This window comes from Ruthenibacterium lactatiformans (assembly GCF_000949455.1).
GTDB lineage: Bacteria > Bacillota > Clostridia > Oscillospirales > Ruminococcaceae > Ruthenibacterium > Ruthenibacterium lactatiformans.
This window is the reverse complement of the sequence record NZ_JXXK01000016.1, coordinates 1-57,671: the sequence shown is the minus strand read 5'-3', so window position 1 is coordinate 57,671 and position 57,671 is coordinate 1. Positions and strand designations below refer to the sequence as shown.

The following is a 57,671-nucleotide window of genomic DNA, read 5'->3' as shown; positions in this document are numbered from 1 at the left end:
AACCGCAATATCGTTTTTTACATCCTCATCCACAGCGCTGCCGCAGACGATCAGGGTGTGGGAGCGCCGCAGCATATCCCGGCGCATATCAATCCCGGCCTTGTGTTCCTCGGGAACGCTGTCATTCAAAAACAGCGGCAGATACAAGAGCGGGCAGATCGGGGAAAAGCCCGCCTCATAAGCAAGACGGCAGTAGTGGGCCGCCAGCTCCATATCAACATCCGGCTCGCCGCTCCATGCGGCGGTCAGGTACGCTAAAGGTCGTTTCATTGGTTGAGCCTCCATTTCTGTTTTGGTTTAGGGAAAAGCAAGAGTTCGCCCAACCCCTCCGCCCCTTCCCCCGGGAAGGGGAACGGCTCTGGAGAATTTATATCCCCGTCGCTTGACCGGGAAAAAGCATAACCGGGAGAAATCCGTCAAGGGTGCCTCTGGCACCGCCTGCGGCGGCGCTGCCCTTGACTGATTTTCCCGGCTATGCTACGGAATAACTGGCGACGGGGAATAATTTATATCTCCAGAGCTTCGGGGCGCGGGGCAGAGCCCCGCAATCCTCGGGCCATGCTGACCCGAAGTTTGGGCTTACTTTTCCTGTTCGGTTTTCTTCTCCGGCTTTTCATGTTCCTTCTGCTGACCCTTCCAGTCGTCCAGCAGCTTGATGATCTGGTCCTTCATTTCCCTCGGCGTAGTTTCCTTGCCGAAATACTTGCTCAGTTCCGCACCTGTCAAAATCACTTTGTCTACCTCCTTTTTGTCCTCCATCATAATGCCGTCGATCACATCCCCGTTGAGCAGCTTCTTTTCGTCCAGCTCACGCATACGCTTTGCCTGCGCCTGTGAAGGCGAGGACTGCTGGCTGTCAATGGCGACGGCGATATAGTTCTGGTTCTTCCTGCCGATATAGGAAAGCTCCACCGCCGTAGTAAAGCCCAGCTTTTTTTCATCCATCAGCTTCATCAGGTCGGGAACCAGCTCATTGAGCCGGATATACCGCTGCACCTGCTTGACCGCCATCTTATTGCGCTCGGCTACAATTTCGTTGGAGCGTTTTCCTGCGTCCTTCGGGTCAATCTGGCCCGAAGTGCGGGAGCCCTGGTGCTTGATGGCCTCAAGCTGCATTTTCAAGGCTTTGGCCCGTTCACTGGGGAGGATTTCTTCACGCTGGTTGAGATTGTCCTCGACCATCTGCGTGATGGCTTCATCGTCCGTCAGATTGCGAACAATACAGGGCATATCCGCATATCCGGCAAGCTCGCTGGCCTTCTGGCGGCGGTGGCCGGACACGATCTCATAGCCGCCATCCTCACGGGGACGGACGATAGCGGGCTGGGTCACGCCCTTGTCCTTGACGCTGGACACCATAGCCCGCATTTCTTCATCATCCCGAACCTCAAAGGGATGGTTCTTGAAGGCGTGAAGATCGTTCAGCTTGATATAGACGATCTGTTCCTTGCCCCGGCGTGGTGCATCCTTCGGTTTTTCGGGTTCCTTCGGAGCGGGAGCGGCCTGTACCGTTGGCGCCGTTTTTTTCTCCGGTTCTTTTTTGACCGCATTTTCCGGTTTCTGTGCGGGAGCTTTGGGCTTCGGGGTTGCGGCCTTGTCCTTATCTGCTTTCGGGGGACGGCCCCGGCGCTTCGGCTGTTCCGGCTCTTTGGGTTTTTCCTCCGCTTTCTTCGGAGCCTCCGGCTGCTTTTCCGGTTTTTCCGTTTTTGCCGGGGCAGGCTTTTCCCCGCTGGGAGCTGCCGCCCGTTCCTCGACCTTCTTTTCCTTCATAATTTCAGCGAAGTTATAGACGGAAACCTGCGGGTTCTTTACCTCCGGTTCCGTCTTTTTTTCCGGCTCCGGAGAAACGGAAACCTTCTCCGGCTCTTTTGGGGGAGCGGGAGGCGTTTCCTTGCCCGGCCCGCTATCCGTTACCGGCTGTTCCGGCGTTTTTGTGGTTTTATCATCTGCCATAAGCATTTACCTCCTGTTTTTTGGCATGAAAAAAGAGGCTCAACTTTTCAGTCAAGCCCCCGTGGGAAGTTCCTCCTTTCTCCGCCATGATACAAAAATACCGCCCGTAGTCTCGTTTGGGCGGTACTTTGTGTAAGATTGGCAGTCCATTATTAAGTTTTTTATTATGTTCCCTTTGTACACCGTTGCAATACTCGCTTTATGATTATGTCCGGAGGACAGTATGAGCTGAAACGTCGAAAAGAAGCCGAGAATAACCGTAGCCAAAGCGGACTCGATCTTGACGTTATTGACCATTACAACGGCACAGAAAGAAGTGTAAAGACACTTTCGGGTGGTGAATCCTTCAAGGCGTCGCTCTCGCTTGCACTGGGACTCTCTGATGAGATCCAAGCATCTGCCGGTGGTGTTAAGCTTGATACCATGTTTGTTGACGAAGGATTTGGCTCTCTTGACGAAGAATCCTTGGATCAAGCAATGAAAGCTCTTTCTGGTTTGGCTGATGGAAATCGGCTTGTTGGTATTATTTCTCATGTTGTTGACTTGAAAAATCGTATCGATAAACAAATTGTTGTTGAAAAAGAGAAGTCGGGCGGAAGCAAGGCGAATATTGTTACCTAAGGAGAAATAGAAATGAACGAATATTTAAGAGGCTCTGAGTGGAGAAGATGGGATCTACATGTACATACTCCTGGTACAAATAAAAATGACCAGTACGAAGGAACAACCATAGAGGAACGCTGGTACGGTTTTTATAGAAGTATATTAGACTACGTTGGAGACGGAAGCGATAAAGTCAAATCAATAGTTTCTATTGGAATTACGGACTATCTTTCAATAGAAAATTATAAAAAAGTCATCGCTGAAAAAAGGTTGCCAGGTACAATTAAATTGGTGATTCCAAATGTTGAACTGCGAATGACTCCAATGTCACGAAACGAAGGAATTAATATACACTTCTTGTTTAATCCTGTAGTAGTTGATGAACTGGAAGATCGATTTTTCTCCAAGCTCTCCTTTGAGTATAATGGTCGTCCGTATTCCGCGACAAAGGCGCAATTAATCTCGCTTGGGAAAGCATTAGATTCGTCTTTGGCCGAAGATGCGGCGTATTTAAAAGGCGTTGGACAGTTTATCCCTTCTGTAGATTCGCTAAAAAAACTTTTTTCCAATGATCCAGAACTGCGTGAAAATACAATCATAATTGTTTCAAACAGCAGTAATGACGGAGTAACCGGGGCAGCAAACAGTTTTTCACATATTGAAGCGAATCCATCCGACTTTGACGCCACAAGACAATCAATATACCAATTTGTAGATGCCATTTTTTCTGGAAATCCTAGTGATATATCATATTTCCTTGGCGAAAAGAGTGACTCGCCTGATGAAGTTATTAGAAAATGCGGTTCTCTGAAGCCATGTTTTCATGGATGTGACGCGCACACAAATGCCAAGTTATTTGAGCCGGATAATCAACGTTATTGCTGGATAAAATCAGACCCCTCATTTAATGGCCTCAAACAGGTACTTTACGAACCGAAAGACAGAGTGAGAATTTCGCCTCTTATGCCGGAAGAAAAGTCCAATTATCACGTGATTGATCGTATCGTAATTGATGATCCGGACTTTTCCCCTGAGCCGATACAATTTAACGATAAGTTGTCTTGTATCATTGGTGGAAAATCGACGGGAAAGTCAATATTGCTTCATAACCTTGCTTTAACCATAGATAAAAATCAAGTTGAGGAAAAAACGGAGAAATCAAAAACAAAAACTCGTGTGTTAACGAAGGTTAAGGTGTTTTGGAAAGATGGTGAGGTGAACGAAACAGGTGTACAAAATGACTCTCATAAAATTGTATATATTCCTCAAACATACTTAAATCAACTGTCTGATGAAAATGAAGAAAAAACCGAAATAGACAACATCATCGAAGAAATTATACTGCAAAACGATAATGCTCGAATAAGTCATGAGCAGATGCTGAAAGAAATTCGGGAGTATAAGCCTTCTCTGGATAAGAGAATATATGATGCTGTCCAAATTAATGAGGAGATTCAGAGTATTAAAAAAGAGATGGCAGAAATAGGATCTCGCGCAGGAATTGAAAAACAGCTTGACGGCCTAAAAAAGCAAAAAGAAATCGAATCCAAAGAGCTTTCAATATCAGAGGAGGATATTTCAAAATATGACACTGCCGTATCCGAATTGACTAAACTCAATGTGCAACTTCAGACAATTGAAAATGACATTTCCATTGTTGACTCAATTGTCTCCGTGGTTATTCCCGTTGAGACGGATAAAGCCATGAGCGATGATGTTCGGAAAGATATTTCGGATGCGGTATCAATGATTAAAGAAAAAGCAGACGAGTTATGGAAGGAATATAAGCTTAAAATAATCCAAAAGTACCAGACTAAGCGGGAAAAAACTGTTACGGACATGAGAAATAGTGAGATCGTGGTCGATGAGTTGAAAGAACAAGTTGAGAGTAATGAGGCTATCGCTGAATTGTCTAAGCGGATTCAGGAAGAGGAGCAGAGGTTACTAATATTTAGAGACTACGATAGGAAAATTGATGAAAAGAGCGAAGAACTCAACGAGATTATATCAGATTTGGTTCAGACTTTTAAAAGATATGATGATATTCAAGAACGGTATGCAGCCAGTGTCAATGGCGAAGGAAGCAGTTTAAATGAAGGTAGTGAATTAACCTTTTCAGTTCTTATTCCATTCCGAACTGAAGCTTTTTGCCAAAGAATAAAGCAACTATTTGATAATAGGGTATTGAAGTCAAAAAAAGACATTATTAATGTTGAAGACTTCAATATAGATCAATTTGACGAAACTGCTTTAGAAAAACTGATTAAGGCATGCTTAAATCAAACAATTCCTTTTTCAAAGAGCTTTACACCGGAAAGTGCGCTCAGAAGCATATTGGATAATTGGTATAATGTTACTTACAACGTCAAAATGGGGGACGACTTAATTGATGAGATGTCTCCCGGAAAGAAAGCCTTAGTTTTGCTTAAACTACTGATTAGTTTGGCTGAAAGCAAATCTCCAATTCTGATTGACCAACCTGAAGATGACTTAGACAACAAATCAATCAGCGACGATTTAATTACCTTTATCAAAAAGAAAAAAATAGAACGACAAATTATCGTTGTCACACATAATGCAAACGTTGTTGTTTCTGGAGACGCAGAGCAGGTGATTGTTGCAAATCAGCAGGGAAATACTACGCCAAACAATAAATTTCGTTTTGAATATCGGACGGGGTCAATAGAGGATGATTTGCCAGTTTACGATGATTCCGGAACGATTATCCATGGCATATTAAATGCTCAGGGAATACAACAGCATATCTGCGATATATTGGAAGGTGGCGAAAAAGCGTTCGCAAAGCGAAAAAATAAGTATAACATAAAAGGGTAATAAACGTTCTGCATAAGGAAATTTCTTTCTGGGCAATAACATATGACGCACATTTGCTTATTAAGATAATTAGATATCCTTGCTTACCGCCGCCCTGATTTTTAGTCAGAGCGGCGGTTTTATGCGGGCGCAAAATCGGGTAAGCTTGTCATACGACAAGGTGTACGCTAAAAATCAACTTGACGTATGACAAGTGAAAAGATATAATGATCTTGAGGTGAAGGTACACATGCAGTTAATGAAAGAAAAGCAGGACCTGACGTATTTGTCGTGGTCTGTCTATCGCAATTCTTCCGGAACCGCAGGTTCCTTTTTGAAAGCGTACTCCGAACTCGGCGGAAAGAAGACGTACTATAAGCTTTCCAACTTTGATAAAGCACGCGGCATCATTGGGCATGAGTGCGTGAACGAGCTGATTGTTGACCGGCTGCTGACGATACTGGGAATTCCGCATTTGTCGTACCAGTTGATTCACGCAGACATGACCGTAGATGGCAAGACGCATGAAGTATATCTCTGCGCGTCGGAGGATTTCAAGGCAAAGAGCGAATCAAAGATTGCCTTGGATGCCTACAAGGAGTTGGAGGCTTTGCCGGATGAATCTGCGCTGGAGTTTTGCTCCAGAATGGGCTGGGAAGACTATATTTATCAGATGCTTGTCGTGGATTATCTGATTCTGAACCGGGATCGCCACGGCGCTAATATCGAGGTGCTGCGTAACAGTCGAAAGAAAACAGTTCGTCTGGCGCCCCTGTTTGACCACGGCCTTTCGCTGCTTTGTAGTTGCCCTGACGATGCTGCGGCGGCAAAATTTGATGTGATGGCCGACAAGCCCTGCAACAACTATATTGGCTCGAAGTCCACATGGGATAACCTGCGTATCATTCCGAAAGACAAAATGCCGGAGTTGACGCCGCTTCACGAGAGCGACAAACAGGTTCTGCTGGAGGGACTGGACGGCGTGATCTCTCAGCCGCTTCAGGAGAAAATCTGGGAAATGATCTGGAAAAGGTGGTGCGCATATGAAGATTTTTGCAATTCGAGATGAATCGGCGCAGGAGCAGAAGGATCTGGCATACCTCCTGTATTACGAGCAGGAAAAGCGATTCTACATTGAACTGCCTGAGAGCGCAGACGCATGGGAGACGCCCCTGCTGCTGGATTCCTTTGTAAAACGCGGGGAAACCACCGTCAATTCCTATTGGAGCAGAATCTGGGTGGAGCAGCGGATTGTTCCGCCCGACCGTCAGAACATCGGAGAGATTCTGCGCGATAATCATCTGAAGGAGTACGACGAATATGCGCTCCTGATGCTGGCGATGGGGCGGTGTGCGCAGGACGATTACTATCTCGTTCCCATTGATGAAAAGGAGCTTCCGGAAGAAATTACGAAGCGCTTTTCAAAGCGAATTGAGGATGTTCTGCCGCTGGAGGATCATTGTCTGCTGGTGTTTTTCCGGGATGGCGCGGTGAAGAAGTGCGATTTGCAGAAGCACTTTGAAAAGACGAAGGCGTTTCAGATCCTTCTCAAGAAGCCGGACTATTTTCAGAATGTGCAGATGCAGACGGGCGGATACGGAGTTGCTTGGGATGTGAACATGACCGTTTCGGATACGATGCTCTACCGGATCGGCAAAAGTGTTCCTCTGACGGCGGCTGATTTCCAGAACTTTGCCGCCCACAGAGTCATCAACGCAGCGGAAGCGGCGGAGATCTTGGGCTGCTCCCGGCAGAATATCATCGACCTGACAAAACGCGGAAAGCTTCATCCGATCAAAGCGTCGGAAAAGAGTACGCTGTATCTTAAAAGTGAGATCCTGAAACGGAATTGGCAGTGATCATGCGTTATACCCCTTTATACCCCTTTTGAAAAGGGTATAAAGGGGTATAAAAGATTTTGGGCTATCGTGGGCAGGTTTTCGTATCAATTTGACGCTTGATACACCCAATGCCCGTTCGCGCGAGCTTTGTATAGCTTTCCCTCGTTCGCCAGCCCAACCAAAATTCGATTCGCCGTCGATGCCGAAACCCCACACAGCTCCCGCACATCGGCGTTCATGATATACTCATGCGTCTGCAAGAACTGCTCAATCTTCTGCCAGCGCAGAGTTTTCTTGTCCATTTTTCCGGCGCTCATTGCATCACTCGTATGGATGGCGTCGATGAGCGATGCTTTGATGACGGAGAGCACAAACTCGATGAACGCGGTGGACTCGCCTGCATCGTTGCTGGCATTGATGGCATCGTAGTATTCCTGCTGATGGTCGTGGATGATGGACTCGACCGGCAGCCATGAAAACACGGGATTCCACTTGGAGAGCAGCAACGTATGCCAGAGCCGCCCAACACGGCCATTGCCGTCTGCAAAGGGATGGATCAACTCCAGCTCATAGTGGAACACGCAGCTTCGGATCAGCATGTGCAGGTCGCTGTGCTTTGCCCAATCCAACAGCTCCATGACTAAATCAGGCACATACTGGGGCAGCGTGCCAAAATGCAGGACATGCCCCTCTTGATCTACAACGCCAACAGGCCGCGTGCGGAACATGCCGGACTCCTCTACAAGCCCGCGAGTCATGATACCGTGAGCGGTCAGCAGGTCGTCCACGGAGTAGGGGTCAAGCTCGTCCAGCCGCTCGTAAATCTCATAGGCATTTTTGACCTCGGCAATGTCCTTGGGCGGAGCCAGAACATGTTTGCCGTTCAGAACAGCGGTGACCTGTTCCAGACTCAGGGTGTTCTGCTCAATGGCAAGGGAGCCGTGAATGGTGCGGATGCGGTTGGTGCGGCGCAGATTGGGATTGCTGGAGAGATGATCGTGCGCGGAAAGCCTTCCGGTCAGCTCGGAGATTTCTGCAACGTCAGCGATCATTTTGTTTGTGACTTGAAACGGAGGCTGTTTGTTTTTCATGAGTACCTCACAGCGTAGTTTGATTGTCCATATTATAGCATGCATCACTCATTTCATCAATCATTTTCTTGATTCACATGAGCGATGCGCTCCGAACTGGCACAATCAGCGCGCGAAAACCTCTGACTATCCGCAGAAATTTTCAGATTCTTCCCTTGGGTACCTTTTCAAATGGATTCCAATCCGTTATAATATATCTACCAACCTAACGAATAACGCGAGGTGCCGCCATGAAAACGAAAGATACGCCGAAGCAATACGTTATCTACTCCCGCAAGTCCAAATTCACCGGCAAGGGCGAGAGCATTGAGAACCAGATTGAGCTGTGCCGTCAGTACATCGTCATGCACTTTGGCGAGGAAGCGGCGGAAAACGTGCTGGTCTACGAGGACGAGGGCTTTTCCGGCGGCAATCTGGAGCGCCCACAGTTCAAGAAAATGATGAAGGACTCCCAGAAGATCACCTTTGCCGCCATTGTGGTCTACCGCCTCGACCGCATCAGCCGCAACATCGGCGACTTTGCCAAGCTCATCGAGGATTTGGGCGACCGGCACATCGACTTCATCTCCATCCGCGAGCAGTTTGACACGTCCTCGCCCATGGGCCGCGCCATGATGTACATTGCGTCGGTGTTCTCCCAGCTGGAGCGGGAGACCATCGCCGAGCGCATCCGGGACAATATGCACGAGCTGTCCAAGACCGGGCGCTGGCTGGGCGGCACGACGCCTACCGGCTACGCTTCGGAAAGCCTGTCCAGCGTGACGGTGGACGGCAAGGTGAAAAAGGCCTGCAAGCTCAAACCCATTCCGGAGGAAATCCAGCTGGTCAAGACGATCTTCTCCGTATTCATGGAGACCGGCTCCCTCAGCAAGACCGACCAGTACCTGTTGGAGCACCGCTGCGTCACAAAGCGCGGCAAGCAGTTCACCCGCTTTGCCATCCGGGGCATTCTCACAAACCCGGTCTACATGATCGCCGACGAAACGGCGTATCAGTATCTGAAAGAGAACAATGTTGACCTGTTTGCCGAGCGCGCAGAATTCGACGGCGAGCACGGCATCATGGCATATAACCGCACCCTCCAGCACCCCGGCAAGGCAAACCAGATCCGTCCCATGGAGGAATGGATCGTGGCGGTGGGCAAGCACCCCGGCATCGTCGCGGGCAGCGATTGGGTGCGGGTGCAGGCCATGCTGGATGTCAACAAATCCAAGAGCTACCGCAGGCCCCGCAGCAACGTGGCGCTGCTGTCCGGGCTGCTGCGCTGCGGCGAATGCGGCGACTATATGCGCCCGAAGCTGACCAACCGCAAAAATGCGGACGGCGAGCTGATCTACACCTACATGTGCTCCACCAAGGAGCGCAGCCACGGCACGGTCTGCGCCATGAAGAACTGCAACGGCAACACGCTGGACGCCAAGATCATCGAGGAGATCCGCAAGCTGTCCGCCGACAAGGAGACCCTTACCCGGCTGCTGGCGCAGACCAAGAAGGTCATCAGCGGCAGCAAGGAGGGCTACGACGCAGAGCTGGCGCTGCTGAAAGAGAAGCACGCAGAAACGGAAGACCGCATCAAGCGGTTGGTGGAGTCCCTGTCCGTTGCCAGCGACACCTCCGCGAAGTACGTCATGGAGCAGATCGACGAACTGCATCGGGAGAGCGAGACCCAGCAGATGCGCCTTGCCGAGTTGGAAGCCCTCACCGAACAGAGCCGAATGCTTCATCAGGAGTTCGCCTTCCATCAGGAGATGATCCAATCCTTCGCCAGCGCGGTGGATTCTGCCACGCTGGAGGAAAAACGCCGCCTGCTGCGCACCATCGTCAAAAAGGTGGTCTGGGACGGCAAAAACGCCTATGTGTACCTGTTTGCCGAGGACGGAGAGGCCGATTTGCCCCCTGTTGAGCAACCTATGTATCCGTTGGGAGAGGATAGCGAATGAGGTGCTCATGCAGTTCCGAGCGGGCAAAAAAAGCCAGAACGACGTGTCTATCCAGGAGCCCATCGACAGCGATAAGGACGGGAACAGCCTGACACTGAACGACGTAGTGGCCGATACCTTCGACGTGCACGAGGACTACGAGCGCAAGGAGGAGACCGAGGCGCTCTACCGTGTGGTGAACCGTCTCTCCGGCCGGGAACGGCAGATCGTCATCATGCGCTACGGCCTTTCGGGCACGCAGCCGCTGACACAGCAGCAGGTGGCGGATATCCTGCACATCAGCCGCAGCTATGTATCCCGCATCGAGAAAAAAGCGCTGGAAGAGCTGCGCGCAATGATGCGAAAAGGAGCGAGTGCGGGAAAGGGTTGAAATGCCGCCGCTGCAAATTTTGAAAAAGAAGGGAGAAAAAAGTATTGCAACGCGCGCGCATGTCTGGTATTATAAATAAAATGTAAAGAGAGGTTTGGAACATGCGGCAGCTTTGCGCACAGCTTCATACGGCGCTTATCCTTCCCCGCGCGGCGTTCGGCTGCACGGCGGGGCCGTATATTCTATTCTTTCCTTCATAACAGAAAAGGCATTTTCCGTTATCGGCGGCGATAAGGGAAATGCCTCTTTTTTTGGCCGCGCGGCCTTTACACCGTACATGGTGTTTGGAATAGAAGGCATTTGATTTGAGGAGGAAGTATCAATGAGCGAAGAGACCAAAAAGATCGAGCTCGGCAGGGAAGGGCTGTACGACGCCCGTAAGCTGGGCGTACCCAAGATGCTGGTGCTGGGCGTGCAGCACACATTCGCCATGTTTGGCGCGACGGTGCTCGTGCCCATTCTGACGGGTATCAGCGTTTCCACGGCGCTGCTGTTCGCGGGCATCGGAACGCTGCTGTTCCATCTGCTGACAAAGGGCAAGGTGCCGGCGTTCCTCGGTTCCAGCTTTGCGTTCCTGGGCGGCTATGCTGCTGTGGCCCCGCTGGGTGCAGATGGCACCCCCAGCGAGATGCTGCCGTATGCGGCGGGCGGCATCGTAGTATCCGGGCTGATCTACGTGATCCTCAGCGCTCTCATCAAAGTGTTCGGCGTGCGCAAGATCATGCGGTTCTTTCCGCCGGTCGTCACCGGGCCCATCATTATTTCCATCGGCCTGATCCTTGCGCCCAGCGCCATCACGAACTGTCAGTCCAACTGGCTTTTGGCATTTATCGCGCTGGCCGTCATCGTGGTATGCAACATTTGGGGCAAGGGTATGGTGAAGATCCTGCCCATCCTCATCGGTATCGTGGTCTCTTATATCGCTGCACTCTTCATGGGCGAGGTGGATTTTACCGCCATCCAGCAGGCCGACTGGTTCGGCCTGGCCATCCATACGGGCAGCATGGCCAAGTTCAGCGTCAGCGCCTGCATCACCATTGCGCCCATCGCACTGGCCACCATGATGGAGCATATCGGCGACATTGCAGCCATCAGTGCCACCTGTGAGCGTCCGTACCTGTCCGACCCCGGCCTGCACCGCACCTTGCTGGGCGACGGCCTTGCCACCAGCCTGGCGGGTTTCTTCGGCGCACCGGCCAATACTACATACGGCGAGAATACCGGCGTGCTGGCTTTGACGAAGGTGTACGATCCCCGTGTCATGCGTATCGCTGCATGCTTTGCCATCCTGCTCAGCTTCTTCCCGAAGATCGGCGCAGCCATCCAGACGGTGCCTTCCGCCATCATCGGCGGCATCTCCTTTGTGCTGTACGGCATGATCTCTTCCGTGGGTGTGCGCAACGTCGTGGAGAACCAGGTGGACTTCACAAAATCCCGCAATCTGATCATCGCGGCCGTCATCCTGGTCTCCGCGCTGGGCTTCAACAGCGTGGGCGGCATCACGGTGCCGCTTGGCGCATCTTACAGCTTTACGTTGTCCGGCCTTGCCATCGCGGCCATTGTGGGCATTCTGCTCAATGCCATTCTGCCGGGCAACGATTATGAGTTCGGCACGGACCTGAAGGGCGACACCGCCGTGAACTTCGAAGTATAAGCGAAACTTCTCCGCATCAGTTCCGAAAATAAAAAGTGCCTCCGCAGCGGCCTTATGCCGCAGGCGGGGGCGTTTTTTATTTGTATTACAGCATTTCTTTTTTGATGCCTTTTTGCAGAATGGCGGCGTAGTCGATGTAGCTGAAGATATCCGGCCCGAAGGCGGGTGAAAACTGAAGCAGTTCGTCCAGGGAAAGTTCCTCGATGCCTTTCTGCGCGTCCTCACAATAAATAACGATCTGTCCCACGATGCCGTGAGCGTCGCGGAAGGGAACGCCGTGCTGCACCAGATAGTCCGCCACTTCCGTGGCATTCAGAAAGCCCTTTTTTACCGCGGCCTCCATGGCCTCTGGCTTTGCCTGCAGCGTACCGATCATGCGCTCCATCATCATCAATGAAGCTGTTACCACGTCCAGCGCATCTGCAAAGGAGTCCTTGTCCTGCTGCATGTCCTTGTTGTAGGCCAGAGGCAGACCCTTCATCGCACACAACAAGGCCATCAGATCGCCGTAGACGCGGCCCGTGCGCCCGCGTACCAACTCCGCGCCGTCCGGATTTTTCTTCTGCGGCATGATGCTGGAGCCTGTGGTATATTTGTCGTCCAGCACCACGAAACCAAATTCAGCGCTGCTCCATAAGATGAGCTCCTCGGCCAGACGGGAGAGGTGCATCATCAGGATGCTGAAATCCGAGAGTACCTCAAGCACAAAATCCCGGTCGGACACGCCATCCAGAAAGTTTTTGCATGCGCCGTGGGAAAAGCCCAGGAGCTGAGCGGTATAGGAGCGGTCGATGATATGGGTGGTTCCTGCCAGCGCGCCGCAGCCCAAAGGGGATTCATCCATCACATCCACGGCATTCAGCAGGCGTTTTTTGTCCCGCAGCATCATTTCACAGTAGGCCATTAGATGGTATTTGAACGTTACCACCTGCGCGCGCTGCAGATGAGTGTAGCCCGGCATCATCCACGGGTTTTCCTCTGCAACACGCTGCAGCGTGGCGCAGAAGGTGTCGATAAGAGCGGCCACATGATGTGCCTGCTGCTTGACGTACAGCTTCATATCCACATTGCACTGGTCGTTGCGGCTGCGGGCGGTGTGCAGCTTTTTGCCCACGTCCCCTACGCGGCGTATCAGGTGCAGCTCCACAAAGGTATGCACATCCTCGTATTCTTCGGTGTAAACAAGCTGCCCGGCCTTGAAATCGGCCAGGATGGTTTCCAGGCCTCGGGTGAGCGTCTCTCCCTCGGCGGAGGTGAGCAGGCCGCATTTTACCTGCATGGCCACATGGGCAAGGCTGCCCTGGATATCCGGCTCCACCAGCCAGCTGGTGCGCCAGCACTCGCTGTTGAAATGCTGCATCAGCGCGTCCTCATCGCCGCGGAAGCGCCCTCCCCACAATTTGGTTTCATAGGTATTCGGCATATCGTATTTCCTCCTGTATTATATTGTGTTTTATGTGCGGCGCATCCGCGCAGATGTTCCGTTCACGGTTCCAGTCCCTCGTATACGCGCGCCACGCGCGGAGAGAGGAAGCTGTAAAAATATACGCCTTCCACATGCATGAACTTGCCGAGTTCCTGGATGGGCATGGCTGCACCCCCGCTGCTTTGCCCGAAAAAGGTGACCTCGTCTCCTGCGCGGCAGGGAATATCCGTTACATCCACGAAGCATTGGTCCATGCAGGTAGCCAGAAGCCGGGCTCTCTGTTCCCCCACCAGCAGCGGGCCGCCTGCTTCCGCCAGAGGATAATAGAGGCCGTCGCCGTAGCCCACGCATACGGTGGCGACGCGGGTGCGGCGCGGCGCTGTCCAGGCTGCGTCATATCCCACAGTATCTCCGGCCTCCACAACGCGCAGGTTCGTTACCGAGGCGCGCCAGCTGCATGCCTCCTGCACCGCACCCGGCGTTCCGGGTGTGAGCGGTTCGGCCTGATTATCCATATACAGCCGGCGCCCGATGCGTACTGCGTTGCAGAACGAGGCGCGGAACCAGTCGCTGCCGCCGCTATTGCACATGTGCTTCTGTGGCGGATCGATGCCTGCGGCCTGAAGCTGTGCCAAAGCCTGCTGATAAAGTTGAAACTGCCGGTAGGCCGTAGGGCTTTCTTTTGTCTCGCCCGTGGAAAAATGGGAGAATACCCCCATTGTGCGCACATGGGGACAGGCGGCCAGCGCGGTGGCCAGCGCGCCCAGCTCTGCGCCGGGCTTTGCGCCGGTGCGGTTCAGCCCGGTTTCAACTTTGATCTGTACTTCGGCGCGTTTTCCCTGCGCGGCGGCCAGTTTTTCCAGTGCATACACAGTGGACGGATGGAACACGGTGAGCTGCAGCCCATACTCGACCGCAGCCGGGAATAACCGCTCCGGCACGCCGCCCAGTACCAGAACGGCAGGAGCGGACAATCCGGCCTGCCGCAGTTCGACGCCCTCACACACCTGCGCAACTGCGATGGTGCGCACGTTCGCGTAAGTGCAAAGCGCTTTGGCAATGGGTACAGCACCCAGGCAGTAAGCATTGTCCTTCAACACAGGGATGCATTCCACATCCGGCCCGATATCCTCTTGAATGCTTTGCATATTATTAATGATCGTCTGCAAATTTACGCTAAGATAAGAATTGCATAAGGTTGTATCAAGCATTTTTACCGCTCCGCATCTTTGTTTGAGAATGTATATATAGTAGCATAATTAAAGAATAAATGCAAATATATACATAAAATAAATTCAATTTTGTATAAATATGCTTATGAAAGCATGCACGGAGGGTTAAATGCTGTGCAATGTGCAGAAAAGAAACAAATCGCATAAAAATTCGTTGACAATGAATAGATATGCGAATATAATAATGCCATGGAAGCCGCCGGAGGGGCGGCGCACAAAATGGGAACAAGAGAGGGAGCATGGGAGTTATGAAAAAGATATTGGCATTTGCAATGGCAGCGGTTCTGATGTTGGGCCTGGCGGCCTGCGGCGGTTCGGGCGCATCCGCTCCGGCAAGCTCGGCGGCGGGCAGCGCGTCCGCGTCCTCCGGGGCATCCGGCCAGGACTCAGCAGGCGGGACGTCCGTTGTGGAGGAGATTCAGGAAAAAGGCGTGCTGACGATGATGACGGCCACGGGTTTTCCGCCGTTCGAATATCTGGGCGAGGACGGCAAGCCGGCCGGTGTGGACATCGACCTGGCGCAGTTGGTGGCCGATGAGCTGGGCGTGGAGCTGGAAGTGCTGGATATGGACTTCAACCTGCTGATCGAATCGCTGAAAAGCGGTAAGGGGCAGCTCATTGCAGCGGGTATGACGGCTACGCCCGAGCGCGCGGAGCAAATTGATTTCTCCATTACTTATACACTGAACGGATTGATCCTGCTGGTGCCGAAGGGCAGCGATATCAAGACGGCCGACGACCTTGCGGGAAAGAATATCGCTGTGCAGGAGAGCACGACCGCTCACATCTACGCACAGGAAGAGCTTGGCATTGAACCGCTGGCGTTTAAAAATGCCAATGAATGCGCTACGGCTGTGATGGGAGGAAAAGCGGACGCGGCCATCCTGGACAAGGTGCCTGCGCAGACGCTGGCAATGGCGAACCCGGATGCACTGGAAACTGTGGAGCAGCTTCTCACTGAGGAGGAAATGGCCATGGGCGTGGCCAAGGGCAACGAGGATCTGCTGGAGGTCGTCAACAGTGTGCTGCAGAAGGCTATGGACGACGGCACAGTGGAGTCGCTGACGGATAAGCATCTGAAGATCTGCGCAGAGGGCTGACGTCCGGAGGGCAGGCGGAAAATGCGCACGGCCCGCGCTGCGCGGGCCGTGCAGCTTTCGGGAGCATGCGTCAGAGCAAATAAGGAAAGGGGCTATCCCTCCGTGGAAAATTTTTGGAACGACTTGAACAAGCTGCTGAGCGATTTTTATAAGGTGACGGTGTACAAAGGCCGATGGGTTCAATATCTCGAGGGGTTGGGGATGACTATAGCGCTGGCGGCGCTGGCGTGCCTGATCGGCGTGTGCATCGGCGTGCTGGTGGCGCTGGTGAAATATTATGCCGGCGGCAAAAAGAGCTTTGGCTGGAAAGCAGTAAATGCCGCCTGCGGTATATATGTCACGGTCATCCGCGGCACGCCCATCGTCGTACAGCTCCTGATCGCCTACACAATCCTGTTCAACGGCAGCTTTGAGGCTTGCGTGTTCGCCTTCGGCGTCAACTCGGGCGCTTATGTGGCAGAGATCATCCGGGGCGGCATCGCTTCCATCGACCCTGGACAGGCGGAGGCAGGGCGAAGCCTCGGGCTTTCCGAGGGCGCGACGATGCGGCTCATCGTGCTGCCGCAGGCGGTCAAAAATATTCTGCCCGCGCTGTTCAACGAGTTCATCGCGCTGCTTAAAGAGACCAGTGTGGCGGGATATATCGCCGCGCGGGATCTGACGAAGGTATCCGATTCCATCCGGGGCATCGCGTTCAACAGCGCGCCGCTGTTCATTGCGGCGGCCATTTATCTGCTGCTGGTGGTAGGCATGACAGCCATTCAGAAAAAAATGGAACGGAGGCTGGCGCAAAGTGATCGAGGTTAAAAATCTGCAAAAGGCCTTCGGCGGGAATATGGTGCTCAAGGGCGTGACGGAGACCATTGAAAAGGGCGAAAAAATCGCTATCATCGGTCCGTCGGGCAGCGGAAAAAGCACCTTTCTGCGGTGCCTGAACAGGCTGGAGGAGCCCACGGGCGGAGAGATATGGTTCGAGGGCAAGGACATCACCGCAAAGGACTGTGACATCAACCGCATCCGCCGGAAGATGGGTATGGTATTCCAGCATTTCAACCTGTTCCCGCATCTGACGGTGAAACAGAATATCACGCTGGCGCCCGTCAACCTGAAGCTGCAGACACAGGCAGAGGCGGATGAAAAAGCCATGCGTCTGCTGGAGCGTATCGGCCTGGCGGACAAAGCGGACGCCTATCCAAACAAGCTTTCCGGCGGGCAGAAGCAGCGCATCGCCATCGTACGCGCGCTGGCCATGGAGCCGGAAGTGATGCTTTTTGACGAGCCTACCAGTGCGCTGGACCCTGAGATGGTGGGCGAAGTGCTGGACCTTATCCGCGAACTGGCCCGGGAGGGCATGACAATGGTCATTGTGACCCACGAGATGGGGTTTGCGCGCGAGGTATCCACACGGGTGCTGTTTATGGATGACGGATGTGTGATGGAGCAGAATGAGCCGCACGCGCTGTTTGCATCCCCGCAGAATCCGCGCCTGAAAAGCTTCCTCTCCAAGGTGCTGTAACGCGGCAGCGGTATTTCCCCGGAAAAAGGCCGGGCACAAACGCCGGAGTCCCGGCAGACGATATTTGCAATAGGAGCGAACGAACATGGAAAAGCAGAAAAAGCAGTACAAAAAAGTGGTGCTCGCCTATTCCGGCGGGCTGGATACCTCCATCATCATTCCCTGGCTGAAAGAGAATTACGGCTGCGAGGTCGTTGCCGCCGCCGGAGACGTAGGGCAGGGAACAGAGCTGGACGGGCTGGAGGCCAAGGCGCTTGCCACCGGCGCCAGCAAGCTGTATGTGATGGACCTTGTGGACGAGTTTGTGGAAGACTATATCATTCCCACGGTGCAGGCGGGGGCAAAATACGAAGGCACCTACCTGCTGGGAACCAGCTTTGCGCGCCCGCCCATTGCGAAGAAGCTGGTAGAGATCGCCAAAAAGGAAGGCGCGGACGCTATCTGCCACGGATGCACGGGCAAGGGCAACGACCAGGTACGCTTTGAGCTTGCCATAAAAGCCTTTGCACCGGACCTGGGAATCATCGCTCCCTGGCGCGAATGGGACATCAAGAGCCGCGAAGAGGAAATCGACTATGCAGAGGCGCACCATGTGCCGCTGAAGATCAACCGTGAAACGAATTATTCCAAGGATAAAAACCTGTGGCATCTTTCCCACGAGGGGTTGGACCTGGAGGACCCTGCAAACGAGCCGGATTACGCAAAACCGGGCTTTTTGGAGCTTGGCGTCGCGCCCGAGCAGGCGCCCGACACGCCCGCCTATATTACCATTCATTTTGAAAAGGGCAAGCCCACCGCGCTGGACGGCAAGGCCATGAAGACCAGCACACTGCTGAAAGAGCTGAACGCTGTGGGCGGCGCGAACGGCATCGGCATCATCGACATTGTGGAAAACCGTCTTGTGGGCATGAAAAGCCGCGGTGTGTACGAGACGCCGGGCGGCACCATCCTGTATTTTGCCCACGAGCAGCTGGAAATGCTGTGTCTGGACAAGGAGACCGCTCACTATAAGGCGCTGGTGGCGCAGAAATTTGCCGATATCGTTTACAACGGCCAGTGGTACACGCCCTTGCGCGAGGCGTTGTCCGCCTTTGTGGACAAAACGCAGGAGAATGTGACCGGTGATGTGAAGCTCAAGCTGTACAAGGGCAATATCATTCCGGCGGGAACTACATCTCCGTACAGCCTGTACAGTGAGGATCTGGCGACCTTCGGCGAAGATTCGGTATATGACCAGGCGGATTCTGCGGGCTTCATTCATCTGTTCGGCCTGCCCATTACCGTGCAGGCCAAGCTGAAGGAAAAGCTGGCGGCGGAAAAGGAGTGAGCCGAAGATGTTCAGCCATGTGATCGTAAAAACGCCGTGCACCGCAATGGTGCACGGCATTACCGGCCACCCGGAGCTGGGTGCTCCGGATTATGAAAAAGCATTGGAACAGCACAGGGCATATATTGAGACGCTCCGGCAATGCGGCGTAGATGTAACGGTACTGCCCGCAGACGAGGCATATCCGGACAGCTGCTTTGTAGAGGACGCCGCGGTGCTGACGAAATACTGCGCGGTGATCACAAATCCCGGCGCACCCAGCCGCAAGGGCGAAACGGCAGCCATTGAGCCGGCAGTGGCGGAATTTTATCCGCCCGACAAAATTTTTCATATAAAAGCACCCGGTACGCTGGAGGGCGGCGACGTGATGATGTGCGGCGATACCTTTTATGTAGGGCTCTCCGGGCGCACCAACCCTGAGGGTGTGAAGCAGCTGGCGAATATTCTGGAACCGTTCGGCTGCAAGGTGGTGGGCGTACCGCTCACCGAGGTGCTGCACCTGAAAACAGGCGTGGTTTATCTGGAAAACGGTGTGATGCTCACCGCGGGTGAGTTCTGCACAAAATCTGCATTTGAAGGATATACGAAAATAACCGTCCCGAAGGACGAGCCGTACGCAGCAAACTGCATTTGGGTGAACGGAAAGGTCATTGTGCCGGAAGGGTATCCCAAGGTATTGAAGGCGGTGCAGGCGGCGGGCTATCAAACCCTGACGTGTGATACTTCGGAATATAAGAAGATAGACGGCGGGCTCAGCTGCCTTTCGCTGCGGTTCTGACAAGGCTTTCTCCATCCCCGGCAGCAGTTACCATAGCCTGCTGCCAAGTGCATAGCAAAACGGCGCGCTGCACAGGCAGCGCGCCGTTTTGTTTGAGTGTGAAAATATTTGAAGGAGAACGGTCAGAATCAGTCTTCGCCGCCGATGATCTTGGAGATATCGGCCTTGGCGTCGTCGCGGCGCTTGCCGAGATCTTTTTCCATCTGAGCCAGTGTTTTCTTGTCCAGATTGTAGATAACACCGTAAGCAATCAACTGCAGGACAGCACTCAGCAGATATGCACCGGCTGTCAGATAGCGCATATTGGTAGCAACCTCGATGGTCTGGTTTGCACCCAAGGCAGCGTTGTAACCCAGCCATGTGGCAGCCATAAGGCCAAGAGACGGTCCAATGCCCTGCGCCAGCTTGCGGAAGAAGGAGTGCAGCGCATAGGTGGTGCCTTCGTTGCGGGTGCCGAACTTCCATTCCTCGTAGTCCATCGCGTCGGCCATCAGAGACCAGCTCACGCACTGGCCAATGCCGCCGCCAATGGCATTCAGAAGCTGGCAGACAACAAACAGCGCCAAACCCTTGCCGTCCGGAGTGATGGGCAGAATAAACATCAGGATATAGGCCAAAACGCTGACACAAGCACCGATGGTAATAGCTTCCTTCTTGCCGATTTTGCTGACGATTTTGCCAACAAAGGGGATGAACAGGAACAGGCCGACATAAGAAAGCATGCCGATGATACCGGAAATACGAGCGTTTTTAAAATAGGATTGGAACATGATTTGAAGAGCAGTTTGAGCGCCGTACATACCGATGAACAGGCCGACAGGGGCCAGCGTGGCGCCCACTGCCGCGCGGTTGCGCAGGAAGTGGCCGGTAGCCTTCAGCGGGTTGAACTTGGGCGCGTCTTCCTTCAGCGTGACCTGCGTATCCACACGCACGACGGTGTTGCGGATCATAAACTGGAAAGCGATGAAACCAAGAATGCCCATGACGAGCGCGATGATGAAAATACGCTCACCCAGCAGATTGTTACTGGCATCGTAAATCAGCATCGGCAGAATAACAGAAGCAGAAATACTGCCGACCATGGAACCCACGGAACGACCGGTGGAAAGCTTCGCACGCTCGACCGGATCAGCCGTGATCAGAGAAAGCATGGAGCCGTAAGGAACGTTGGCAACGGTGTAGAACGCATCCCACAGGATATAGCCGGCCACGAACAGAATGCACTTTACAACGTAGGGAGCGCCTGTCCAGGGCACGAAGCACAGAGCGCCGGCCACCAGCAGGCCGACAGAACCGGCCCAGATGTAGGCAAGGAATTTGTTGCGCTTGTACTGACGCTTGTCCGCGTCGACCATCGCGCCGATCACAGGGGCGTTGATCGCATCCCAAACCTGCACGAGCAGCAGAAGGGAAGCCATCAGGATGGAATCGATGCCCATGTACTGCGTCCAGAAAATGGTGAGCGTGCCTTTCAGCGCGAAGCTCATGTTACAGCCGAAGTCGCCTAAGCCGTAAGCAAGCACATCGCGAAAGCCGAATTTGCGGTAGCCCTTGGCGTCTACCGCGGCGGTTTTAGTCGCCATAGATTTACTCCTCCTTGCGGGCCGGAGCCCTGATTGATGAAAGCGTGGAATATCACGCTTGTCACTATTCACATATTAACACGGAATGAAAAACTTGAATTTGTGAATATTGTGTTAATAATTGCAAATGTTGCGTGAATAGTATTTTGGACATACATTTGTTCTAAAAAGCAAAAATAAATACTAAAAATAGTAAAAACTTTTCTCTTGACAACTGTTGAAACAAAGAAAACGCGCCTTAACGGTTTCTTAACACTGCGTTCGGCAGCCGTAAGCCTGCATTGTTTTCGGATTTTGACCGCGCTTCCCGGAGGATTGCAAAACTTGCCGCCGGCCCAAAAGGTATAACCGAAACACGGGAGTAGAATTTTTAAGCAAAAGGTTGTAGAATGAATATCAGGGCGGGCGGATATGCTGCGTCCGCAGAATGTGCAGTCCCCCATGCATCATCCGACGGGACGGGTGAGGGGAGAACTTTTATTACATTGTATAAGGGAGAGGATTATTTATGGCAAACCGCATCGTACTGAATACGGTATCCTATCACGGCAAGGGCGCGATTGGGAACATCGTCCCCGAGCTGGCGGCACGCGGCTTTCAAAAGGCTTTTGTGTGCTCTGACCCGGACCTCATTCGATTTAATGTAACCAAAAAGGTGACGGACCTGCTGGACGCAGCGGGCTTTGCCTATGAGGTATACAGCGACATCAAGCCCAATCCTACGATTGAGAACGTTCAGACAGGCGTGGCCGCGTTCCGAAAGAGCGGCGCGGACTGCATCGTAGCCATCGGCGGCGGTTCCTCCATGGACACCGCCAAAGCCATCGGGGTCATCATCGAGAATCCGGAATTTGCCGATGTGCGCAGCCTGGAGGGCGTAGCGCCCACGAAGAAGCACGCCGTGTTTACTATTGCGGTGCCGACCACCGCGGGTACTGCCGCTGAGGTGACCATCAACTACGTCATCACCGATGTGGAGAAAAAACGCAAGTTTGTGTGCGTGGATACCAACGATATCCCCGAGGTTGCGGTCATTGACCCGGATATGATGGCAAGCATGCCCAAAGGCCTGACAGCCGCCACGGGCATGGACGCGCTGACGCACGCCATCGAGGGCTACACCACAAAGGCGGCATGGGAAATGACGGACATGTTCCATCTGAAAGCCATTGAGCTGATTGCCAGGCATCTGCGCGGCGCTGTGGAAAACACAGCCGAGGGCCGCGAGGGCATGGCGCTGGCGCAGTATGTGGCGGGCATGGGTTTCTCCAACGTGGGCCTGGGCATCGTACACAGCATGGCGCACGGTCTGGGTGCGCTGTATGATACGCCTCACGGTGTTGCCAACGCGATCATCCTGCCAGTCGTCATGGAATATAACGCGCCGTACACGGGTGAAAAATACCAGGAGATTGCCCGCGCCATGGGGGTGGAAGGCGTGGACGCAATGACGCAGGAGGAATACCGCAAGGCCGCCTGCGACGCTGTGCGCAAGCTGGGACAGGATGTGGGCATTCCCGCAGACCTGAAAGCCATTGTGAAGGACGAGGACGTGCAGTTCCTTGCCGAGAGCGCCTTTGCGGATGCGTGCCGTCCGGGCAACCCACGCAATACCAGTGTGGAGGAAATTGCCGCGCTGTACCGCAGTATGATGTAAAACAGAGCCGCCGCTGCGGCTGCCGGCCCGGGGCATACGCTCCGGGCTGTTTTTTTGTCGAAACCGTAAAAGAAACGTCGTTTCTGTTTGACTTTGGGCGTGTTCCGGGATTATACTGAAAGAGTTGAAGCCCTGCGCCTTGGGAGGGGTGCGGGAGGCGTTCAAAACAAAACGGAAAGGGACAGGGTGCTATGAAGTTTTTTATCGACACAGCAAACGTGGAGGACATCAAAAAAGCCAACGATATGGGCGTTATCTGCGGCGTGACGACGAACCCCAGCCTGATTGCAAAAGAGGGGCGGGATTTCGTTGAGGTCATCCGTGAGATCGCGTCCATTGTGGACGGCCCCATCTCCGGCGAGGTAAAGGCCACCACCGAGGACGCGGCGGGCATGATCGCGGAAGGCCGTGAGATCGCGGCGATCCATCCGAACATGGTGGTGAAGATTCCCATGACGGTGGAGGGCCTGAAAGCGACCAAGGTGCTTTCCGCAGAGGGCATCAAGTGCAATGTGACGCTGATCTTCAGCGCGAACCAGGCGCTTCTGGCTGCGCGCGCGGGCGCGGCGTACGTCAGCCCGTTCCTGGGCCGTCTGGACGACATCAGCATGCCGGGCATTGATTTGGTGCGCACCATTGCGGATATGTTCGCCATGTATGACGATATCCATACGGAGATCATTGCGGCCAGTGTGCGCAACCCTGTGCATGTGACGGACTGCGCGCTGGCGGGCGCGGATATCGCCACGGTACCGTACAGTGTCATCGAGCAGATGACAAAGCATCCGCTGACGGATGCGGGCATCGCAAAATTCCGGGCCGACTACGAAAAGGTGTTCGGAAAATAATTCAAGCCATACAGGCGGGGCCGCGGCTGCGGCCCCGCCTTTTTGTTTCTGCTTGTAAAAGTTGCGCCGAAATGCAGAAAAAACGTGGCGCACAGGCGCATATCCTGCTACAATAAAGAAAATAAGTGCGGATGGGGAAAAGGGGCTGTCCGCGAAGGAGGAAGCATTTATGCTGCAGGAACTGAAAATGAAAAGTCTGAAGGGACACGCTGCGTCGATCATCATCGCGCTGGCTCTGGCGGCGGGGCTGCTGTGGGGGACGGGCTTCGGCGCATTCAAAGCCATCGGCGGCCCGAAGCCGTTGGACTCTTTGGATGTGTCCGAGCTGAAAGGGCAATACGTGGAGGCGGAGGTATACCTGATCTATGACTGGTATGCCTATACAGAGCGCACCAATACATCCACAAACCGCTCTACTGTCACAGAGAAGGAATACATTATTCCGGTAGGGGATGCGGAATATATGGGCCTTGCGGTGGACGCCGGATATATCAGCACAGCGGATGATTTGCTGGATGCATCCTATGAACTGCTGACAGGCGCCAGCCAGACGCCGGGGGAAAGCTTTACGGTGCGGGGGACCATTCTGCCAATGTCGGGAGAATCGCTGGATTTTTACCATCAGGTGGTCGGCTATGACGACTGGACGGCCGAGGAGCAGCAGATGTTCCTGCCGTTGGTGCTGAAAGCGGATTACCTGGGCAGCATGGACCAATCCGGTACCTGGCTGCTCACGGCAGGCGCGGGCGTGGCGCTGTTTGCGGCGGTCTGGATGCTGGCGGGTGCGCTGACGGGGCGGTACCAAAAACGCATCCGGGCTTACTGCAAGGCAAGCGAGAGTCCGGAAGCGATGCTGGAACAGCTGGAAACGTTCTACCAGAGCACTGAGCCTGTGAACGGAGTGCGTACAGGCCGGTGGATGATGTTCGAGACCGGAGGCAAAACGACAGTACTGGACGCTGAAAATGTGGCGTGGGCGTATATGCGCACGGTGCAGCACCGCACCAACGGCATTCCCACGGGCAAGACGCACGGCCTGGTGGTGCGCACGCGGGATAAGAAGATGTATGAGATATCCATGAAAAAGCAGGACATGGTATACGAGACGCTGGACGCAGTGCAGCGCGCGATGCCGCATGTGGTAGTGGGTTATACGGCCCGGCTGGAGCAGATTTACAATACGCGCCTGGAGGATTTTGTGCGCCTGCCTTACGACGAAGCGCTGCGCGCCGAGCTTTTCGGCACGCAGACGCCTTATGATTCCTGAAAAAAGAAAGATGTTCGGCTGTACGGCCCCTCCGGAGAGGGGCCGTATATTTTTTGCAAAATCGGTTGACAATAATACTAAATAGGTATAGTATGAATATAGACCCCCACCCCGGGGGAGAGGTTTTGAGAGAGGGAACGAGATGGTAAAACAAAAATACAACGTCACGGGCATGACATGCTCGGCGTGCAGCGCCCATGTGGAAAAGGCGGTGCGCGGCGTGCAGGGCGTGTCGGAAGTGTCGGTGAACCTGCTGACGAACAGTATGGTGGTAGAGAGCGATGCGCCGCTGGAGCAGGATGTGATCGTCAAGGCGGTGGAGCATGCAGGCTACGGCGCGTCGCCTGCAGACGGCCGGGGGGCGGGCCCCGCCGCAAAGCCGGGGGGCGCGCCCGCGCAGAACCCCATGCAGGCGCAGCTGAAAAACATGCGCATGCGCCTGTGGGTCTCGTTTGCCTTCCTGGCGCCGCTGATGTATGTTTCCATGGGCAGCATGGCCGGCCTTCCGCTGCCGGGCTTTTTGACAGGGCATGAAAACGCCGTGGGCTTTGCCCTTACACAGCTTTTGCTGACTCTGCCTGTGGTGTATGTCAACCGCAAGTATTACGAGGTGGGGTTCAAGACGCTGCTCCGGGGAAGCCCGAATATGGACAGCCTGATCGCCATCGGCTCCACTGCGGCGCTGGTATACGGCGTGTTTGCCATCTACCGCATCGGCTATGGCCTGGGCGTGGGGGACCATGCGCTGGTGTCCCAATATCACATGGATCTTTATTTCGAATCGGCGGCGATGATCCTCGCGCTCATCACGCTGGGCAAATATCTGGAGACCAGGAGCAAGGGCAAGACCAGCGAGGCGATCACCAAGCTGATGGACCTTGCGCCCAAAACAGCCGCCGTGGAGCGCGGCGGGGTGGAGACGGTGATCCCTGTGGAGGAGGTCGTCGTGGGCGACACCGTGCTGGTGCGGCCGGGCCAGAGCGTGCCCGTGGACGGCGTGATCCTTGAAGGCAACACGAGCATCGACGAGGCGGCCATCACAGGCGAGAGCATCCCCGTGGAAAAGGAGCCGGGCAGCACCGTGATCGCGGCCACCATCAATAAAGCGGGATTTTTCAAGTTCCGTGCCACCAAGGTGGGCGCGGATACCACGCTGGCCCAGATCATCCGTCTGGTAGAGGACGCAAGCTCCAGTAAGGCGCCCATTGCAAAGCTGGCGGACAAAATTTCCGGCGTGTTCGTGCCGGTGGTCATCGGCATTGCTCTGGCGGTCTCCATCGGCTGGCTTCTCGCCGGGCAGACGCCGGAATTTGCGGTCTCCATCGGTATCTCCGTGCTGGTCATTTCCTGTCCCTGTGCGCTGGGTCTGGCCACGCCCGTGGCCATCATGGTGGGCACGGGAAAAGGGGCGGAAAACGGGATCCTCATCAAATCCGGCGAGGCGTTGGAGACGGCGCACAGCATCAACGCCATCGTGCTTGACAAAACTGGTACAATAACAGAAGGAAAGCCTGCCGTTACGGACATTCTGCCCGTCGGCGCGTTGGCGGAGAATGAACTGCTTGCGCTGGCCGCCGGCCTGGAGCGGCAAAGCGAGCATCCGTTGGCACAGGCCGTGCTGGAGTGCGCCGCCCGGCGCGGCGTGCAGCCCTATGAGGTGACGGATTTCAAGGCGGTGTTCGGCAAGGGCATCGAAGGGCGGTATGCGCAGGAGCTTTATTTCGCCGGGAATGAAGCCATGCTGGCGGAGCGCGGTATGGCGCTGCCTGCCCCTGTGAAGCAGAAGCTGGACGCGCTGGCCGGCGAAGGGAAGACCCCGCTGCTGTTCTGCGGCGAAAAGACGGTGCTTGGCGTTATCGCCGTAGCGGACACCGTCAAGCCTTCCAGCGCCGCAGCCATTGCGGACTTAAAGCGTATGGGCATTGATGTGACGATGCTGACGGGCGACAACCGGCGCACTGCGGAGGCCATCCGCCGTCAGTTGGACATCCCCCATGTCATTGCCGAGGTGCTGCCGCAGGAAAAGGAGCAGCATGTAGCAGCTCTGCAGCAGCAGGGGAAAACCGTCGCTATGGTGGGAGACGGCATCAACGACGCGCCGGCGCTGGCCCGCGCGGATGTGGGGATCGCCATCGGCGCGGGCACGGACGTTGCCATCGAAAGCGCCGATGTGGTGCTGATGAAAAGCGACCTTGCCGACGCGGTCACGGCCATCCGGCTGTCCAAGGCCGTTATCCGCAACATCAAGGAGAACCTGTTCTGGGCTTTCTTTTACAACACGGTGGGCATCCCCGTCGCGGCGGGGCTTTTGTACCTGCCGTTCCATCTGCGGCTGAACCCGATGATCGGCGCCGCGGCCATGAGCCTTTCCAGCGTGTGCGTCGTAATGAATGCACTGCGGCTCAAGCGTTTCAAAGCCCATCCGGCGCATGCCGCCGCGGAGCAGGGGGCGCCCCTTTCGCCCATGTCCGCCCAGCCGCGCGCCGAACGGATAGAATTGCCTCAAAATGAGAATATCAACAAAAACGACAGGGAGGAAAAACAAATGAAGACCATTACACTGATTATCGAAGGGATGATGTGCCAGAACTGCCGCAGCCATGTGGACAAGGCGCTGAACGGGATTTCGGGCGTTGCCGCGAATGTAAGCCTGGAAGAGAAAAAGGCCGTATGTACTGTGGAGGACGGCGTGAGCGCCGATACGCTGAAGGCCGCCGTGGAAGATGCGGGCTACACCGTCATTTCGGTGGAATAAGCCGTGCGGGCGGATAAGCAGACGGTCACGCGGCTGCTGAAAACGGCGCGCGGCCAGTTGGACGGCATCCTTGCCATGGTGGAGAACGACCGTTACTGCGTGGACATTTCCAATCAGGTGATGGCCACCCAGTCCATCCTCACCAAGGCGAACAAAGAGATTTTAAAAGCGCATATCGGCGGCTGCGTGCAGGAGGCGTTTGAAAGCGGAGATCCGGCCCTGCAGGCGGAGAAGATGGACGAAGTGCTTGCGCTTGTCGATAAGCTGGGGCGCTGACGGATGCGGGGAGAAGAAGCAAAAGCCGCCGCGGCGCGGGCGTGGCGGAGCGACAAAAAGCTGTATCTCGCACTGGGAGCGGTGGGCGCGTTTCTGCTGGCGCTGCGCCTTGTAATGCGCAGCCGCGCCGCATCGGACTTCATCGTACACAAGATCGTACAGCCATACCACCGGGCAGTGGGATGGCTGTGCGGTTTTGTGCCCTTTTCTGTGGCCGAGCTGTGCTGGGCCGTGCTGGTTTTGTTCTGCATCTGGTATGTGGGCCGCACAGTGTGGCTGCTGGCACGTGGGCGCGGACGGCGGCTGGCAGTGCTGTGGAGGCGTGCGCTGGGCGGCGTGCTGGTGGCACTGAGCGTTTACACGGGCTTTACGCTGCTGTGGGGCCTTACTTATTACGCGGAAACGTTTGAAGAACAGGCAGGCGTAACGGCCCGGCCCGTAACAGTGGACGAGCTTGAGGCCACAACGCGCCTGTTTATGGAAAAGCTGAATGCGGCGGCGCCGTTGGCACCTCACGCCGCGCCGGGCGTGCTCTCCGGCGATACACAGGCTATTTTTGACGCATCCGGCACATTGTACGACGCATTGGAGCAGCAGTACCCGTTTTTGTCTGTTTCCGCCGTCAGCCCCAAGCCCATGCTGTTTTCCCGGGTGCTGAGCGCGCTGAATTTTACAGGTTTTTTCTTCCCGTTCACCGGGGAGGCGAATTTGAATGTAGATTCGCCCGAATGCCTGCTGCCTGCGACCATTGCGCATGAATTGGCGCATGTGCGCGGCGTCGCACCCGAACAGACGGCCAATTTTGTGGCCATCCTCGCGTGCGACACCAGCGGCGACCCGCTGTATGCGTATTCGGGTTATCTGTTGGGGTATATCCACCTCTCCAACGCGCTGTACGGTGCGTCTTATGAAAAATGGCTGGAGATCGCGCAGCAGGTATGCCAGACGGCGAACGAGGATATTCTCGCAAACAACGCCTATTGGCAGCAGTTCGAGTCTCCGGTGTCCAAGGCGGCAGACAGCGCTTATTCGGGATTTCTGCAAAGCTACGACCAGGAGCTCGGCTCCAAAAGCTACGGCGCGGTGGTGGACCTGTTGGTGGCCTATTACGGCGGTATGTAAAAGTTTGCCGCCGGCGGTTGACAGCTTCTGCGGCGGCTGTTATGATAGTAAACATACCGATGGTATGTATGAAAGGGGCGGGCGCCATGGCGCGCAACAAATACCCGGAGGAGACCGTGGCGCGTATTTTAGATGTGTCGCTGAAGCTGTTTTTGGAAAAGGGATATGAAAACACCACCATCCAGGACATCATCGATGCGCTTGGAAATCTGTCCAAAGGAGCCATTTATCACCATTTCAAGTCTAAGGAGGACATTCTGGAGGCAGTGTGCGACCAGAGGCTGTTTGCCGGGGTAGAGGCTTTGATGAACGAGGTGGTCACGGATAAGCGCCTGAATGGGCGGGAAAAACTTACCCGTATGTTTACGGCGTCGCTCCAGAACACGGAGCAGGGTAAGTTTTTTTCCGCAGCGCCGGACATGACTCACACGCCCCGTCTGATGATGCTGCAGCTAGACAGCCAGATCCGTGAGGTGGGCCCGAATTACTTGGAACCGGTTCTGCGGGAGGGAAACGCGGACGGAAGCCTGCATGTGGAGCATGTGAGGGAAGCGTCCGATCTGCTGCTGCTCATCACAAACCAGTACTTGAATCCGTTGCTGTATCCCATGACGCCCGAGGAAGCGCGGGAGCGCTGTAGTTTTGTAAGGCAGCTTCTTGCAGGCGTAGGGCTGGATGTCTTTGACGGCGAAATGCTGGAGAACTTTTTTGTCTTCAGCGCACACGCGGCCAAAAAGCAGCGGGAAAGCGAAGCTCCTGGGCAAAAGCGCCGGGGGATGTAGACGACGGCGGTGCAAATGCGAAAAGGCGGGCGGACGTTTGTTAGGTCTCGCCGCACAGGAAGGGCCGCGCCGTGCAGGCACAGTTGTCCGAAGCTGCTCTTGGAATCATCTGCACGCGAATACGGCGCGCATGAGTGTTTATGCCAGAAGAATTCGGCCTTCAAAAATAACCTGTCCGAAAGGGCAGTTTATTTTTAGAGATATACATACCAACCGTCGGTATTAATAAGCGGCGCGACGCTCCGCCGCACCACATAACAGAAAGGAAATACCCATGCAAAAAACAAAACGCTTCGGTAAGGACTTCATTCTCGTCATCATCGGCCAGATCATCTCTCTGTTCGGCAACGCGGTGCTGCGTTTTGCACTGCCGCTGTATTTGTTTGATCAGACCGGTTCGCCCACGCTGCTGGGGCTTGTTTCCGCCGGCAGCTTTCTGCCCATGGTGGTGCTTTCGCCCGTGGGCGGTATCGTTGCAGACAGAGTGAACAAACGCAACATCATGGTCGTGCTGGATTTTTCCGCTGCCGCGCTCATCGCGTTGTTTGCGCTGGCGTTGGGCAGGATGCCTCTGGTGCCGCTGCTGATGGCTGTTCTGCTTCTGCTGTACGGCATTCAGGGCGCATACCAGCCTGCGGTACAGGCCAGCATTCCGCTTTTGGCTGCGCCGGAGCAGCTGATGCCTGCGAATGCGGCTGTGAATATGGTGAGCTCGCTGGCAAGCCTGGTTGGCCCGGTACTGGGAGGTGTGCTCTACAGCTGGAACGGCTTGCGGCCGATTTTATATGTAAGCTGTGCATGCTTTGTGTTTTCCGCTGTGATGGAAACATTCATCCGCATCCCGCACGCTTCCCGTGGGGATGGCGGCAGCATCTGGCGCGTCGCGCAGAAGGATATGGCACGGAGCCTGCGGTATATTTTCCGGGAAAAGCCTGTTGTGGGACGCATCATTTTGCTGGTGTGCGCATTCAATCTGTTCATGAGTTCCATGCTCATCATAGGCCTGCCTGTGATTTTGCGCCAGACGCTGGCTGTGGATACGCTGCGCTATGGTCTTTCACAGGGCGCCCTTGCGGCGGGAGGGCTTGCGGGCGGGATTCTGGCAGGGGTGCTGGGGGAGCGGCTGGACATCCGGCGTGCTCATTTCCTGCTGCTTGGCTGCGCACTGGGCATCCTGCCCATGGGCCTTTCGCTGGCATTGGCGCCCGCGTCTGCCGGCTATGTTGTTGTTGCGGTATGCAGCTTCATGCTGATGGTTCTCTCCACATTGTTCAGCGTGCAGATGATGGCCTTTGTGCAGAGCCAAACGCCCGGCGAACTGGTGGGCAAGGTGATCTCCTGCCTGCTGGCGCTGTCCATGTGCGCGCAGCCCATAGGCCAAGCCATGTACGGCGTGCTGTTCGAACAATGCCCGGCATGGCTCGTCGTATGCGGTGCCTCCGGCGTGTCGGCGCTCGTTGCCCTGGCGTCTCGTGCTGCGTTCCGCAGCCTGCGCTGACGTATACTGCGGGCCTGGGTGACAGGCCGCCGACACTGTGCTATAATGCCTATAAAGACTTTCATATAAGAGCGGAGCGTTTGTTGGGAAAGAGAGTGAAAGAGACATGATATATGAATTGCTGCTGGAAAATTTTATGTACCCCAATATAGCTGCAAACCTACCGCGTGCTTTTCCGAGATATAAGCTGAGCGATGAAGACTATACACTGAAACTTTTTATCAATGAGGCAAAAGAAATAACGATACTCGGGCATATAGATAATAATTTTCTTATGTGGCTTTCTAAAGGAACGCTCTCATACATTAAATTGTCCAGTACTCTGGAGTTTTTACTTCATAAACGCTTGCCACATGTCGTTTCGCAGTATGAATTAGAAAAATGCGGATATCCGAATCAAGGCGCATGGATACTGTTCAGCGCAAAGTATTTTATAAAGCGAGCCGATGACGGTTGGCGGATCGAAACTGGGACAGGCTGGATAACCAGTAGGGGGCTTACTCCGGGCCACGAGTTATCTGGTGTTTTTTCAAATGGGCTGGCTTTGGCGGATGTGATTATAAGAGATTACAAAAGATATTATGACGCACATCCGCCGAAGAGGGAGCCGACATATACACAGGAACTTTTGGCGGAACTAAAAAGCTTGCGGGAACAGCTTCAGAAAAAAAGCGCTTCGACAGACGCCGAGTTTGAGCTGCAAAAAAGATATATATCCTTGCTGGAAAGAAACTGTCTGCTAGAGGACAATTCTGTGCGCGAAGAATTTTTTTGGATCCACGAATATTTTATGCATGATTATTATACGCTTATGGGAAAGCTGCACGGTGACCGATTCGCGGGTGAATGAAACAAATCGAGTGTTCGGCATAGAAAAGGCCTCGCCCTGATGAACGGTCACATGCCGTTTATCAGAGCGAGGCCTTTATCATGACTTATATACGCGTGAAATATGCTGCATCACGGCGCGTCTGCGCCGGGTTCCTGTGCCGCCTCCGCCGCCTTTTCTGCAAAAAACTTGTCCCGTTCGCGGAAATAGCACTGGGGACACAGCGATTCGTACTGCACATTGTTTTCCATGTCAATGGCCACCTGTGCGCCTTCAAACACAAATTTTCCATTTACCTTGCGGCCGTTGAACATTGCCTTGCGCCCGCACTGGCAGATGGTTTTCATCTCTTCGATGTTGTGGGCAAGCTCCAGCAGACGGGTGGAACCGGGAAAACCCTGCAGGGAAAAATCCGCCCGCAGGCCGTAGCAGATGACCGGCACGTTCAGCGCTACAGTCACCATGAAAAGCTGTTCGGCCTGCCATGACGTGAAAAACTGGCTTTCGTCCGTCAGAACGCAGGCAAGAGGCCCGTTTTTTGCAATATCCGCGCGCACCAGCGCCAACGGGTCCATATCCGGCCGCACCGCGATGTCAACACGCCGCTCCACACCCAGGCGGGACATCAGCTTTTCGCCGCCTTTGGTATCTATGGAGGGCTTCATGATAAGCACGCGCATGCCGCGCTCTTCGTAGTTGTAGGCTACCTGCATCAGCGCGGTGCTCTTGCCGCTGTTCATGGCGCCGTATCGGAAATATAGCTTTGCCATTTGGTAAGACCGTCCCTATCCTGTCGTTTTAATCGTTGCGCACACGGTAGCCCAGGCTCATCAGGCTGTCACCCAGGTGGACGTTCTCCACCGTGATACCCTCGTAGTCCACCGAGAGGTCGTAGTGGCTGAAGTTCCAGTAGCCCTTTACACCGGCCTCCACCAGCGTGGGGGCTACGGCCTTCGCGCCCGCGCGCGGGATGCAAAGCACCGCTACGTCCGGGTGGTGTGCGGCGCAGAAAGCGGCCAGTTCGGCCACGTCCTGCACCATCACGCCGCACTGCAGCTCCCGGCCGATCTCGTCCGGGCTTTTGTCGAATGCGGCCATCAGGTGATAGCCCCGGGCCTCGGCGGAAAGATAGCCGGATATGGCGCGGCCCAGACGGCCTGTACCGATGAGCACTGCGTTGAGATTCTTTTCACTGAACAGCAGCTTGGATATCTCGCTGAGCAGCACATCCACATGGTAGCCGATGCCCTGTTGGCCGAAACCGCCGAAGCAGTTGAAATCCTGCCGGACCTGTGAGGCTGTGGTGCCCATCATTCGGGCAAGCTCACTGGAAGACACCTTCACGATGCCGTTGTTGTGCATGTCCGAAATATAGCGGTAGTATTTCGGCAGCCGCTTGATGACGGGAAGGGAGACTTTATTCTGGTTTTGCGCCGCCATTGTCTTCACCAACTTCTTTTCGTCTAAATTAAAGGGTCTCGATGGTGCGCATCACGTAATCGCCGAACTCGGTGCAGGTGCAGCCGGTGTCGCGGCCCGTGACGGTGAGCGCCTTTTCCGTGAACATGCATTTGTCCAGCGCGGCGGTGAGTTTGTCCGCCTGGGCCTGGTAGCCGATGTGGGACAGCAGCATCACGCTGGCGCGCAGCATGCTGCACGGGTCCGCATACTGGGCGCGTCCCTCCTTCACCATGCGCGGCGCCGAGCCGTGAATGGCCTCAAACATGGCGTAGCGCTTGCCGATGTTGCCGCTGCCCGCCGTGCCTACGCCGCCCTGGAATTCGGCCGCTTCGTCAGTGATGATGTCGCCGTACAGGTTGGGCAGCACGAACACCTGAAAATCGGTGCGGCGCTTTTTGTCCACCAGCTTGGCCGTCATGATGTCGATATACCAGTCGTCCGTGGTGATTTCAGGGTATTTTTCCCCCACGGCCTGGCAGAGCTTCAAAAACTTGCCGTCCGTGGCCTTGATGATGTTGGCTTTGGTAACGATGGACACGCGGGTTTTGTGGTTTTTCCTGGCAAAATCATACGCAAGCTCTGCAATGCGCTGCGTGCCGTCAGTGGTAGTGATGGTGAAATCCACAGAGATGCCGTCCTCGGTCTCGAAGCCGCAGCTGCCCAGGGTGTACGCGCCCTCAGTGTTCTCACGGAAGAACGTCCAGTCGATGCCTTCCTCGGGCACCTTCACGGGCCGTACGTTGGCGAACAGATCCAGCTCCTTGCGCATGGCAACGTTGGCGCTTTCGATGTTGGGCCATTCGTCGCCTGCGCGGGGGGTGGTGGTAGGCCCTTTCAGGATGACGTGGCAGGCCTTCAGTTCGGCCAGCACGTCGTCGGGGATGGCTTTCATGTGGGCGGCGCGGTTCTCGATGGTCAGGCCGTCGATCTCTTTGAACGTCACCTTGCCCTTTTCTACCTCGTCCTTTAAAAGGAAGCGCAGCACGCGCTCGGCCTCATGCGTAATGGTCGGGCCGATGCCGTCGCCGCCGCATACGCCGATGACGATCTGCGGCAGTGCCGCGTAATCCACAAAATCTCCCTGTGCCCGCATGGCGGCCACCCGTTTTTTCTGCGCCTCGATCAGCGCGCCGAATTTTTCTTTTGCAGCAGTGATGTTTTCCAATTTGCGTGCCTCCGTTGTCGTTTATTTTTTGCCGCCGCGCATGCCGCGAAAGGCGGTGCGGCGCGGAAATGCCGGTGTTTACCGGTTTTTTTCGCGGGTGTAGTTCAAAAGGCCTCCCGCGCGGATGATTTGCGCCTGGCGCGCGCTGATGTCGCAGCGCAGGGGGATGACGCAGCCCGTGGTCTTGTTCGTCAGCGTTACCGCGCCGTTTTCGATGCCCGCGATCACGCCGGAAAGCTCCAGCGTGTCTCCCAGGGAGATCTTTTCATAATCTGCGGCATTCTCGAATTCCAGCGGCAGGATGCCCGCGTTCACCAGGTTCGCCTTATGGATGCGCGCAAAGCTGACGGTGACGACCGCGCGGATGCCCAGATACAGCGGCACCAGCGCCGCGTGCTCACGGCTGGAGCCCTGGCCATAGTTGGCGCCTCCCACGATAAAGCCGCCCTCTGCCGCCATGGCGCGCGCGGGGAATTCGGGGTCGCACACTTCAAAGCAGTAGTTTGCCAGATGCGGGATATTGCTGCGGTAAGGCAGGATCTTGCTGCCGGCGGGCATGATATGGTCCGTGGTGATATTGTCGCCCACCTTCAGCAGGCAGGGCAGCTCCATTGTGTCTGTCAGAGGCTGCGCCACGGGCAGGGGCTTGATATTCGGCCCGCGCAGCACCTCGACGCTTTCATATTCGTCCTCAGAGGCGGGCAGATCCACCATGTTGTCGTTGATGGGAAAGGCCTCCGGCATGGCGACGGGCGCGGCCGCAGGCACGGAGGTGGGGTCGGTGATATACCCCGTCAGGCAGCTCACAGCCGCCGTTTCAGGGCTTACAAGGTATACGCCGGCGTCCCGCGTTCCGCTGCGGCCCTCGAAGTTGCGGTTGAACGTGCGCAGGGAAACGCCCGCGGAGTTGGGGCTTTGGCCCATGCCGATGCAGGGGCCGCAGGCGCTTTCCAGAATGCGCGCGCCCGCGTCCAGCAGGGCGGTGAGCGCACCGTTCGCGCTCAGCATTGCCAGCACCTGGCGGCTGCCCGGCGCAATGGCAAGGCTCACTTCGGGAGATACCGTTTTGCCCTTCAGGATCTCGGCCACGGTCATCAGATCCGCATAGCTGGAGTTGGTGCAGCTGCCGATGCACACCTGGTCTACCTTCGTCATGGAAAGGCTGCGCACGGGCTTCACATTGTCCGGGCTGTGCGGGCACGCGGCCAGAGGCTCCAGCGCGGAAAGGTCGATCTCAATGACCTCGTCGTACACGGCGTCCGCGTCGGCGGCCAGCGGCATATAATCCTCTTCGCGCCCCTGCGCCTTCAGAAAGGCATGGGTGACTTCGTCGCTTGGAAAAATGGAGGTTGTAGCGCCCAACTCCGCGCCCATATTGGTGATGGTGGCGCGCTGGGGCACCGTCAGGTTTTTTACGCCCTCGCCGCCGTATTCCACGATTTTGCCCACACCGCCCTTTACGCTCATCACACGCAGCACCTCAAGGATGACGTCCTTGGCGCTCACCATGGGGCGCAGCGCGCCGGAAAGCTTTACCAGCGTCGCTTTTGGATAGGGGATATAATACGCGCCGCCGCCCATGGCCACGGCCACGTCCAGACCGCCCGCACCCATGGCAAGGCTACCGATGCCGCCCGCCGTAGGCGTGTGGCTGTCGGAGCCGATGAGCGTTTTGCCGGGTTTGGCGAAGCGTTCCAGATGCACCTGATGGCAGATGCCGTTGCCCGGGCGGGAGTAGCGCACGCCGATCTTTTTGGCGATGGTGCGGATGAAACGGTGGTCGTCGGCGTTCATAAAGCCGCTTTGCAGCGTGTTGTGGTCGATATAAGCGACGGAAAGCTCCGTGCGCACACGGGGGATCCCCATGGCCTCATATTCCAGATATGCCATGGTGCCCGTGGCGTCCTGTGTGAGTGTCTGGTCGATGCGCAGGCCCACCTCGCAGCCCGGCTCCATTTTGCCGTCAACGAGGTGTGCGGCGATGATCTTCTGTGCGATGGTCTGTCCCATTCCAAAACCCCTCTCCAGTTTTCCTGCGCTGCCGCCCGCCGCGCGGGCGCATATGCACAGTATGGTTATATACTTATTTATAATACCTGTTTGATAAGTTATTGTCAATGAAACGGCTGTGAAAAACGGGTGCGCCGCACCGTGTAAGGCAAAAATAAAATGCATTACTATTTTTGCGCGGAAAGGCGATAAAACACGGCGCGGCAGGGAAACATAAGGGAAAAAGCGAAAGGCGGGAGACCATGAACAGCGATACGAAAACAAAAGCGCAGCCGCAGGACAGCGAGGAAACAGAGGCGGAAACCGACAAAGCACGCTTTGAAAAGGATTATATACTGGAGACAGGCTCTGTGCTGCGCACAAAGGGAAGGCATGCCATCCATTGCCTGACGGTCATCGGGCAGATCGAGGGACATTCCATCGCGCCTCAGACGCAAAAGACCACCAAGTACGAGCATGTCATTCCACAGCTCGTTTCCATTGAAGAAGACCCGGAAGTGGAGGGGCTGCTCGTCATCCTGAACACGGTGGGCGGCGATGTGGAGGCGGGCCTGGCGCTGGCGGAGCTCATCAGCGGCATCACGAAGCCCAGCGCCACGCTGGTGCTGGGCGGCGGGCATTCCATCGGCATTCCGCTTGCTGTATCGGCACGGCGCAGCTTCATCGTGCCCACGGCCACCATGACGGTGCACCCGGTGCGTCACTCGGGCCTGGTGCTGGGGGTGCCCCAGACCATGCGCTATTTCGAGCAGATGCAGCAGCGCATTACGGGCTTTGTGGCGGGCCATTCCCATATCAGCGAGACGCGTTTCACCGAATTGATGATGCACACGGGTGAGCTGGTGATGGACATGGGCAGCGTGGTGGATGGAGAAACAGCTGTGGCGGAAGGCCTCATCGATGAGCTGGGCGGTTTGGGCGACGCGCTGCATTATTTGTACCGCGCCATCGAAGCCCCGCGCGACGGCGCGCCGGAGCAGCGGAAAGCCGGAGGAAAGCCGCGCCGTGCGCCGCGCGCGCACAGTGCCGGGAAATGATGCCAAGACCCGTGCGGGCCTGCCGCAAGGGCGTGCAAAAGCATGCAGCCGCAACGGTTCCAACTGTACAAGCGGAGCGTTTGGTGGTACAATGTACAAGTATCAGTGTGCAAAAATGCGCAAAAGCCATGCGTGCGGCGCATGAAAAAATCCATCCGGCGGGGCGTTTGGGCCGCGCCGGGTACATACAGGGGTATCGGACAAGCTATGGCATCGACAAACAGGGCAAGAAAAACAAATACAAAGACGAATACGCGCGGCTCCGGCCAGCGCGGGGGCAGGCGGCGTGCGAAGCCGAAGCCCGATATGAACGCCAGGTGGAGCATACTGCTGTTTGGCATCGGCGTGCTGGTGTTCGCGCTGATCGTGGTCCCGGGCGCGTCGGTGTGGAACTGGGTGCGCACGAACATCCTGTTCGGCGTGTTCGGCGTGGGCAGTTATGTGCTGGCGCCTATGCTTTTATACATTGCCGTATTGGTGGCCTGTGAGCGCCCGGTGAAAGGCAAGCTGGCAAAGGCGCTTCTGGTGCTGATGCTGGTGTGCGGCACGTTCCTTATTTTTTCAAAAACAGACCTCACGGGCCTGGGCTTCTGGGAGGGCATGGCGGTGCTGCGCAGCACCGGCGCGTCGGAATGGGGGCTCGGCGGCGGCATGCTGGGCGCGGTGTTCGGCTGGACGCTGCTGCTGCTGTGCGGCCGCCCGGGGGCAAATATCCTCATTGTAATCTTCATGCTGATGGGTCTGATGCTGTTCACAGGCGTCACGCCTGCGGATATCTGGTACTTCTTCTCCGGCCATGCGGGCCGCATGAAGGATTCCATGGACCGGCGCGCCGATGCACGTGCCCAGCTGCGCGAAGCGCGCGCACAGGAGGCCGAGCAGGCCCGCCTTGCGGCTGAGGAAGAAGCGCGGCGGCATCCGCTGCCCGCCGGGGACGATGTCCCGCCCTTCGACATGGATGCAGCGGCCTACGAAGCCGCGCGCAGCGGACGCAAACGCCGTGCGGCCATTGATATCGACATTGGCGGCGAGGCTGTCAGCAGTACTGAACTGAAAGAGGACGAGAAGCCTATCATTGGTCCCGGCGGGACCTTCGGCATGTATCCCGGCAAACCGCGTCAGCCACGCACGGCGGCGCCCGCGGGCGTCCCCGCGCCGTCCGCTCCTGCGGCGGCCGCGCCCGGGGGGTACACCGCCGCGGCGGGCAGCCGCACTGTACCGCAGGAGGAAGAAGCCTCCGCGCCCGTGCAGCCGCAGCAGGAGCCCCCTGTGCAGGAGAGCGCGGAAGACGCGCTGGCGAGCCTTGTGAAAAAGGCGGCGGGCCCCGCGCCGGAGCTTGTGGTGGATGCCAACGACCAGCTTACCATAGCGCCCGCCGCGGGCGAAGGCGAGACGGGCTACGCTTATCCTCCTCTGAGCCTTTTCCGCAAGCAGCAGCCCACGGATGAAAAGGGCGTGGAAGAGGAGCTGACACACAACGCGGATCTGCTGGTGAAAACACTGTCCAGCTTCGGCGTACAGACGCGTATGATGGATATCAGCCGCGGGCCGTCTGTCACCCGGTACGAGCTGCAGCCTCTTGCGGGCGTAAAGATCAGCCGCATCACGGGCCTGGCGGATGACATCGCGCTCAACCTTGCTACGGCGGGCGTTCGCATCGAAGCGCCCATCCCGGGCAAGGCGGCCGTGGGGATCGAGGTGCCCAACCGCAACTCCACATCCGTCAGCATCCGCAGCATTCTGGAATCGCCCGTATTCACCAAAAGCGCTTCGCCGCTTACGCTGGCCTTGGGTAAAGACATTGCGGGCGCATGCCAGGTGGCGGACCTGACCAAGATGCCGCATCTGCTCATCGCAGGCAGCACGGGCAGCGGCAAATCCGTGTGCATCAACGCCATTGTTATGAGCTTTTTGTACAAATCCTCTCCTGAGGATCTGAAACTCATTATGATCGACCCCAAGGTGGTGGAGCTGGCCGAGTATAACGGCATCCCGCACCTGCTGATGCCCGTCGTCACTGAACCGCGGAAGGCTGCGGGCGCGCTTGGCGCGGCCGTGGGCGAAATGGAAAAGCGTTACCACCTGTTCGCGGAGACCAACGTGCGCGACATCAAGAGCTATAACCGCATGGCCGCAGAGACGGAGGGCATGGAGAAACTGCCCTACATCGCCATCGTCATCGATGAGCTGGCCGACCTGATGATGGTGGCCGGCAAGGAAGTGGAGGACTATATCTGCCGCATTGCCCAGAAAGCGCGTGCGGCGGGCATGCACCTTATCGTGGCCACGCAGCGCCCCTCGGTGGACGTCATCACGGGCCTTATCAAGGCCAATATCCCCAGCCGCATCGCTTTCGCCGTCAGCAGCCAGATCGACAGCCGCACCATTCTGGACGCGGGCGGCGCGGAAAAGCTGCTGGGCATGGGCGACATGCTGTTCATGCCTGTCGGCGCAAGCAAGCCCGTCCGCATCCAGGGGACTTATGTGCGCGACGAAGAGATCAGCGACGTGTTGAACTTCATCAAAAAGCACTCTTCCGCTGATTACAGCGAGGAGATGATCCAGGAGATGGACAAGCGCGCGGTACCTGAAAAGGGCGCGGGCGACAGCGGGGACGAGGACGACAGCCAGGACCCGATGCTCAAAACAGCCGTGGAGGTCGTTATCGACGCGGGACAGGCGTCTACAAGTCTTTTGCAGCGGCGCTGCAAGCTGGGCTACGCCCGGGCGGCCCGCATCATGGACGAGATGGAACAGCTGCACATCATCGGCCCGTACGAAGGCTCGAAGCCGCGGCAGGTGCTCATCACCCGCCAGCAGTGGATCGAGATGACGATGCAGCAGGCGTCGGATTCGACGCCGGAGGTCTGACAGGAGATACCGGATGCAGGGCGGACTGGTCCGCCCTGCATTTGCGGTTTTGTCCGCCGGGATTTTGGAAAGCACAGTGAATACGGAAACGGAAAAGGATCGTTTTATGAGTGAGAATACAAAAAATCCGGCTGCGGAGGAGTTTCTGCCTGTCTGCAAAGCCGATATGCTTGCCAGGGGATGGCGGGACGTGGATTTCGTGCTGGTAACGGGGGACGCCTATGTGGACCACCCCAGCTTCGGCGCGGCCATTATTTCGCGTCTGCTGGAGGCCGAAGGTTACCGCGTGGGCGTTCTTTCCCAGCCGGATTTCACCACCTGCGAAAGCATGAAGGAGTTCGGCCGTCCCCGCTACGGGTTTTTCATCGGCGGCGGCAATGTGGACAGTATGGTGGCGCACTATTCGGTGGCAAAGATCCGCCGCGCCCAGGACGAATACACACCGGGCGGTGCGGCAGGCAAGCGGCCGGACCGCAGCGCCACCGTTTACACGCAGCTGGCAAAGCAGGCTTACCCGGATCTTCCGGTCATTCTGGGAGGGTTGGAGGCGTCGCTTCGCCGCTTTGCCCACTACGACTATTGGCTGGATGATGTGCTGCCCAGCATCGTCGAGAGCAGCGGGGCGGATATCGTTTCCTTCGGCATGGGGGAACGCCAGACGGCGGAGATTGCACGGAGACTGGCGGCCGGGGAGCCGGTGGAGGAGATCACCGGCGTTGCGGGGACCTGTTATCTGACGGATTTCGCCGGTCTGCCCGCGTCTTATGTGGAGTGCGCCTCTTTTGCCAAAGTGCGCGCGGACAAGACGGCATATGCCAGAGCCTGCCGCATCCAGATGGACAACCAGGACGTTGTCTCGGGCAAGCCCGTGGTGCAAAAACAATCGGAGCGGTATCTGGTGCAGAACATCCCGGCGGCGCCGCTCACCCGGCGGGAGCTGGACGCCGTGTATGCGCTTCCCTTTACGCGGCGCTATCATCCCTCCTACGAAGCGCTGGGCGGCGTGCCTGCCATTGAAGAGGTGGAATTTTCCATCATCCATAACCGCGGCTGCTTCGGCGGCTGTAATTTCTGCGCCATCCAGCTCCATCAGGGGCGCAGGGTCACCTCGCGCAGCGCGGACAGCGTGGTGCGCGAGGCCGAGGCCATGACGCATGCGCCGGGTTTCAAGGGGTACATTCATGACGTGGGCGGCCCCACTGCAAACTTCCGCCTGCCCAGCTGCAAAGAGCAGATGAAAAACGGGATGTGCGCGGGCGGCAAGCACTGTCTGGCGCCGCAGCCCTGCGGCAAGATCATCGTGGACCACAGGGAATATCTGGGCATCCTGCGCAGGCTGCGCGCACTGCCGGGTGTGAAAAAGGTGTTCATCCGCAGCGGCATCCGCTACGATTACCTCATTCGCGATAAAGACGAGAGCTTTTTCAAAGAGCTGGTGGAGCATCATGTGAGCGGGCAGCTGAAGGTGGCGCCCGAGCACTGCGCGCCGGATACGCTGCGTTATATGGGAAAGCCGCCCATCGAGGTGTACAACAAATTTTCCAAGCGGTTCTATGAGCTGACGAAGCAGGCGGGAAAGAAACAATATCTGGTGCCCTACCTGATGAGCAGCCATCCGGGAAGTACACTGCGGGACGCGGTGACGCTGGCTGAATATCTGTATAAAAACAACATCAGGCCGGAGCAGGTGCAGGATTTTTATCCCACGCCGGGCACGGTGTCCACCTGCATGTTCTACACCGGGCTGGACCCGTACACGCTCAAGCCGGTGTATGTGGCGAAAACGCCGGAGGAAAAGGCCATGCAGCGCGCGCTGCTGCAATATTACGAGCCGAAGAACACGCCGCGGGTGCGCAAGGCGCTGCAGCTGGCTCATCGGGAGGACCTGATCCCGCTTTTGTGCGGCGGGCGCGGGGCTGGGAAAAGCGCGGGCACACGGCCGTGCAGCGCGGCGCGCCCGCAGCCTGCGGGCGGTGCGCAGCGGCATGGCGGCGGCACAAACGGTGCGCGCACGGCAGGCAGACCAGATAAAGGAGCAGGCACATGGCGGCAAGCAGGAGAAAGAAAAAACAGCGGAAGGAAAAATTTGAAAAAGCGCTGACGGCGGTGCTGTGCGGCATTGTCGCGGCGCTGGTGCTGTTGGCAGCCGTTATCAGCCTCAGTGAGGAAAACGGCGGTGCGCTGCCCACCTGGCAGCAGCTGTACAGCTGGTTCGGCGTAGCAGCGCCCGTGCCGCATCTGCCGGAGGAAGCGGCGGGCGCGGCTACAAAAGTACATTTTATCGACGTGGGGCAGGGAGACGCTGTTCTGCTGGAACAGAACGGCGCATTCGCACTCATTGACGCAGGCGAGCGGGAAGCAGCGGACGGGCTGATGGCGTACTTGCAGGCCGCAGGCGTTGCAAAGCTGGACCTGCTGGTGATGACGCATCCCCATGCGGACCATATAGGCGGCATGCAGGCCGTGCTGGATGCGTTCCCTGTGGACAGGGCCGTGCTGCCGGATTTTGCAAAAGCGCCGATGCCCACTACATCCACCTTCCTGAATCTGCTGGACGCCATCCGGGAAAAGCAGATCCCCACTGTGACGGCCCGCGCGGGAGATGTGTTCCCGCTGGGAGAAGGGACGCTCACGGTGCTGGGCGACGGTGTGGCCGCGGAAAATCTCAACGATATCTCTCTGGTGACGCTGTTTGAGGCGCCGGGCCTGCGCTGCCTGTCCAGCGGCGACGGCGAAAAGGCCGTGGAGGACGCGGTGCTGGCAAGCGGCGCGGATGTACATGCGGATGTTTTCAAAGCGGCGCATCACGGCTCGTCCACGTCCAATACCCAGGCATTTCTGGATGCGGTGCGCCCGCAGGCCGTTGTGGTCTCCTGCGGAGCGGGCAATTCCTACGGACATCCCCACAGCGAGGCGCTGGCCGCGTTTGCAAATGTGGGGGCGCAGGTCTACCGTACCGATACGGAGGGAACAATCATTGCGTATGTAGACAAGGCGGGGGTCTTGCAGATGGCCGTAAGCAGACAGGAGGCGGCGTGATGTATTATTCTGTGGACGCGTTGGAAAACGGAACGGCGCGTCTGGTGGATGACGCGGGCGGCAGTGCGTTCGTGCCTGCGGCAGACCTGCCGCCCGGTGCGGCGCAGGGGGATGTGCTGGAGCAGAGGGATGGCGTATGGAGTGCCGCGCCGGAGGAAACAAAGCGGCGCAAAGCGCGCGCCGCACTGCTTTTGCAGCAGATATTGGAGCGTAAAAACGCCCCGGGCAATGGAGGCTCTGAATGAAAATTGTTTTGGTGATCGACCAGTTCGACGATTCAAACAACGGCACCACTGTGACGGCGCGGCGCTTTGCGGGCCAGCTGCGCAGGCGCGGGCACGAGGTTGTCATTCTTGCGGGCGGCGCGCCGTGCGAGGGCAAGATATGCGCTCCGGTGCACCGTATCCCGGTGTTCCAGAAGCTCATCGAAAGCCAGGGCATGTGCTTTGCGAAGCCCGATGAAGAGGCATATTACACGGCCTTCAAGGACGCCGATATCGTGCACTTTTATATGCCGTTCCGCTTTTGCCGCAGGGGGGAGGAACTGGCCCGCCAGATGGGCATTCCCACAGTGGCGGCCTTTCACGTGCAGCCGGAGAATATCACCTCCAGCATTTTTTTGGGCAAAAACAGGCGCGTGAATGATTTCCTGTACTGGTGGTTCTACAAGGTGTTTTACAACCGGTTCGACCATATCCACTGTCCCAGCGCTTTTATCGCCCGGCAGCTGGAGAGCCATGGCTACGGCGCGAAGCTGTGGGTCATCTCCAACGGTGTTGCGGACGCGTTCCGCCCCGCGCAGGTGCCGCGCGCACCGGAGCTGGAGGGAAGGTTCACGATTTTGATGATCGGCCGCCTTTCCGGCGAAAAACGGCAGGATCTGATCATAGAGGCTGCGAAACGCAGCAAATATGCAGACAGGCTCCAGCTGGTATTTGCGGGCAAGGGCCCTAAGGAAAAGGCATACCGCAAGCTTGCCGCGGGGCTGGCGCATCCGCCCGTGTTCGGCTTCTACGGCCAGGACGAGCTGCGCCGGCTCATCAATATGTGCGACCTTTACGTCCATGCCTCCGACGCCGAGATCGAGGGTATCAGCTGTATGGAGGCGCTGGCCTGCGGGCTGGTGCCGGTCATCTCGGATTCGCCGCTTTCCGCCACCGGCCAGTTCGCGCTGTGCGCGGAGAGCCTGTTCCGTGCGGGCGACGCGGATGATCTTGCGCGCAGGATCGATTACTGGGTGGAGCATCCGGAGGAAAAACGCGCTTATGCCGAACAGTACGCGCTCCGGCAGGATGAGAATCGTGTGGAAGCCTGTGTGGCCCGCGCCGAGGAGATGTACGCCTCGGCGATCCGGGACAAGCGGCGCAAAGGCTACCGCAAGGTGCCCCTCAGCCGCTGGCGGCGCTGCACAAGCCCCAGCTGCGAGGCCATCCGGCGCAATTTCTGTCAGGGCGGTACAGTGCGCACGCTGTTGTTCTGGCTGTTCACCACGCTGCTTTCTCCCATCCTGTGGCTGCTGGACCGCCTTTGGCTGGGCGCCAGGATCGAAGGCCGGGAAAATCTCGACGCCGTGCAGGGCGGTGCGGTCAGCATAATGAACCATGTTCATCCGCTGGATTGCACCATGGCAAAGGTGGCGCTGTTTCCCTACAGGCTGTGGTTTATCAGTTTGGCGTCCAACCTGCAAAAGCCATTTACAGGCTGGCTCATCCGCTTCTGCGGAGGCGTGCCGCTGCCGGATGATATCCACGGAATGGCGGCGCTGGAGCGCGGCATGGAAGCGCGTATCCGCGGCGGCGCTTTCGTGCATTTTTACCCGGAGGGCATGCTGGTGCCGTACCATGAAGGCCTGCGGGCGTTCCATCCGGGTGCGTTTACCACCGCGGTGCGTGCAGGCTGTCCGGTGGTGCCCATGATGCTGTGCCGGCGTCCGGCCCGTGGCCTTTGGGCGTGGCGCAAAAAGCCCTGTTTTACGCTGCGCATCGGCGCGCCGCTGTACGCGGATGCATCGCTGCCGAAAAAACAGGCCGCGCGGGATCTGCAGCTGCGGGCCGAAGCAGCTATGCTTGCTTTGGAACGCGGCGAAACGCCTCCTTTGGCCGTAGGGGAACCTGCGTTGGACGCGGAATGAAGTGAAGCGGCCGGATGGCGGTTTCGGGCATGCGGGCTGTCCCGGGGCTGTAGACATCAGGAAAAGGTTTTATTTGCAGCGCTGGAAAATCAAGCGTCCGGCTGCTTTGGCGGTGTTCCGTCAAAGCAGCCGGACGCTTTTCGTTTTTGTTTTTACAGTGGGGCTTACGAGAGCCTTGCGCCTCCCGGATACAGAGCGGACGCATCCGGCGGCGCTTCGCTGAGCACGACTGCACGGCGTTCCATTTCCGCGTAGCGCAGCAGGAAGGTGCCGCATTCGATCTGCAGCGCGCCGTATAACGGATCGCGGATATAAAAATAGTCCGCGTCGTAGCCGCATACCACAAGACAGTGCAGGTTTTTGTAGGGATGGTAGACGGAGCTGTCTGAATACAGCCGCCAGGAATAATCGCTGTACACCAAGGGCTCAAAGCCGATGGTCGCCCAGACCACCACCGGCCGTCCCTGAGCGATGCTCCTTCGGAGCACGTAACCGTCCGCGCTGCTGATATCCACCGCGCGCAGCGTGCTGTCCTGTTCCGCAAGATAACGGTTTGCTCCTTCGGCCACGGCAGGGGCCAGGCAGTAAAAGCCGAACAGCGCCGGATCGCCTGCGTAGGCGGAGGCAGGGTCCGGCCCGTAGGTGGAAAACCAGGTGTAGGTGAAGTCCGAGCGGGGGATATAATCGTATGCAACGGAGAGCTTATCGGCGGCAAATCCATAATATTGCAGCAGCATTGTCAGCGCGGTGGCTTCGCAGCCGTTGGGCATTTCGGGCCACTGGTAAAAAACGGGGACGTCCAGCAGAACGGCCTCCGGCAGAGGCGGACCCAGAGATTCTTTCCAGGCGCGCAATGCTCCTGCGAAGGAATATCCCGTCGCGGCATAAGCGGCGGCGGGCAGGGGGCGGGGACGAAACCCGGCGCCGAACAGCACGGCACAGGCCAGTATGAGCAGAATGGATTTTATTCCGGCGCGCATGCCGCGCACCCTCCTTTCCGTGGCCGTCCGTCCGCCGCAGTGCGGCGCGGGGGCCTTCCTTTTAACATAATACAAAAAACGGCGGCGCACAAGCAAGCGCGGGGGATTTCCACATTTTTTCACAGATCTTCAGTATTCACGGGCACAGAAAAGCCCCGCCCGAAATGCGCGGGGCGGGGCTGCGGCATTCTGATTGAAAACGGCGGCGCTCATTCGGCCAGAGCTGCGGTGCAGCGCGTGCCGTCGAACGCGCCCAGCACCGCGTGCACGATGCCGCCCTGTCTGTGCCCGGGGGCCTTCAGCAGGACGGGGACATACTCCCGGGTGTACCCGGTGAACAGCGTGTTGTTCACCGGCTTTTCCAGCAGCACCTCGACAGGACATCCCTCCATTCCGGCGATGACTCGAGCGCGCACAGCGTCCGCCTCGGCCTGCAGCCGGTGGCTGCGGCGCGCTTTTTCTGCTTCGTCTATCTGGTCCGGCATATCGTAAGCGGGCGTGCCGGCCCGGCGGGAAAAACTGAACACATGCACCTTCAAAAAGCCAATCTCACGGACAAAGGCCGCGCTCTCCTCAAAATCCGTCTCGGTCTCGCCGGGGAATCCCACGATGACGTCCGTGGTGAAAGACGCGCCCGGGAACGCGGCCCGCAGCTTTTCCACCACTGCGCGGTAGCCCGCGGTGTCGTAAATGCGGCGCATGCGCCGCAGCGTGGCGTCGCAGCCGCTTTGCAGCGAAAGGTGGAATTGAGGGCACAAAGCCGGAACGCGTGCCATGCGGGCGATCATTTCTTCCGTCATAAGGTCAGGCTCCAGGCTCCCCAGGCGAATGCGGCGGATGCCCGGCACCTGCGCCGCCTTTTCCACGATCTCGGCCAGGTCTGTTCCGGTGTCCCGGCCGTAGCTGGAGAGGTTGATGCCGGAAAACACCACTTCGGCGTATCCGCCCTTTGCCAGTGCGGCCAGCTCGCCGAGGATGCTTTCCTCGGCGCGGCTGCGCACGCTGCCCCGGGCGCGCGGAATGACACAGTAGGCACAGCGCCGGTTGCAGCCGTCCTCTATTTTCATGAAGGCACGGGTATGCCCCTCCAGACGTTCCATGGGAAGCTCCTCGAAGCGTTCGGATTTTTCATGGGGCGCAATGTCCACAATACGGCCGCCCTCCTGCAAAAAGCGCAGCACGTTGTCCAGCACGCGGCGGCGCGCGCCGGAGCCTGTGATGATGTCCGCTTCCTCTACAGCCAGCGCTTCCCCGGGAAAGGCCTGAGGAAAGCAGCCCGTCAGCACGGTCACCGCGCCGGGGTTCCGCCGCTTGGCGCGGCGCAGCCACTGGCGGCTTTTTTTGTCGCCGCCCGCCGTCACGGTGCAGCTGTTCACGATGTACACATCCGCTTCCCCGCCGTCCGGCGCGGGCTCGAAGCCGTTTTCATAAAAAAGCTGGGCCAGCGCGCCCGTTTCGTTTTGGTTCACCTTGCAGCCCAGCGTATAAAATGCAACCTTCAAAATTTCACCTCAGATCAGGCCGCGCCCGAAACGCAGGGCGGTTTCCCGGCGTTTTGGAGCGGCGGTCATGAAGCTATTATACAAAAACCGCGCCGAAATCACAAGAGCAGTGCGGACATCCACGCATGCGGGGCGTGCATGTTTCATATAGATGATTGAAAGACCGCGAAACTGAGGAGGATGGTTATGATGGAACGGAAAAATGGGATGCGGCTGCCGGCAGTCGTTTTGCTGGCCGCGCTTGCCTTTTCGTGCTTTGCCCCTGCGGCGCTGGCCACAGCGGAGGAGCCGCCCGAGGATCTGCCCGCAGCAGTATCCGCGCAGGACGGCGCACAGGAGGAAACAACGCTGCCCGGCGCGGACGCCGCACAACAGGACAGCGCCGCGGGGACCGGCGCGGCCAACCCGCACGAAACCATTGCCACGTCGGTGCAGGAAAACCCGCGCTTCGCAAAACCGCAGTTGGATATCCCGTGCCGCAACGCGATCCTCATTTCCATCGACACCGGCGACATCCTGTATGAAAAAGAGCCGGATGCCGAGGTGCCCATGGCGTCTATCACCAAGATCATGACGCTGCTGCTCACACTGGAGGCAGTGGAGGCGGGGAAGATTTCCATGACGGATATCGTACCCATCAGTGAGCATGCTTTTAATATGGGCGGCAGCCAGATCTGGCTGGAGCCGGGCGAGCAGTTCACTCTGGATGAGCTTATCAAGGCCATCTGCGTGTGCAGCGCCAACGACGCGGCCGTTGCCGTGGCGGAATTTGTGGGCGGCTCCGAGCCGGTGTTCGCCGAAATGATGAACGCCCGCGCGGCGGAGCTGGGCATGACGCATACCCGTTTTGTAAACGCCTGCGGCCTCGACGCCGAGGGGCATTATTCCAGCGCGCGGGACGTGGCCGCCATGTCTCTGGCGCTGCTGCGCCATCCCAAAATACTGGAATATTCCGGAATCTGGATGGATACGCTGCGGGGCGGCGAGACGCAGCTCACCAACACCAATAAAATGCTTAAGAGCTATGCGGGGATCACAGGCCTCAAAACGGGCACCACCAACGGCGCGGGAGTGTGCATCTCGGCCAGTGCGGTACGGGGCGGTATGGGCCTGCTGGCCGTGGTGCTGGGCTCTCCCTCCAGCAAGGAGCGTTTTGCATCCGCCACGGCAATGCTGGATTATGGCTTCGCCACGTTTGAAGCCGGCGCATTTCCCCAGATCGCCGGGCGTGCGGACACGCTGCGTGTGACGGGCGGCGTGGAACAGCAGGTGGCGCTGGATTACACCGTGCCGGAAAAGATGCTGCTGAAAAAAGGCGAGGGCCAGACGCTGACGGCGGCCGTTGTGCTTCCGGAAAAGCTGGACGCACCTGTGGCGGCAGGCACGCAGGTGGCTTCCGTAACGCTGAAGGCGGGGGAAGAAATACTGGGTGAATATCCCGTCACCACCCGCAGCGAAGTACCGCAGATGGACTGGGGCACGGCCTTGTCACTTCTTACAAAAGCGCTGTTTACATTGTAGAAAATACACAATATCGGCTTGACACCCGCCGCCCTATCCTATATATTTAGTATATATCAAACGAATGGTTGGAGGCGCTTTCAATGAGTGTCAAAATGAATGGCAGACACCTTGCAAAATTCGTCGCGGACGATGAATTCGACGCGATTTTCCCGCAGGTCAGCCTGGCACACGAAACGTTGCACGGCAAGACCGGCCCCGGCAGCGATTTTCTGGGCTGGATGGATCTGCCGGTGGATTATGATAAAGAAGAATTCGCCCGCATCAAAAAGGCTGCGGCAAAGATCCAGTCCGACAGCGACGTGCTCGTCGTCATCGGAATCGGCGGCAGCTATCTGGGCGCCCGCGCCGCCATTGAAGCGCTGAAGGGAACGCTTTACAACAACACCTGCAAGGGAACGCCGCAGATTTTTTATGTGGGCAATTCCATCAGCCCCGCCTATCTGCAGAGCGTGCTGGATGCCTGCGAAGGCAAGGATATTTCCGTGAACGTCATTTCCAAATCCGGCACCACGACCGAGCCGGCGCTGGCGTTCCGCATCTTCAAGGCCCTGCTGGAGAAAAAGTACGGTAAGGACGGAGCGAAAGGCCGTATCTACGCCACAACGGACAAGGCGCGCGGCACGCTGAAAGAACTTTCCGCAGACGAGGGCTACGAAACATTCGTTGTGCCGGACGATGTGGGCGGCCGCTATTCGGTGCTGACGGCTGTAGGCCTGCTGCCCATCGCCGCCGCGGGCTGCGACATCGACGCGCTGATGGCGGGCGCCGCCAAAGCACGGGAGGAACTGGCCGTGTGCAGCACGCAGAATGAGTGCTACCGCTATGCTGCGGCGCGCAATATCCTGTACCGCAAGGGAAAGAGCGTGGAACTGATGGCTTGCTATGAGCCGAACTTCACGATGATGAACGAGTGGTACAAACAGCTTTTCGGCGAGAGCGAGGGCAAGGACCAGAAGGGCCTGTTCCCCGCCAGCGTTATTTTTTCCACCGATTTGCATTCCATGGGTCAGTTCGTGCAGGACGGCGCGCGCATCATGTTCGAGACGGTGGTGGATATCAAACAGCCTCAGCGCGATTTGTACATTGAAAAAAGCGCAGACAACTTCGACGGCCTGGATTTCCTGGCCGGGCAGGATATGAGCGTGGTGAACCGCAAGGCGATGGAGGGCACCATTCTGGCCCACACCGACGGCGGCGTGCCCAACATCATTCTGGAGGTCGACAGCCTGACGGAGGCCGACCTTGGCTATCTGATTTATTTCTTTGAGAAAGCCTGCGCCATCAGCGGTTATATGCTTGGGGTAAACCCCTTTAACCAGCCCGGCGTGGAAAGCTACAAGAAAAACATGTTCGCCCTGCTCGGCAAACCCGGCTACGAGGCCCAGAAAGCAGAGCTTGAGGCGAAACTTCGTTAATCACACCGGACGGTGTTAAAATAAAGGAGGCTATTCCTATGATTCAATTGATTGTTGGTGGCAAAGGCTCCGGCAAAACGAAAAAGATGATCGACATGATCAACGATTCCGCGAAAACCACCCCCGGCAATATTGTATGCATTGAAAAATCCATGAAGCTCACGTATGATATTGACCACGCGGCGCGCCTGATCGACGTTGACGAGTATAAAATTTCCGGTTACGACATGCTGTACGGCTTTATCGCCGGCATCCTGGCAGGCAACTACGACATTGTGGAGGTCTACCTGGACGGCGTGCTGAAGCTGGGCAACCACGATCTGGATGGCCTCGGCAAGCTGCTGGACGAACTGAACGTGCTTGCGGGCGACGGCGTAAAGGTCGTTGTCACCGTGTCGGCGGACATGGACGTCCTGCCTGAGAGCGTCAAAAAATACGCATAAGAATAAACGCCATCAAGGGCAGGGGGCGCGGCAGGCCGCGCCCCCTGTTCCTGTGAGATTCGACGCAAGTTTTTGTGCAAATGGTCTTGACAAGCCCCCATATTATGGGTATAATAACTAGGCGACCTTTGAGGAGGCTCATCATGCTGCTTGACATCAAAAAGATTTTCGGTACGTATGACGAGCCTGTCACCGCAGCGCTGGAACTGGATCTCTCCGAAGAAGATTTCCCGGGATATACAGTGCCGGGCACGGTGGAGGCGCGCATCACTGCAACGCTTCAGGGGCGGATGCTTGAGATCGCGCTGGATATCACCGCGGATGTGGCGTTTGCCTGTGCGCGGTGTCTGGAGGAACGTACGCGGCGGTTCCATGTCATAAAGACATATTGCGTGCGCGAGGCGGATCTGAGCGACCCGGATGCGGAGCTTAGCTTTACGCCCGACGGCAAGCTGGACGTAAGAGAGCTTGCGTACACCGAGCTTGTGCTCGAAGTGCCCACCGTGCTGCTTTGCAGCGACGATTGTGCAGGGCTGTGCCCGGTTTGCGGCAACCGAAAACCATGCTCTTGCAGGCATGAAACCAGCGGTTCCGTGGACGAAAGGCTTTCTATATTGAAACAACTGCTCAACGATTAGATTCACATCATGAGGAGGTGCTTATAGTGGCAGTACCCAAGAGAAAGGTTTCCAAGGCAAGACGTGATAAACGGCGCTCCTCTGTGTGGAAGCTTACCGCCCCCACGCTGACAAAGTGCACGCAGTGCGGCGAATACAAACTTCCCCACCAGGTATGCGGCAATTGCGGCTACTACAAGGGCAAGGAAATCGTCAAAAAGGAAGCGTAATCAGCTTCCCGCAAAAGGAGAGGGAGCGATCCTTCTCCTTTTTATTTTTGCCGCAGAAGGAGGCGGGCACATGGCGGTAAAGATCACGGGCGCGGACAGGGGTACCCCTGCAGAGCAGGCGGGCCTTGCCGGCGCCACGCTGCTGTCCATCGACGGCAACGAGATCAACGATATGCTGGACTATGAGTTCTTTTCCTCCGGCCCGAAGCTGGAGCTGGCCCTGGTGCGGGGCGCGAAGCTGGAATATGTTTGTGTGGAAAAGGATGAGTATGCGCCGTTAGGGTGCACTTTCGAGAGCTACCTCATCGACAAAAAGCACTCCTGCCGCAACAAATGCATGTTCTGCTTCATCGACCAGCTCCCCAGCGGCCTGCGGGAGACGCTGTATTTCAAGGACGACGACGAGCGTCTGTCTTTTCTGTTCGGCAATTATATCACGCTGACGAACCTGAACGCCCACGAAGTGGAGCGTATCAAAAAAATGCACATCTCGCCCATCAACATTTCCGTGCATACCGTGGAACCGGAGCTGCGTGTGAAAATGATGACGAACAGGCACGCGGGCGAGGTGCTGAAATACATCGACGAGTTTGCCGGAGCGGGCATTGAGATGAACTGCCAGCTTGTGATGTGCCGCGGCGTCAACGATGGCGGGCACCTGCGCAAAAGCCTGGAAAAGCTGGGCGGCCTGTACCCGGCGGTGCGCAGCATCGCGGCCGTGCCCACGGGCCTGACACGCTACCGCGACGGCCTGTATCCGTTGGAGCCGTACGACAGGGAGAGCGCCTGTGAGGTGCTGGATATCCTTGAAGAGTACGGTGAAAAATATAAGCGGCAGTACGGCGTGCGCGTGGTGTATCCCGGCGATGAATGGTTTCTGTTGGCGGGCAGGCCCATCCCGCCGGATGAATATTACGATGATTATGTACAGCTGGAGAATGGCGTAGGCATGTGGCGCTTGCTGCACGATGAGTTCATGAACGCGCTGCCGGACCAAAAGCATACGCTGCTGCCGCGCGCCATCGATGTGGCCACGGGTACGCTGGCCTATCCGCTCATCCGCATGCTGGCGGATACGCTCCAGAGCCTGCACCGCAACGTAAAGGTGACGGTCCACTGCATCCGGAACGATTTTTTCGGCGGGAACGTCAGCGTTGCGGGCCTCATCACCGGCACAGACCTGATCGCACAGCTGAAAGGGAAGCTGCGCAGCCATACGCTGGGCATCCCCGAGGTGATGCTGCGGGAGGAAAAGGACAAATTCCTGGACGACGTTACTGTCAAGCAGCTGGAAAAGGCGTTGGGCGTGCGCGTGCGCATCCTGCCGCAGAACGGCGGGGAGCTGCTGAAAGCCCTGCTGAAGTGAGAAAACTGCGGAAGCCTGATACAAAAGAAAGGAAGACCTATGGGAAAACCCATCGTAGCCATCGTGGGGCGGCCGAATGTCGGCAAATCCACATTGTTCAATAAGCTGGTAGGCCAGAGGCTGGCAATTGTCGAAGACACTCCCGGCGTCACGCGGGACCGCCTGTACGGCAACTGCGAATGGCAGGACCACCGTTTTCTGCTCATCGATACCGGCGGCATCGAGCCAAAAGCGGACGACGTGCTGCTGCGTCATATGCGCGGGCAGGCGCAGCTCGCCATCGATACTGCGGACGCCATCCTGTTTGTGACGGACATTCGCAGCGGCGTCACCGCGCAGGATCAGGACATCGCGGCCATGCTCATGCGCAGCGGCAAGCCTGTGTGCCTTGTGGTAAACAAGGTAGACGGTGTGGGCGAGCCGCCCATGGAACTGTATGACTTTTATTCGTTGGGCATCGGCGAACCGTATCCGGTTTCCTCGGTGCACGGCCACGGCACGGGCGACCTGCTGGAAGCGGTGTGCGCCTGCCTGCCTGAAAATGAAGATGGAGAGGATGAGGACGAGCGCATCGGTGTGGCGGTCATCGGCCGCCCCAACGTAGGCAAGTCCAGCCTGGTCAACCATATCCTGGGCGAGGAACGCATGATCGTCGCCAACGAGGCGGGCACCACCCGGGACGCGGTGGACAGTGATGTGGACAACCGGTACGGCAAATTTACGTTTATCGACACTGCCGGCCTGCGCAAACGCGGCAAAGTGGAGGACGGCGTGGAGCGGTACAGCGTGCTGCGCAGTCTGGCGGCCGTGGAGCGCGCCAAGGTGTGTGTCATCATGATCGACGCCACAGAGGGCTTTACCGAGCAGGATTCTAAGGTGGCGGGCTTCGCCCACGAGCAGGGCAAGGCGTGCATCATTGCCGTCAACAAATGGGACGCGGTGGAGAAAGACGATAAGACCATGGATGTACAGCGCAAAAAGCTGATGAACGATTTCAGCTTTATGTCTTACGCACCCATCATCTTCATTTCGGCAAAAACGGGCCAGCGTGTGGACCGTTTGTTCGAGCTGATCAAGTTTGTGGACAGCCAGAACGCCATGCGCGTGACCACGGGCATGCTGAACGATCTGTTGGCCCGGGCTACGGCGCGCGTGCAGCCGCCCAGCGACAAAGGCAAACGCCTGAAGATCTACTACATGACCCAGATCGCCACGCGCCCGCCCACGTTCGTCTGCTTCTGCAACTCCAAGCAGCTGTTCCATTTTTCTTACGCGCGTTATATCGAGAATCAGATCCGCGAGACCTTCGGCCTGGAGGGGACGCCCGTGCGCATCGTTATCCGCGAGCGCGGGGAAAAGGTGTAGCTGCCCGTACAGGGCCGGAAGAGCGTGCCGCGCGGCACGCCGGAACAAAGGCGGCGGGCGGTGTGCCCGGCGCTGAATACAGGAGGGATTACCGATGCTGCAAACCGTGCTGTGCGGCGCGGCATGTGCTGCCGCCGCGTATCTGCTTGGCTCTCTGAGCTTTTCCATTATCGTGACAAGGCTTTTGTATCACAAGGACATCCGCACCTTCGGCTCCGGCAACGCGGGTATGACCAATGTGCTGCGCACCTTTGGAAAAGGCGCGGCGGCGCTCACCATTGTGGGCGATATCGGAAAAGGTATCCTGGCGGTGCTGCTGGCGAAATGGGCGTTCGGTGCGTTTACGGCGGCAGACCCTATCTACGGTGCCTATATCGCGGCGTTTTGTGCGGTTCTGGGGCATGTGTACCCGGTATATTTCGGCTTCAAGGGCGGCAAGGCTGTGTCTGTGGCCACGGGCACGATCATTGCCATCAAGCCGGTGCTTATTTTGCCTTTGTTGGCGGTGTTTTTTATCGTGTTCCTGTGCAGCAAAATGGTTTCTCTGGCAAGCATCTGCTGCGCGGCGGCGTATCCCGCCGTTACATTTCTGTACTTTCATTTTGTGGCTGGGCGCGACGTCGTGCTTACCACTTGCTGCGCGGCGGTCATCGGCGGATTGGTTATATGGCTGCACCGGAGCAATATCCAGCGCATTAAAAACGGGACGGAATACAAGTTCGGGCGGAAGAAAAAATAAAGACGGGCTTTTGTCATCCGGCAGATTCACTGCAGGAGCTTGGCAACGCTGATTTTATAAGACGATCAAAGCGCACAGACGGAGTTTTCCGTCTGTGCGCTTTGATTCAGACTGTCGAAAAAGGCAAAGAAGGAAAAGAAGAGTCCGGGGAAAAAGCTTGAAAAAGGGGTGGTGAACCCCTTTTTCATTTAAAATGACCCCGCGCCGTGCGCGGCGAACGGGGCCAAAGGCCCTGTTCGTAGGCAGCTTGGCGCAAAAGCGAAGCTTTTTCGGCAAGCTGGATCAAAGCGCACAGACGGAGTTTTCCGTCTGTGCGCTTTGATTTTACAAAAGGGTACAGGTGTTGTATAGTAAACGGTAGAGCAATATCGGAGAAAAGCGATAGGGAAAATTATAGGAAACGGGGATAGTCAAAGATGAGCGGAAAGCTTAGAATCGGAATTATCGGCTGCGGGGACTTTTTGCGGTTGCGCGCTGCCGATTTGCTCAGCAGCCGGCAAGTCGAGGTGAAGCTGTTGTATTCTCCGGTGAACAGCGCAAATGCGGAACGGTATGCGGAGATTTTCGGCGCGAAGGCGGCAGACAGCCCGGAGGCGATTATAAACGATCCGGAGATAGATGTAGTGTGTGTGTTTGTGCCGCCGTTTGTACGGAAAGAATATGTTCTGGCGGCGGCGAAAGCCGGAAAGCAGATCGTTGCCACAAAACCGTTGGCTGCGGACCTTTCAGACGCACGGGAAATGACCGAGGCGGTGGAGCAGGCGGGGGTGCGGTGTGGTGTGATTTATCGCAGAACCAATAATCCGGTTATTGAAGCTTATAAAGAAATATTTTCAGGAGGAGAATTCGGTAAGCTGGCGCTTTACAAGCAGGATTGGCTCCACCACTATCCTACGTGGAACCGCTGGGCCACGGACCCCCAAAAAAATGGTGGCCCATTCATGGACGCTATGCTGCATAATTTGAATGCGGCGCGCTATTTGATGGGCCGGAGGGTTGTGGGAAGGGCCTTCTTTTCAGATGACCACACACACTCGCTTGCATGTGATGATACACAGTTTTTAAAGGTGGATTTTGAGCAGGGGGCTTCGGCGCATCTTTTCATCACATGGGCAGCGGAGCTTGCTGTATATGACAGCGCAAAAAACGACAGGGAACACATTGATCAGTGCTTTATGGTCACTGACCAAGGGTGGCTGTTCCGGAATGAAATACGAGAGGGGAAAGCTGTAATTACGGCGACGCGAAACGGCTTGGAAAAAGACTTCCCGGTCATACCGTTTGAAGAAACATTTTTTGACCGTTATGCCAAAGAGATTAAAAACAGAGATATACTTCCCGCAGACCTGCCGGATATCCGCGAGGCATATGAAGATTTAAGGATTTTACTGGAGAATTGAAAGAGCAGGAGTACACGGTACAGTTTAGCGCTGGGGAAACATATGGTATAATAACCTCAAAGCTGCCGCTTGCGCGGCCGCGCGTGTGCAAGGCACACGCCCCTGTGCTGGCGC

General features: G+C 56.8%; 47 protein-coding genes and 1 pseudogene (1 of these 48 running past the window's edge). 36 read left to right on the top strand and 12 right to left on the bottom strand.

Annotated elements, in window-relative coordinates; genetic code table 11:
* Nucleotides 1-270: the 5' portion of a DUF7768 domain-containing protein gene (locus TQ39_RS11640; RefSeq protein ID WP_003500157.1), read on the bottom strand. The gene continues 87 nt to the left of window position 1, outside the view; 270 of the gene's 357 nt are visible here — the first part of the coding sequence; its start codon is at nucleotides 268-270; its stop codon lies beyond the left edge, outside the window.
* 309 nt (nucleotides 271-579) lie between these two features.
* The gene (locus TQ39_RS11635) at nucleotides 580-1,959 is read right to left on the bottom strand and encodes a ParB/RepB/Spo0J family partition protein (RefSeq protein WP_050005640.1); all 1,380 of its coding nucleotides are present in this window, start codon (nucleotides 1,957-1,959) and stop codon (nucleotides 580-582) included.
* A 180-nt stretch (nucleotides 1,960-2,139) separates the two neighbouring features.
* On the opposite strand from TQ39_RS11635, the pseudogene TQ39_RS20315 reads away from it, so the two are divergent.
* From TQ39_RS20315 to TQ39_RS21250, 4 genes and pseudogenes are all read left to right on the top strand, one after another.
* A pseudogene (locus TQ39_RS20315) lies at nucleotides 2,140-2,574 on the top strand (SbcC/MukB-like Walker B domain-containing protein); the annotation flags it as partial.
* Between the two features lie 12 nt (nucleotides 2,575-2,586).
* Complete coding sequence (locus tag TQ39_RS11625) at nucleotides 2,587-5,391, top strand: TrlF family AAA-like ATPase (protein WP_050005638.1); 2,805 nt, start codon at nucleotides 2,587-2,589, stop codon at nucleotides 5,389-5,391.
* Between the two features lie 229 nt (nucleotides 5,392-5,620).
* Nucleotides 5,621-6,439: a HipA domain-containing protein gene (locus TQ39_RS11620; protein WP_050005637.1), complete on the top strand. Its 819-nt coding sequence runs from the start codon at nucleotides 5,621-5,623 to the stop codon at nucleotides 6,437-6,439.
* The gene (locus TQ39_RS21250) at nucleotides 6,414-7,229 is read left to right on the top strand and encodes a helix-turn-helix domain-containing protein (protein WP_050005636.1); all 816 of its coding nucleotides are present in this window, start codon (nucleotides 6,414-6,416) and stop codon (nucleotides 7,227-7,229) included. Before TQ39_RS11620 ends, TQ39_RS21250 begins: the two co-directional genes overlap by 26 nt.
* 86 nt (nucleotides 7,230-7,315) lie before the next feature.
* Here the strand turns inward: TQ39_RS21250 and TQ39_RS11610 are convergent, their stop codons facing one another.
* A complete protein-coding gene (locus TQ39_RS11610; RefSeq protein WP_050005635.1) occupies nucleotides 7,316-8,302 on the bottom strand; it encodes a Fic family protein in 987 nt (328 codons plus the stop codon).
* A 230-nt stretch (nucleotides 8,303-8,532) separates the two neighbouring features.
* Here TQ39_RS11610 and TQ39_RS11605 point away from each other — a divergent pair, with 230 nt between their 5' ends.
* The 3 genes from TQ39_RS11605 (at nucleotide 8,533) to TQ39_RS11590 (ending at nucleotide 12,266) form a co-directional block, all read left to right on the top strand.
* On the top strand, nucleotides 8,533-10,242 hold the full coding sequence (locus TQ39_RS11605; protein ID WP_050005634.1) for a recombinase family protein: 1,710 nt from the start codon (nucleotides 8,533-8,535) through the stop codon (nucleotides 10,240-10,242).
* A 7-nt stretch (nucleotides 10,243-10,249) separates the two neighbouring features.
* Nucleotides 10,250-10,612 carry a sigma-70 family RNA polymerase sigma factor gene (locus TQ39_RS11600; protein ID WP_050005633.1) on the top strand — a complete coding sequence of 121 codons (363 nt, stop codon included), beginning with the start codon at nucleotides 10,250-10,252 and terminating at the stop codon, nucleotides 10,610-10,612.
* Between the two features lie 322 nt (nucleotides 10,613-10,934).
* Nucleotides 10,935-12,266, top strand: coding sequence for a uracil-xanthine permease family protein (locus TQ39_RS11590; RefSeq protein ID WP_009325394.1), 1,332 nt, complete (start codon nucleotides 10,935-10,937; stop codon nucleotides 12,264-12,266).
* Nucleotides 12,267-12,351: 85 nt separating this feature from the next.
* Here the strand turns inward: TQ39_RS11590 and argH are convergent, their stop codons facing one another.
* Nucleotides 12,352-13,689 carry an argininosuccinate lyase gene (gene argH / locus TQ39_RS11585; protein WP_050005632.1) on the bottom strand — a complete coding sequence of 446 codons (1,338 nt, stop codon included), beginning with the start codon at nucleotides 13,687-13,689 and terminating at the stop codon, nucleotides 12,352-12,354.
* A gap of 62 nt (nucleotides 13,690-13,751) precedes the next feature.
* Nucleotides 13,752-14,903 (bottom strand): alanine racemase, encoded by a 1,152-nt coding sequence (gene alr / locus TQ39_RS11580; protein WP_009325396.1) that lies wholly within the window; start codon nucleotides 14,901-14,903, stop codon nucleotides 13,752-13,754.
* Nucleotides 14,904-15,172: 269 nt separating this feature from the next.
* Between alr and TQ39_RS11575 the strand changes: the two genes are divergently transcribed.
* From TQ39_RS11575 to TQ39_RS11555, 5 genes are all read left to right on the top strand, one after another.
* Nucleotides 15,173-16,024, top strand: coding sequence for an ABC transporter substrate-binding protein (locus TQ39_RS11575; RefSeq protein WP_050005631.1), 852 nt, complete (start codon nucleotides 15,173-15,175; stop codon nucleotides 16,022-16,024).
* A gap of 102 nt (nucleotides 16,025-16,126) precedes the next feature.
* Entirely contained in the window at nucleotides 16,127-16,831 is a 705-nt protein-coding gene (locus tag TQ39_RS11570) for an amino acid ABC transporter permease (protein ID WP_050005659.1), read from the top strand.
* A complete protein-coding gene (locus TQ39_RS11565; protein WP_009325401.1) occupies nucleotides 16,818-17,540 on the top strand; it encodes an amino acid ABC transporter ATP-binding protein in 723 nt (240 codons plus the stop codon). Before TQ39_RS11570 ends, TQ39_RS11565 begins: the two co-directional genes overlap by 14 nt.
* An 85-nt stretch (nucleotides 17,541-17,625) precedes the next feature.
* A complete protein-coding gene (locus tag TQ39_RS11560; RefSeq protein ID WP_050005630.1) occupies nucleotides 17,626-18,867 on the top strand; it encodes an argininosuccinate synthase in 1,242 nt (413 codons plus the stop codon).
* A gap of 7 nt (nucleotides 18,868-18,874) precedes the next feature.
* Nucleotides 18,875-19,645: a dimethylarginine dimethylaminohydrolase family protein gene (locus tag TQ39_RS11555; protein ID WP_050005629.1), complete on the top strand. Its 771-nt coding sequence runs from the start codon at nucleotides 18,875-18,877 to the stop codon at nucleotides 19,643-19,645.
* Nucleotides 19,646-19,773: 128 nt separating this feature from the next.
* Here the strand turns inward: TQ39_RS11555 and TQ39_RS11550 are convergent, their stop codons facing one another.
* The gene (locus TQ39_RS11550) at nucleotides 19,774-21,228 is read right to left on the bottom strand and encodes an MFS transporter (RefSeq protein ID WP_050005628.1); all 1,455 of its coding nucleotides are present in this window, start codon (nucleotides 21,226-21,228) and stop codon (nucleotides 19,774-19,776) included.
* Between the two features lie 508 nt (nucleotides 21,229-21,736).
* Between TQ39_RS11550 and fucO the strand changes: the two genes are divergently transcribed.
* From fucO to TQ39_RS11505, 9 genes are all read left to right on the top strand, one after another.
* On the top strand, nucleotides 21,737-22,885 hold the full coding sequence (fucO, locus tag TQ39_RS11545) for a lactaldehyde reductase (protein ID WP_050005627.1): 1,149 nt from the start codon (nucleotides 21,737-21,739) through the stop codon (nucleotides 22,883-22,885).
* 191 nt (nucleotides 22,886-23,076) lie between these two features.
* Nucleotides 23,077-23,733, top strand: coding sequence for a fructose-6-phosphate aldolase (gene fsa, locus TQ39_RS11540; protein WP_050005626.1), 657 nt, complete (start codon nucleotides 23,077-23,079; stop codon nucleotides 23,731-23,733).
* A 169-nt stretch (nucleotides 23,734-23,902) separates the two neighbouring features.
* On the top strand, nucleotides 23,903-25,000 hold the full coding sequence (locus tag TQ39_RS11535) for a DUF6709 family protein (RefSeq protein WP_050005625.1): 1,098 nt from the start codon (nucleotides 23,903-23,905) through the stop codon (nucleotides 24,998-25,000).
* Between the two features lie 142 nt (nucleotides 25,001-25,142).
* Nucleotides 25,143-27,755 carry a heavy metal translocating P-type ATPase gene (locus TQ39_RS11530; RefSeq protein WP_050005624.1) on the top strand — a complete coding sequence of 871 codons (2,613 nt, stop codon included), beginning with the start codon at nucleotides 25,143-25,145 and terminating at the stop codon, nucleotides 27,753-27,755.
* 3 nt (nucleotides 27,756-27,758) lie between these two features.
* Entirely contained in the window at nucleotides 27,759-28,031 is a 273-nt protein-coding gene (locus TQ39_RS11525) for a metal-sensing transcriptional repressor (RefSeq protein WP_009325409.1), read from the top strand.
* A gap of 3 nt (nucleotides 28,032-28,034) precedes the next feature.
* Complete coding sequence (locus tag TQ39_RS11520; protein WP_009325410.1) at nucleotides 28,035-29,153, top strand: DUF3810 domain-containing protein; 1,119 nt, start codon at nucleotides 28,035-28,037, stop codon at nucleotides 29,151-29,153.
* 86 nt (nucleotides 29,154-29,239) lie between these two features.
* Complete coding sequence (locus tag TQ39_RS11515; protein WP_050005623.1) at nucleotides 29,240-29,935, top strand: TetR/AcrR family transcriptional regulator; 696 nt, start codon at nucleotides 29,240-29,242, stop codon at nucleotides 29,933-29,935.
* Between the two features lie 274 nt (nucleotides 29,936-30,209).
* Nucleotides 30,210-31,433 (top strand): MFS transporter, encoded by a 1,224-nt coding sequence (locus tag TQ39_RS11510; RefSeq protein WP_050005622.1) that lies wholly within the window; start codon nucleotides 30,210-30,212, stop codon nucleotides 31,431-31,433.
* Nucleotides 31,434-31,539: 106 nt separating this feature from the next.
* On the top strand, nucleotides 31,540-32,283 hold the full coding sequence (locus TQ39_RS11505; protein ID WP_050005621.1) for a hypothetical protein: 744 nt from the start codon (nucleotides 31,540-31,542) through the stop codon (nucleotides 32,281-32,283).
* A 110-nt stretch (nucleotides 32,284-32,393) separates the two neighbouring features.
* On the opposite strand, the gene TQ39_RS11500 is transcribed toward TQ39_RS11505, so the two are convergent.
* From TQ39_RS11500 to TQ39_RS11485, 4 genes are all read right to left on the bottom strand, one after another.
* Nucleotides 32,394-33,032: a thymidine kinase gene (locus TQ39_RS11500; protein ID WP_009325411.1), complete on the bottom strand. Its 639-nt coding sequence runs from the start codon at nucleotides 33,030-33,032 to the stop codon at nucleotides 32,394-32,396.
* A 28-nt stretch (nucleotides 33,033-33,060) separates the two neighbouring features.
* Nucleotides 33,061-33,702: a redox-sensing transcriptional repressor Rex gene (locus TQ39_RS11495; protein ID WP_009325412.1), complete on the bottom strand. Its 642-nt coding sequence runs from the start codon at nucleotides 33,700-33,702 to the stop codon at nucleotides 33,061-33,063.
* Between the two features lie 28 nt (nucleotides 33,703-33,730).
* Nucleotides 33,731-34,888, bottom strand: coding sequence for an isocitrate/isopropylmalate family dehydrogenase (locus tag TQ39_RS11490; protein ID WP_050005620.1), 1,158 nt, complete (start codon nucleotides 34,886-34,888; stop codon nucleotides 33,731-33,733).
* A 78-nt stretch (nucleotides 34,889-34,966) separates the two neighbouring features.
* Complete coding sequence (locus TQ39_RS11485) at nucleotides 34,967-36,898, bottom strand: aconitate hydratase (RefSeq protein ID WP_009325414.1); 1,932 nt, start codon at nucleotides 36,896-36,898, stop codon at nucleotides 34,967-34,969.
* A 242-nt stretch (nucleotides 36,899-37,140) separates the two neighbouring features.
* Between TQ39_RS11485 and TQ39_RS11480 the strand changes: the two genes are divergently transcribed.
* The 6 genes from TQ39_RS11480 to TQ39_RS11455 all read left to right on the top strand — a co-directional run bounded on the left by TQ39_RS11480 (nucleotide 37,141) and on the right by TQ39_RS11455 (nucleotide 45,976).
* Entirely contained in the window at nucleotides 37,141-37,935 is a 795-nt protein-coding gene (locus TQ39_RS11480) for a ClpP family protease (protein ID WP_050005619.1), read from the top strand.
* Between the two features lie 207 nt (nucleotides 37,936-38,142).
* The gene (locus TQ39_RS11475; protein WP_050005658.1) at nucleotides 38,143-40,806 is read left to right on the top strand and encodes an FtsK/SpoIIIE family DNA translocase; all 2,664 of its coding nucleotides are present in this window, start codon (nucleotides 38,143-38,145) and stop codon (nucleotides 40,804-40,806) included.
* A gap of 106 nt (nucleotides 40,807-40,912) precedes the next feature.
* On the top strand, nucleotides 40,913-42,907 hold the full coding sequence (locus TQ39_RS11470) for a YgiQ family radical SAM protein (protein ID WP_082052233.1): 1,995 nt from the start codon (nucleotides 40,913-40,915) through the stop codon (nucleotides 42,905-42,907).
* On the top strand, nucleotides 42,850-43,845 hold the full coding sequence (locus TQ39_RS11465; RefSeq protein WP_050005617.1) for a ComEC/Rec2 family competence protein: 996 nt from the start codon (nucleotides 42,850-42,852) through the stop codon (nucleotides 43,843-43,845). The genes TQ39_RS11470 and TQ39_RS11465 overlap by 58 nt, the downstream gene beginning before the upstream one ends.
* Nucleotides 43,845-44,090 (top strand): DUF3006 domain-containing protein, encoded by a 246-nt coding sequence (locus TQ39_RS11460; RefSeq protein ID WP_050005616.1) that lies wholly within the window; start codon nucleotides 43,845-43,847, stop codon nucleotides 44,088-44,090. The genes TQ39_RS11465 and TQ39_RS11460 overlap by 1 nt, the downstream gene beginning before the upstream one ends.
* Entirely contained in the window at nucleotides 44,087-45,976 is a 1,890-nt protein-coding gene (locus TQ39_RS11455) for a glycosyltransferase (RefSeq protein WP_050005615.1), read from the top strand. Before TQ39_RS11460 ends, TQ39_RS11455 begins: the two co-directional genes overlap by 4 nt.
* A gap of 164 nt (nucleotides 45,977-46,140) precedes the next feature.
* Here TQ39_RS11455 and TQ39_RS11450 read toward each other — a convergent pair whose 3' ends face one another.
* Nucleotides 46,141-46,956 carry a C39 family peptidase gene (locus TQ39_RS11450; RefSeq protein WP_050005614.1) on the bottom strand — a complete coding sequence of 272 codons (816 nt, stop codon included), beginning with the start codon at nucleotides 46,954-46,956 and terminating at the stop codon, nucleotides 46,141-46,143.
* 209 nt (nucleotides 46,957-47,165) lie between these two features.
* Nucleotides 47,166-48,458: a tRNA (N(6)-L-threonylcarbamoyladenosine(37)-C(2))-methylthiotransferase MtaB gene (mtaB, locus tag TQ39_RS11445; protein WP_050005613.1), complete on the bottom strand. Its 1,293-nt coding sequence runs from the start codon at nucleotides 48,456-48,458 to the stop codon at nucleotides 47,166-47,168.
* Nucleotides 48,459-48,644: 186 nt separating this feature from the next.
* Between mtaB and TQ39_RS11440 the strand changes: the two genes are divergently transcribed.
* The 9 genes from TQ39_RS11440 to TQ39_RS11400 all read left to right on the top strand — a co-directional run bounded on the left by TQ39_RS11440 (nucleotide 48,645) and on the right by TQ39_RS11400 (nucleotide 57,557).
* Nucleotides 48,645-49,979: a D-alanyl-D-alanine carboxypeptidase family protein gene (locus TQ39_RS11440; protein WP_050005612.1), complete on the top strand. Its 1,335-nt coding sequence runs from the start codon at nucleotides 48,645-48,647 to the stop codon at nucleotides 49,977-49,979.
* Nucleotides 49,980-50,062: 83 nt separating this feature from the next.
* Complete coding sequence (locus TQ39_RS11435; RefSeq protein ID WP_050005611.1) at nucleotides 50,063-51,397, top strand: glucose-6-phosphate isomerase; 1,335 nt, start codon at nucleotides 50,063-50,065, stop codon at nucleotides 51,395-51,397.
* Nucleotides 51,398-51,435: 38 nt separating this feature from the next.
* A complete protein-coding gene (locus TQ39_RS11430; protein ID WP_009325425.1) occupies nucleotides 51,436-51,840 on the top strand; it encodes a hypothetical protein in 405 nt (134 codons plus the stop codon).
* A 143-nt stretch (nucleotides 51,841-51,983) separates the two neighbouring features.
* Entirely contained in the window at nucleotides 51,984-52,478 is a 495-nt protein-coding gene (locus tag TQ39_RS11425) for a YceD family protein (RefSeq protein ID WP_050005610.1), read from the top strand.
* 26 nt (nucleotides 52,479-52,504) lie between these two features.
* Nucleotides 52,505-52,687 carry a 50S ribosomal protein L32 gene (rpmF, locus tag TQ39_RS11420; protein WP_009325427.1) on the top strand — a complete coding sequence of 61 codons (183 nt, stop codon included), beginning with the start codon at nucleotides 52,505-52,507 and terminating at the stop codon, nucleotides 52,685-52,687.
* Nucleotides 52,688-52,757: 70 nt separating this feature from the next.
* A complete protein-coding gene (locus tag TQ39_RS11415) occupies nucleotides 52,758-54,053 on the top strand; it encodes a DUF512 domain-containing protein (protein ID WP_050005609.1) in 1,296 nt (431 codons plus the stop codon).
* A gap of 39 nt (nucleotides 54,054-54,092) precedes the next feature.
* A complete protein-coding gene (der, locus tag TQ39_RS11410; RefSeq protein WP_050005608.1) occupies nucleotides 54,093-55,418 on the top strand; it encodes a ribosome biogenesis GTPase Der in 1,326 nt (441 codons plus the stop codon).
* A 94-nt stretch (nucleotides 55,419-55,512) separates the two neighbouring features.
* Nucleotides 55,513-56,157 (top strand): glycerol-3-phosphate 1-O-acyltransferase PlsY, encoded by a 645-nt coding sequence (gene plsY, locus TQ39_RS11405; RefSeq protein ID WP_009325430.1) that lies wholly within the window; start codon nucleotides 55,513-55,515, stop codon nucleotides 56,155-56,157.
* 416 nt (nucleotides 56,158-56,573) lie between these two features.
* Nucleotides 56,574-57,557 carry a Gfo/Idh/MocA family protein gene (locus TQ39_RS11400; RefSeq protein ID WP_050005607.1) on the top strand — a complete coding sequence of 328 codons (984 nt, stop codon included), beginning with the start codon at nucleotides 56,574-56,576 and terminating at the stop codon, nucleotides 57,555-57,557.
* The last annotated feature ends 114 nt before the right edge of the window (nucleotides 57,558-57,671 follow it).

Bases quoted from the DNA above. Each gene is read 5' to 3' on its own strand.
- fucO (WP_050005627.1), top strand. From the start codon at position 21,737: ATGGCAAACCGCATCGTACTGAATACGGTATCCTATCACGGCAAGGGC.
- TQ39_RS11520 (WP_009325410.1), top strand. From the start codon at position 28,035: ATGCGGGGAGAAGAAGCAAAAGCCGCCGCGGCGCGGGCGTGGCGGAGC.
- argH (WP_050005632.1), bottom strand. From the start codon at position 13,689: ATGCCGAATACCTATGAAACCAAATTGTGGGGAGGGCGCTTCCGCGGC.
- TQ39_RS11560 (WP_050005630.1), top strand. From the start codon at position 17,626: ATGGAAAAGCAGAAAAAGCAGTACAAAAAAGTGGTGCTCGCCTATTCC.
- TQ39_RS11415 (WP_050005609.1), top strand. From the start codon at position 52,758: ATGGCGGTAAAGATCACGGGCGCGGACAGGGGTACCCCTGCAGAGCAG.
- TQ39_RS11620 (WP_050005637.1), top strand. From the start codon at position 5,621: ATGCAGTTAATGAAAGAAAAGCAGGACCTGACGTATTTGTCGTGGTCT.
- TQ39_RS11510 (WP_050005622.1), top strand. From the start codon at position 30,210: ATGCAAAAAACAAAACGCTTCGGTAAGGACTTCATTCTCGTCATCATC.
- TQ39_RS21250 (WP_050005636.1), top strand. From the start codon at position 6,414: ATGAAGATTTTTGCAATTCGAGATGAATCGGCGCAGGAGCAGAAGGAT.
- TQ39_RS11530 (WP_050005624.1), top strand. From the start codon at position 25,143: ATGGTAAAACAAAAATACAACGTCACGGGCATGACATGCTCGGCGTGC.
- TQ39_RS11460 (WP_050005616.1), top strand. From the start codon at position 43,845: ATGTATTATTCTGTGGACGCGTTGGAAAACGGAACGGCGCGTCTGGTG.
- TQ39_RS11555 (WP_050005629.1), top strand. From the start codon at position 18,875: ATGTTCAGCCATGTGATCGTAAAAACGCCGTGCACCGCAATGGTGCAC.
- TQ39_RS11435 (WP_050005611.1), top strand. From the start codon at position 50,063: ATGAGTGTCAAAATGAATGGCAGACACCTTGCAAAATTCGTCGCGGAC.
- TQ39_RS11485 (WP_009325414.1), bottom strand. From the start codon at position 36,898: ATGGGACAGACCATCGCACAGAAGATCATCGCCGCACACCTCGTTGAC.
- plsY (WP_009325430.1), top strand. From the start codon at position 55,513: ATGCTGCAAACCGTGCTGTGCGGCGCGGCATGTGCTGCCGCCGCGTAT.
- TQ39_RS11440 (WP_050005612.1), top strand. From the start codon at position 48,645: ATGATGGAACGGAAAAATGGGATGCGGCTGCCGGCAGTCGTTTTGCTG.
- TQ39_RS11590 (WP_009325394.1), top strand. From the start codon at position 10,935: ATGAGCGAAGAGACCAAAAAGATCGAGCTCGGCAGGGAAGGGCTGTAC.
- TQ39_RS11455 (WP_050005615.1), top strand. From the start codon at position 44,087: ATGAAAATTGTTTTGGTGATCGACCAGTTCGACGATTCAAACAACGGC.
- TQ39_RS11480 (WP_050005619.1), top strand. From the start codon at position 37,141: ATGAACAGCGATACGAAAACAAAAGCGCAGCCGCAGGACAGCGAGGAA.
- alr (WP_009325396.1), bottom strand. From the start codon at position 14,903: ATGCTTGATACAACCTTATGCAATTCTTATCTTAGCGTAAATTTGCAG.
- TQ39_RS11515 (WP_050005623.1), top strand. From the start codon at position 29,240: ATGGCGCGCAACAAATACCCGGAGGAGACCGTGGCGCGTATTTTAGAT.
- der (WP_050005608.1), top strand. From the start codon at position 54,093: ATGGGAAAACCCATCGTAGCCATCGTGGGGCGGCCGAATGTCGGCAAA.
- TQ39_RS11475 (WP_050005658.1), top strand. From the start codon at position 38,143: ATGGCATCGACAAACAGGGCAAGAAAAACAAATACAAAGACGAATACG.
- TQ39_RS11450 (WP_050005614.1), bottom strand. From the start codon at position 46,956: ATGCGCGCCGGAATAAAATCCATTCTGCTCATACTGGCCTGTGCCGTG.
- TQ39_RS11550 (WP_050005628.1), bottom strand. From the start codon at position 21,228: ATGGCGACTAAAACCGCCGCGGTAGACGCCAAGGGCTACCGCAAATTC.
- TQ39_RS11625 (WP_050005638.1), top strand. From the start codon at position 2,587: ATGAACGAATATTTAAGAGGCTCTGAGTGGAGAAGATGGGATCTACAT.
- TQ39_RS11430 (WP_009325425.1), top strand. From the start codon at position 51,436: ATGATTCAATTGATTGTTGGTGGCAAAGGCTCCGGCAAAACGAAAAAG.
- TQ39_RS11535 (WP_050005625.1), top strand. From the start codon at position 23,903: ATGCTGCAGGAACTGAAAATGAAAAGTCTGAAGGGACACGCTGCGTCG.
- fsa (WP_050005626.1), top strand. From the start codon at position 23,077: ATGAAGTTTTTTATCGACACAGCAAACGTGGAGGACATCAAAAAAGCC.
- TQ39_RS11465 (WP_050005617.1), top strand. From the start codon at position 42,850: ATGGCGGCAAGCAGGAGAAAGAAAAAACAGCGGAAGGAAAAATTTGAA.
- TQ39_RS11495 (WP_009325412.1), bottom strand. From the start codon at position 33,702: ATGGCGGCGCAAAACCAGAATAAAGTCTCCCTTCCCGTCATCAAGCGG.
- TQ39_RS11605 (WP_050005634.1), top strand. From the start codon at position 8,533: ATGAAAACGAAAGATACGCCGAAGCAATACGTTATCTACTCCCGCAAG.
- TQ39_RS11500 (WP_009325411.1), bottom strand. From the start codon at position 33,032: ATGGCAAAGCTATATTTCCGATACGGCGCCATGAACAGCGGCAAGAGC.
- TQ39_RS11635 (WP_050005640.1), bottom strand. From the start codon at position 1,959: ATGCTTATGGCAGATGATAAAACCACAAAAACGCCGGAACAGCCGGTA.
- TQ39_RS11400 (WP_050005607.1), top strand. From the start codon at position 56,574: ATGAGCGGAAAGCTTAGAATCGGAATTATCGGCTGCGGGGACTTTTTG.
- TQ39_RS11610 (WP_050005635.1), bottom strand. From the start codon at position 8,302: ATGAAAAACAAACAGCCTCCGTTTCAAGTCACAAACAAAATGATCGCT.
- TQ39_RS11425 (WP_050005610.1), top strand. From the start codon at position 51,984: ATGCTGCTTGACATCAAAAAGATTTTCGGTACGTATGACGAGCCTGTC.
- TQ39_RS11600 (WP_050005633.1), top strand. From the start codon at position 10,250: ATGCAGTTCCGAGCGGGCAAAAAAAGCCAGAACGACGTGTCTATCCAG.
- TQ39_RS11505 (WP_050005621.1), top strand. From the start codon at position 31,540: ATGATATATGAATTGCTGCTGGAAAATTTTATGTACCCCAATATAGCT.
- TQ39_RS11575 (WP_050005631.1), top strand. From the start codon at position 15,173: ATGAAAAAGATATTGGCATTTGCAATGGCAGCGGTTCTGATGTTGGGC.
- TQ39_RS11470 (WP_082052233.1), top strand. From the start codon at position 40,913: ATGAGTGAGAATACAAAAAATCCGGCTGCGGAGGAGTTTCTGCCTGTC.